This window comes from Thainema salinarum CENA647 (genome assembly GCF_057732415.1).
Window position 1 is genome coordinate 2995223 of sequence record NZ_JBYJZJ010000022.1, and the last position, 55110, is coordinate 3050332.

General features: G+C 51.8%; 62 protein-coding genes and 3 pseudogenes (2 of these 65 only partly in view). 38 read left to right on the top strand and 27 right to left on the bottom strand.

Annotated elements, in window-relative coordinates:
- The 7 genes from cas7d to cas3 all read right to left on the bottom strand — a co-directional run.
- Window positions 1-838, bottom strand: the 5' portion of a protein-coding gene (gene cas7d, locus AC286M_RS19885) for a type I-D CRISPR-associated protein Cas7/Csc2 (RefSeq protein WP_488206044.1). It extends 173 nt beyond the left edge of the window; only the first 838 of its 1011 coding nucleotides appear in the window; it begins with the start codon at window positions 836-838; its stop codon lies off the left edge, out of view.
- A gap of 119 nt (window positions 839-957) precedes the next feature.
- Entirely contained in the window at window positions 958-1569 is a 612-nt protein-coding gene (locus AC286M_RS19890) for a hypothetical protein (protein ID WP_488206045.1), read from the bottom strand.
- A complete protein-coding gene (cas10d, locus tag AC286M_RS19895; protein WP_488206046.1) occupies window positions 1566-5081 on the bottom strand; it encodes a type I-D CRISPR-associated protein Cas10d/Csc3 in 3516 nt (1171 codons plus the stop codon). Before cas10d ends, AC286M_RS19890 begins: the two co-directional genes overlap by 4 nt.
- 51 nt (window positions 5082-5132) lie before the next feature.
- Window positions 5133-5693 (bottom strand): Uma2 family endonuclease, encoded by a 561-nt coding sequence (locus AC286M_RS19900; RefSeq protein ID WP_488206047.1) that lies wholly within the window; start codon window positions 5691-5693, stop codon window positions 5133-5135.
- A 6-nt stretch (window positions 5694-5699) separates the two neighbouring features.
- Complete coding sequence (locus AC286M_RS19905; protein WP_488206048.1) at window positions 5700-6056, bottom strand: DUF5615 family PIN-like protein; 357 nt, start codon at window positions 6054-6056, stop codon at window positions 5700-5702.
- The gene (locus AC286M_RS19910; RefSeq protein WP_488206049.1) at window positions 6053-6304 is read right to left on the bottom strand and encodes a DUF433 domain-containing protein; all 252 of its coding nucleotides are present in this window, start codon (window positions 6302-6304) and stop codon (window positions 6053-6055) included. The genes AC286M_RS19905 and AC286M_RS19910 overlap by 4 nt, the downstream gene beginning before the upstream one ends.
- 108 nt (window positions 6305-6412) lie before the next feature.
- Complete coding sequence (gene cas3, locus AC286M_RS19915) at window positions 6413-8617, bottom strand: type I-D CRISPR-associated helicase Cas3' (RefSeq protein ID WP_488206050.1); 2205 nt, start codon at window positions 8615-8617, stop codon at window positions 6413-6415.
- Window positions 8618-8753: 136 nt separating this feature from the next.
- On the opposite strand from cas3, the gene AC286M_RS19920 reads away from it, so the two are divergent.
- A complete protein-coding gene (locus AC286M_RS19920) occupies window positions 8754-9605 on the top strand; it encodes a helix-turn-helix transcriptional regulator (RefSeq protein WP_488206051.1) in 852 nt (283 codons plus the stop codon).
- A 506-nt stretch (window positions 9606-10111) separates the two neighbouring features.
- On the opposite strand, the gene AC286M_RS19925 is transcribed toward AC286M_RS19920, so the two are convergent.
- A protein-coding gene (locus AC286M_RS19925; RefSeq protein WP_488206052.1) for an IS1 family transposase occupies window positions 10112-10799 on the bottom strand; the annotation gives its coding sequence in 2 pieces (ribosomal slippage) (window positions 10112-10472 and window positions 10471-10799; 690 coding nt in all).
- 527 nt (window positions 10800-11326) lie between these two features.
- Between AC286M_RS19925 and AC286M_RS19930 the strand changes: the two genes are divergently transcribed.
- The 5 genes from AC286M_RS19930 to AC286M_RS19950 all read left to right on the top strand — a co-directional run bounded on the left by AC286M_RS19930 (window position 11327) and on the right by AC286M_RS19950 (window position 12965).
- Entirely contained in the window at window positions 11327-11875 is a 549-nt protein-coding gene (locus AC286M_RS19930) for a hypothetical protein (RefSeq protein ID WP_488206053.1), read from the top strand.
- A gap of 40 nt (window positions 11876-11915) precedes the next feature.
- Window positions 11916-12209, top strand: coding sequence for a hypothetical protein (locus AC286M_RS19935; protein ID WP_488206054.1), 294 nt, complete (start codon window positions 11916-11918; stop codon window positions 12207-12209).
- Window positions 12199-12507, top strand: coding sequence for a GIY-YIG nuclease family protein (locus AC286M_RS19940; protein ID WP_488206055.1), 309 nt, complete (start codon window positions 12199-12201; stop codon window positions 12505-12507). The genes AC286M_RS19935 and AC286M_RS19940 overlap by 11 nt, the downstream gene beginning before the upstream one ends.
- Window positions 12508-12618: 111 nt before the next feature.
- Window positions 12619-12774: a hypothetical protein gene (locus tag AC286M_RS19945; RefSeq protein WP_488206056.1), complete on the top strand. Its 156-nt coding sequence runs from the start codon at window positions 12619-12621 to the stop codon at window positions 12772-12774.
- 32 nt (window positions 12775-12806) lie between these two features.
- Complete coding sequence (locus AC286M_RS19950) at window positions 12807-12965, top strand: hypothetical protein (RefSeq protein WP_488206057.1); 159 nt, start codon at window positions 12807-12809, stop codon at window positions 12963-12965.
- A 12-nt stretch (window positions 12966-12977) separates the two neighbouring features.
- Here AC286M_RS19950 and AC286M_RS19955 read toward each other — a convergent pair whose 3' ends face one another.
- The 3 genes from AC286M_RS19955 to AC286M_RS19965 are packed head-to-tail and all read right to left on the bottom strand — an operon-like array spanning window position 12978 to window position 16187.
- Window positions 12978-13988 carry a nuclear transport factor 2 family protein gene (locus tag AC286M_RS19955; RefSeq protein WP_488206058.1) on the bottom strand — a complete coding sequence of 337 codons (1011 nt, stop codon included), beginning with the start codon at window positions 13986-13988 and terminating at the stop codon, window positions 12978-12980.
- Between the two features lie 51 nt (window positions 13989-14039).
- On the bottom strand, window positions 14040-15020 hold the full coding sequence (locus tag AC286M_RS19960; protein ID WP_488206059.1) for an alpha/beta hydrolase: 981 nt from the start codon (window positions 15018-15020) through the stop codon (window positions 14040-14042).
- Between the two features lie 57 nt (window positions 15021-15077).
- The gene (locus tag AC286M_RS19965; protein WP_488206060.1) at window positions 15078-16187 is read right to left on the bottom strand and encodes an aldo/keto reductase; all 1110 of its coding nucleotides are present in this window, start codon (window positions 16185-16187) and stop codon (window positions 15078-15080) included.
- A 149-nt stretch (window positions 16188-16336) separates the two neighbouring features.
- Here AC286M_RS19965 and AC286M_RS19970 point away from each other — a divergent pair, with 149 nt between their 5' ends.
- The 3 genes and pseudogenes from AC286M_RS19970 (at window position 16337) to AC286M_RS19980 (ending at window position 18365) form a co-directional block, all read left to right on the top strand.
- Entirely contained in the window at window positions 16337-17227 is an 891-nt protein-coding gene (locus AC286M_RS19970) for an AraC family transcriptional regulator (protein ID WP_488206061.1), read from the top strand.
- A gap of 350 nt (window positions 17228-17577) precedes the next feature.
- Window positions 17578-17978: pseudogene (locus AC286M_RS19975) on the top strand (DUF5996 family protein); the annotation flags it as partial.
- Between the two features lie 174 nt (window positions 17979-18152).
- Complete coding sequence (locus AC286M_RS19980) at window positions 18153-18365, top strand: tautomerase family protein (RefSeq protein ID WP_488208854.1); 213 nt, start codon at window positions 18153-18155, stop codon at window positions 18363-18365.
- On the opposite strand, the gene tnpA is transcribed toward AC286M_RS19980, so the two are convergent.
- A complete protein-coding gene (tnpA, locus tag AC286M_RS19985; protein ID WP_488206062.1) occupies window positions 18348-18785 on the bottom strand; it encodes an IS200/IS605 family transposase in 438 nt (145 codons plus the stop codon). The genes AC286M_RS19980 and tnpA overlap by 18 nt on opposite strands.
- Before the next feature lie 391 nt (window positions 18786-19176).
- Here tnpA and AC286M_RS19990 point away from each other — a divergent pair, with 391 nt between their 5' ends.
- The 6 genes from AC286M_RS19990 to AC286M_RS20015 all read left to right on the top strand — a co-directional run bounded on the left by AC286M_RS19990 (window position 19177) and on the right by AC286M_RS20015 (window position 24010).
- Entirely contained in the window at window positions 19177-19965 is a 789-nt protein-coding gene (locus AC286M_RS19990) for a TetR/AcrR family transcriptional regulator (protein WP_488206063.1), read from the top strand.
- A 69-nt stretch (window positions 19966-20034) separates the two neighbouring features.
- On the top strand, window positions 20035-21096 hold the full coding sequence (locus tag AC286M_RS19995; protein WP_488206064.1) for an alpha/beta fold hydrolase: 1062 nt from the start codon (window positions 20035-20037) through the stop codon (window positions 21094-21096).
- A 42-nt stretch (window positions 21097-21138) separates the two neighbouring features.
- Window positions 21139-22182, top strand: coding sequence for an alpha/beta fold hydrolase (locus AC286M_RS20000; protein WP_488206065.1), 1044 nt, complete (start codon window positions 21139-21141; stop codon window positions 22180-22182).
- A gap of 159 nt (window positions 22183-22341) precedes the next feature.
- Window positions 22342-23019 (top strand): class I SAM-dependent methyltransferase, encoded by a 678-nt coding sequence (locus tag AC286M_RS20005; RefSeq protein WP_488206066.1) that lies wholly within the window; start codon window positions 22342-22344, stop codon window positions 23017-23019.
- Window positions 23020-23022: 3 nt separating this feature from the next.
- Complete coding sequence (locus AC286M_RS20010) at window positions 23023-23466, top strand: GNAT family N-acetyltransferase (protein ID WP_488206067.1); 444 nt, start codon at window positions 23023-23025, stop codon at window positions 23464-23466.
- Entirely contained in the window at window positions 23453-24010 is a 558-nt protein-coding gene (locus AC286M_RS20015) for a DUF1349 domain-containing protein (RefSeq protein ID WP_488206068.1), read from the top strand. Before AC286M_RS20010 ends, AC286M_RS20015 begins: the two co-directional genes overlap by 14 nt.
- A gap of 10 nt (window positions 24011-24020) precedes the next feature.
- Here the strand turns inward: AC286M_RS20015 and AC286M_RS20020 are convergent, their stop codons facing one another.
- A complete protein-coding gene (locus AC286M_RS20020; RefSeq protein ID WP_488206069.1) occupies window positions 24021-24332 on the bottom strand; it encodes a sensor histidine kinase in 312 nt (103 codons plus the stop codon).
- A gap of 36 nt (window positions 24333-24368) precedes the next feature.
- Between AC286M_RS20020 and AC286M_RS20025 the strand changes: the two genes are divergently transcribed.
- The 3 genes from AC286M_RS20025 to AC286M_RS20035 all read left to right on the top strand — a co-directional run bounded on the left by AC286M_RS20025 (window position 24369) and on the right by AC286M_RS20035 (window position 25846).
- On the top strand, window positions 24369-25157 hold the full coding sequence (locus AC286M_RS20025) for an efflux RND transporter permease subunit (RefSeq protein ID WP_488206070.1): 789 nt from the start codon (window positions 24369-24371) through the stop codon (window positions 25155-25157).
- A gap of 108 nt (window positions 25158-25265) precedes the next feature.
- Complete coding sequence (locus AC286M_RS20030; protein WP_488206071.1) at window positions 25266-25601, top strand: DUF6883 domain-containing protein; 336 nt, start codon at window positions 25266-25268, stop codon at window positions 25599-25601.
- A 2-nt stretch (window positions 25602-25603) separates the two neighbouring features.
- Window positions 25604-25846, top strand: coding sequence for a DUF4926 domain-containing protein (locus tag AC286M_RS20035; protein ID WP_488206072.1), 243 nt, complete (start codon window positions 25604-25606; stop codon window positions 25844-25846).
- Between the two features lie 135 nt (window positions 25847-25981).
- Here AC286M_RS20035 and dmeF read toward each other — a convergent pair whose 3' ends face one another.
- Window positions 25982-26938, bottom strand: coding sequence for a CDF family Co(II)/Ni(II) efflux transporter DmeF (gene dmeF, locus AC286M_RS20040; protein ID WP_488206073.1), 957 nt, complete (start codon window positions 26936-26938; stop codon window positions 25982-25984).
- Window positions 26939-27248: 310 nt separating this feature from the next.
- On the opposite strand from dmeF, the gene AC286M_RS20045 reads away from it, so the two are divergent.
- Both AC286M_RS20045 and AC286M_RS20050 read left to right on the top strand, forming a co-directional pair.
- On the top strand, window positions 27249-27581 hold the full coding sequence (locus tag AC286M_RS20045) for a hypothetical protein (protein ID WP_488206074.1): 333 nt from the start codon (window positions 27249-27251) through the stop codon (window positions 27579-27581).
- A 71-nt stretch (window positions 27582-27652) separates the two neighbouring features.
- On the top strand, window positions 27653-28321 hold the full coding sequence (locus AC286M_RS20050) for a DUF305 domain-containing protein (protein ID WP_488206075.1): 669 nt from the start codon (window positions 27653-27655) through the stop codon (window positions 28319-28321).
- 160 nt (window positions 28322-28481) lie between these two features.
- Here AC286M_RS20050 and AC286M_RS20055 read toward each other — a convergent pair whose 3' ends face one another.
- The gene (locus AC286M_RS20055; protein WP_488206076.1) at window positions 28482-28991 is read right to left on the bottom strand and encodes a DUF411 domain-containing protein; all 510 of its coding nucleotides are present in this window, start codon (window positions 28989-28991) and stop codon (window positions 28482-28484) included.
- Window positions 28992-29113: 122 nt separating this feature from the next.
- Window positions 29114-29935, bottom strand: a complete 822-nt coding sequence (locus tag AC286M_RS20060) for a MauE/DoxX family redox-associated membrane protein (RefSeq protein WP_488206077.1) — start codon at window positions 29933-29935, stop codon at window positions 29114-29116.
- Between the two features lie 148 nt (window positions 29936-30083).
- On the opposite strand from AC286M_RS20060, the gene rppA reads away from it, so the two are divergent.
- Window positions 30084-30776, top strand: coding sequence for a two-component system response regulator RppA (rppA, locus tag AC286M_RS20065; RefSeq protein WP_488206078.1), 693 nt, complete (start codon window positions 30084-30086; stop codon window positions 30774-30776).
- Entirely contained in the window at window positions 30745-32163 is a 1419-nt protein-coding gene (rppB, locus tag AC286M_RS20070) for a two-component system sensor histidine kinase RppB (protein WP_488206079.1), read from the top strand. The genes rppA and rppB overlap by 32 nt, the downstream gene beginning before the upstream one ends.
- Here rppB and AC286M_RS20075 read toward each other — a convergent pair.
- Both AC286M_RS20075 and AC286M_RS20080 read right to left on the bottom strand, forming a co-directional pair.
- The gene (locus tag AC286M_RS20075) at window positions 32156-32653 is read right to left on the bottom strand and encodes a hypothetical protein (RefSeq protein ID WP_488206080.1); all 498 of its coding nucleotides are present in this window, start codon (window positions 32651-32653) and stop codon (window positions 32156-32158) included. The genes rppB and AC286M_RS20075 overlap by 8 nt on opposite strands.
- 20 nt (window positions 32654-32673) lie before the next feature.
- Window positions 32674-33183 carry a hypothetical protein gene (locus AC286M_RS20080; RefSeq protein ID WP_488206081.1) on the bottom strand — a complete coding sequence of 170 codons (510 nt, stop codon included), beginning with the start codon at window positions 33181-33183 and terminating at the stop codon, window positions 32674-32676.
- 105 nt (window positions 33184-33288) lie between these two features.
- Between AC286M_RS20080 and AC286M_RS20085 the strand changes: the two genes are divergently transcribed.
- The 3 genes from AC286M_RS20085 (at window position 33289) to AC286M_RS20095 (ending at window position 35861) form a co-directional block, all read left to right on the top strand.
- Window positions 33289-33696, top strand: coding sequence for a hypothetical protein (locus AC286M_RS20085; protein ID WP_488206082.1), 408 nt, complete (start codon window positions 33289-33291; stop codon window positions 33694-33696).
- 69 nt (window positions 33697-33765) lie between these two features.
- Window positions 33766-34485, top strand: coding sequence for a response regulator (locus AC286M_RS20090; protein ID WP_488206083.1), 720 nt, complete (start codon window positions 33766-33768; stop codon window positions 34483-34485).
- Window positions 34482-35861 (top strand): sensor histidine kinase, encoded by a 1380-nt coding sequence (locus AC286M_RS20095; RefSeq protein ID WP_488206084.1) that lies wholly within the window; start codon window positions 34482-34484, stop codon window positions 35859-35861. Before AC286M_RS20090 ends, AC286M_RS20095 begins: the two co-directional genes overlap by 4 nt.
- A gap of 10 nt (window positions 35862-35871) precedes the next feature.
- Here the strand turns inward: AC286M_RS20095 and AC286M_RS20100 are convergent, their stop codons facing one another.
- The 3 genes from AC286M_RS20100 to AC286M_RS20110 form a co-directional block, all read right to left on the bottom strand.
- Window positions 35872-36216, bottom strand: a complete 345-nt coding sequence (locus tag AC286M_RS20100; RefSeq protein WP_488206085.1) for a DUF305 domain-containing protein — start codon at window positions 36214-36216, stop codon at window positions 35872-35874.
- Between the two features lie 156 nt (window positions 36217-36372).
- The gene (locus AC286M_RS20105) at window positions 36373-38484 is read right to left on the bottom strand and encodes a copper-translocating P-type ATPase (RefSeq protein WP_488206086.1); all 2112 of its coding nucleotides are present in this window, start codon (window positions 38482-38484) and stop codon (window positions 36373-36375) included.
- Between the two features lie 171 nt (window positions 38485-38655).
- A complete protein-coding gene (locus tag AC286M_RS20110; protein ID WP_488206087.1) occupies window positions 38656-38745 on the bottom strand; it encodes a hypothetical protein in 90 nt (29 codons plus the stop codon).
- 215 nt (window positions 38746-38960) lie between these two features.
- On the opposite strand from AC286M_RS20110, the gene AC286M_RS20115 reads away from it, so the two are divergent.
- Window positions 38961-40406: a multicopper oxidase family protein gene (locus tag AC286M_RS20115; RefSeq protein WP_488206088.1), complete on the top strand. Its 1446-nt coding sequence runs from the start codon at window positions 38961-38963 to the stop codon at window positions 40404-40406.
- A gap of 361 nt (window positions 40407-40767) precedes the next feature.
- On the opposite strand, the gene AC286M_RS20120 is transcribed toward AC286M_RS20115, so the two are convergent.
- Window positions 40768-40989: a hypothetical protein gene (locus tag AC286M_RS20120; protein ID WP_488206089.1), complete on the bottom strand. Its 222-nt coding sequence runs from the start codon at window positions 40987-40989 to the stop codon at window positions 40768-40770.
- Window positions 40990-41317: 328 nt separating this feature from the next.
- Here AC286M_RS20120 and AC286M_RS20125 point away from each other — a divergent pair, with 328 nt between their 5' ends.
- The 8 genes from AC286M_RS20125 to AC286M_RS20160 all read left to right on the top strand — a co-directional run bounded on the left by AC286M_RS20125 (window position 41318) and on the right by AC286M_RS20160 (window position 45415).
- Window positions 41318-41659 (top strand): hypothetical protein, encoded by a 342-nt coding sequence (locus AC286M_RS20125; protein ID WP_488206090.1) that lies wholly within the window; start codon window positions 41318-41320, stop codon window positions 41657-41659.
- 76 nt (window positions 41660-41735) lie between these two features.
- Entirely contained in the window at window positions 41736-42578 is an 843-nt protein-coding gene (locus tag AC286M_RS20130) for a DUF5895 domain-containing protein (protein ID WP_488206091.1), read from the top strand.
- 168 nt (window positions 42579-42746) lie between these two features.
- Window positions 42747-43247, top strand: coding sequence for a hypothetical protein (locus AC286M_RS20135; RefSeq protein ID WP_488206092.1), 501 nt, complete (start codon window positions 42747-42749; stop codon window positions 43245-43247).
- Window positions 43244-43570: a hypothetical protein gene (locus AC286M_RS20140; RefSeq protein ID WP_488206093.1), complete on the top strand. Its 327-nt coding sequence runs from the start codon at window positions 43244-43246 to the stop codon at window positions 43568-43570. Before AC286M_RS20135 ends, AC286M_RS20140 begins: the two co-directional genes overlap by 4 nt.
- Window positions 43571-43684: 114 nt before the next feature.
- Window positions 43685-44170: a hypothetical protein gene (locus AC286M_RS20145; RefSeq protein WP_488206094.1), complete on the top strand. Its 486-nt coding sequence runs from the start codon at window positions 43685-43687 to the stop codon at window positions 44168-44170.
- Between the two features lie 88 nt (window positions 44171-44258).
- A complete protein-coding gene (locus AC286M_RS20150; RefSeq protein ID WP_488206095.1) occupies window positions 44259-44681 on the top strand; it encodes a hypothetical protein in 423 nt (140 codons plus the stop codon).
- A 12-nt stretch (window positions 44682-44693) separates the two neighbouring features.
- Window positions 44694-44900: a hypothetical protein gene (locus AC286M_RS20155; protein ID WP_488206096.1), complete on the top strand. Its 207-nt coding sequence runs from the start codon at window positions 44694-44696 to the stop codon at window positions 44898-44900.
- Window positions 44901-44926: 26 nt separating this feature from the next.
- Entirely contained in the window at window positions 44927-45415 is a 489-nt protein-coding gene (locus AC286M_RS20160; protein WP_488206097.1) for a hypothetical protein, read from the top strand.
- Between the two features lie 59 nt (window positions 45416-45474).
- On the opposite strand, the gene AC286M_RS20165 is transcribed toward AC286M_RS20160, so the two are convergent.
- Entirely contained in the window at window positions 45475-46881 is a 1407-nt protein-coding gene (locus tag AC286M_RS20165) for a hypothetical protein (protein WP_488206098.1), read from the bottom strand.
- A gap of 286 nt (window positions 46882-47167) precedes the next feature.
- On the opposite strand from AC286M_RS20165, the gene AC286M_RS20170 reads away from it, so the two are divergent.
- Both AC286M_RS20170 and AC286M_RS20175 read left to right on the top strand, forming a co-directional pair.
- Complete coding sequence (locus AC286M_RS20170) at window positions 47168-49624, top strand: glycoside hydrolase family 31 protein (protein ID WP_488206099.1); 2457 nt, start codon at window positions 47168-47170, stop codon at window positions 49622-49624.
- A gap of 231 nt (window positions 49625-49855) precedes the next feature.
- Complete coding sequence (locus tag AC286M_RS20175) at window positions 49856-50833, top strand: hypothetical protein (protein WP_488206100.1); 978 nt, start codon at window positions 49856-49858, stop codon at window positions 50831-50833.
- A gap of 109 nt (window positions 50834-50942) precedes the next feature.
- On the opposite strand, the gene istB is transcribed toward AC286M_RS20175, so the two are convergent.
- Window positions 50943-51740, bottom strand: coding sequence for an IS21-like element helper ATPase IstB (istB, locus tag AC286M_RS20180; RefSeq protein ID WP_488203569.1), 798 nt, complete (start codon window positions 51738-51740; stop codon window positions 50943-50945).
- Window positions 51741-52119: 379 nt separating this feature from the next.
- Window positions 52120-53232: pseudogene (istA, locus tag AC286M_RS20185) on the bottom strand (IS21 family transposase); the annotation flags it as partial.
- Between the two features lie 113 nt (window positions 53233-53345).
- Between istA and AC286M_RS20190 the strand changes: the two are divergent.
- Window positions 53346-53609 carry a hypothetical protein gene (locus tag AC286M_RS20190; RefSeq protein WP_488206101.1) on the top strand — a complete coding sequence of 88 codons (264 nt, stop codon included), beginning with the start codon at window positions 53346-53348 and terminating at the stop codon, window positions 53607-53609.
- Window positions 53610-53698: 89 nt separating this feature from the next.
- Here AC286M_RS20190 and AC286M_RS20195 read toward each other — a convergent pair.
- Window positions 53699-54486: pseudogene (locus AC286M_RS20195) on the bottom strand (SDR family oxidoreductase).
- A 14-nt stretch (window positions 54487-54500) separates the two neighbouring features.
- Window positions 54501-54725, bottom strand: a complete 225-nt coding sequence (locus AC286M_RS20200; RefSeq protein WP_488206102.1) for a hypothetical protein — start codon at window positions 54723-54725, stop codon at window positions 54501-54503.
- Between the two features lie 164 nt (window positions 54726-54889).
- Between AC286M_RS20200 and AC286M_RS20205 the strand changes: the two genes are divergently transcribed.
- On the top strand, window positions 54890-55110 hold the 5' end (the start) of the coding sequence (locus AC286M_RS20205; protein WP_488206103.1) for a DUF305 domain-containing protein. It continues 340 nt past the right edge of the window; 221 of the gene's 561 nt are visible here — the first part of the coding sequence; the start codon lies at window positions 54890-54892; its stop codon lies off the right edge, out of view.

Below are 55110 nucleotides of genomic sequence, written 5' to 3' on the forward strand. Positions count from 1 at the left end.
TGAATTCCTCGCTCATGAGGGATTGAATCGCAGTCTTTGCAGCTTGAGCTACATCATCTTCATCAAGCGGGTCGGGAGCTTTAAGGGTGCTATTGGCTTTCATCTGGTCATAGATGGCTTGAGTCCAGCGTAGATTACTGACGATTTCACCATCGGCAAATACGACACCTATTAGCTCGTTACGCACTCGGCCTGTGCGAGTAGTTTGGGCACCGTAATGGCGCGTTCTCAGAATGTTGTTGAAGACATAGAGGAAACTGGCTTCTGTAGGGTCTTTCAGGGTGACGATGCTGGGAAAGAAGACCTGGGGACGGATGTGGTCTTGCTGATTAATGCGGCTGGTTACTTCACCAGGTTTGGAGCCTTTCTCGCCTTTAGACGCCATAGTTCCGTTTTCAAAGGGCGCATTTAGGGTAAACGTTTCGTGGGATTCGTCGAAAGCGGTGATGGAAAATGCCGTATCGACTACTACTTTGGATTTTTCAGACCCAGAATCCCCAATCGCAAACCCATAGATGATGCAATCGGGATTATCCATGCCAAATTCAACGTTGTACTCGCATTCTTCCGGTTTCACAAAACCATAGGTGCGAAGGAGTTCTCTCCCAACCAACCGCTCTGGAGTAGACTGCTTGCGCTTAAACATCGACAAGCGGCTAATCGTATTTTTGTCTTCGACACCCGCACGCACTCGTGCTTTATTTAATTCACCATCGGTCTGAAAGAGTGGATAAGACTCAGTCACCCGCACAGTGAGGAAGTGGGCGTATTTCCCCATTGGCTTATAGGGGATTTCAGTGTGGAAGAATTTGGAATCGATACTTTTTAGCAAAGCCATAGTTTGTGTCCTTTTGATTGCGTGAAATAGGTCAATTTGGATAGAGAACGAAGTAAGTTCTAAATTTTGAGTTTTGAATGAGGCGTTCAATTCAAAACTCAAAATTTAGAACTCGAAACTTACTGCCTCTTTAAAGCTTGAATAAGAATGCGCATTAAAGAGTCGATGTCTTCTGGCACACGATAGCTTTCTAAACCCTGATCAATATGCTTGGTTGAACGGTTGAGTGAGGCAAATTCCCAGAGCTTTCCAGTTGTAACAGCTCCTAACAAAATGGGTTGTTCAGGCGTTCTATTCCACTGGTCAAGGGCAATTATTTCAGCTACTAGCTGTGTCATTCCGTAGTCGAGATCTTGTCGTTTCGCCTCGATAACAAGTAGATCTGTCTCACCCCTGAATAAATAATCTAGAGTTCCTTGCAATTTTTGATCAACAGCGATGGGATACTCAATGCGTAGTTGTGCTTTGGTGTAATGCACAACTTCTGTGACCACTCTAGAAATCAAAATTTCACGACGAGATGTCTCATTAGATAAATCAACATAGGGCAGAACTTCTTCGATGCGCGATCGCAATTCCTCTAATCGATCTAGCTCACCAGCATACTGAGATAAGTTCAGTTTTTTCTTACTAAGGGTATAGCCAAACTCATTAGCGATTTCATCCGCTGGGATTTTGAGATCGAAAATTTTGCTGAAGGTATAGGTACCTCCTGGTTCAAGAATATTCATTGTTCTTCCTCCGAAGGACTATCTTTTTGAGTCTGTGTAGCTTTAAGTTCCTGATTCTCTTTGTCTTGCTCCAGGTGATAGAGAAATTCGCAGGTGTCGCGAATGAGGTTGAGCTGACGACCAGCCAATCGGGCGCGATCGCCTGCGAAGGCTTTCTCAAAAACGTCGATGACAAAATAGCGGGCAAAGTCAAGGACGAGTTGACGCTCTTTTTCGCGATCGCTGACTACCCAACGCCCCTCAGCCGTTGAGGAATGCACTCGATCCATCAGCTTGAAAACTTCTGCCGCCACGACCGTAACAAGAGCCTCGTCATGGAACATGCTGGATTCAGCCTTGAGGATAGTGTCAGCCGCGATTTCAATAGGTTTCAAAATCGCATTCGCTTTGGCGTTGTAGCGCTTATTGGCCCGATAAAACTGCCGATAGAGGTCGGTAAGTTTCTTGGGATGGTTGAGTGATGAGTCAGGGGTCAAAATCCAGTCCTCCTGGTCGAAGTTGTAGGTGGCATAGGGGTCAAAACAGGGGTAGAAGTGATGGGCATAGAGCCTGATTTTTTTTAGACTGGGGGCATCAGCTTTCTGTCCTCGGCTCCACCTGGCGAGATAGGAAAAGACGTACAGCGGGCTGGTTTCAATATCTTTTGCCAGCTCTGTGAAGCGGCCCCAGTTGGCGTCGTAGCCACCTTTGCCTTGCTTGGTGTTGACATCCATGTGGATGGCATAGGCAGCGGTCAGCGTATTCAGGGGAGCCGGACGTTTGACGCCGCTCTCATCTGTCCAGCCTTCGAGGATGAAGTCGAGCCGGAATCGGTCTTGGCCAATCAACGTTCGGAAAGCATGGGGAGCACTGTCGAGGAAGACGCTTTCCTCAAATTCCGCCCCATTGGTAAATGGGGGAATTGGCGATTCAGAGACAACGGTTTTGACATCGAGAATCATCGGAAATGCGAAGGCCAGCCAGCTTGGCATCACCCAGGACTCGGTGTCGGTGCTGTCGCGCCCTGGGGGCAGAGCCATGAAATAGAACGTCAGGGGTTTATCTTCGGGGTAGGAGAGTTTGAAGGTTCTGTCCCGTTTGAAATTTGGATCGTCATCAGGCAACTGCTTGCGTTGGGCCAGGTCTTCATCCATCAGGAAAGCATCCACGGTCTGATACTTTTCTCGGCTGAAGTTAGCCTCTAGCTGCTTGCTGATGAAGTGGTTCCGAATGCTGGTGTCAAAGCGGGTTTGGGCAATGTTGCTGTAGGCGCGATGCAAAAACGAGTTTGTTTCTGGGGTGAAGTAGTAGGTCGGGTAAAAGTAGAGGTAGCGGTATTTGCCGTCCTCAAATCGTTTGCCGACGGCCTGGGTCTGGTTCATTAGAATCTGTCGCAGCATCATCTCAATGCCCGCAATGCTGGAGATGTTACGTTTGGCGTTGGAGCCCCCCAGGTGCTGCTTGTTGGTGTAGACCTGGGGCGTAAATAGCACCGCTGATTCCATCTGTTCGCTAACCGAGTAGGGCGAATGAGAGATGGAGCAGATCATCTGCCGTCCTCGCCCCGGCTTTTTCGCAGCATTGTAGTAGGCCAGTTCTTTCAAGAAAATGTCTACTTGTTCTGCCATTGAAGAATCTGGAGCTTGCCTTGGCAGCATCACAACTTTGCCAACCCAATCGCGCACGTCATCCCAGCCGTCAGAAACTGGGTACTGAGCGACGACAGGTTGAGTCAGTTGAGTAACGTGGGCGATCACGTTCAGGCAGGTTTGGCGTAAATCCTCGATACCGGGGTTCTTTTCTAGAAACTTAGCCGCCAGAAAATACCATTCGTAAGGGACGCCGCCAGTGTTACCCTTCAGCTTGAGTTCTTTCAGCTTTTCATTAATGTGCTGAATTTCTCGAATCTGAGGCAAATATTCGGTAAGGTGCCAAAACTCAGCAACTTGATGGACAATTTTTTCCGGCTGAACCTCGGGCGGAATCTCGGGAAGTTCTGGCAAATCCTTATTCTTTTTGCGAGCCTTGGTGTGTTCCTTAATGACGGTTTCCAGTTGTTTGACCCGCTCTCCCCAGATTTTGCGGCTCATCAGGTCGCCAAACTCAGCCAGTTGATCAATACGGATGTCATCGCTAAACGAGAAGTCGTAATCGGCTGAGAGAACGCTTCGCCGCTGAAAGGCAATTAAGTTCTCACTGCGCTTGGTAGCGACTGAACCTTTATTGGGGTTCAAAATCCGCAGCGTGGCATCGAGAGCCACCTGCATCAATCCCGGATCGTCGAAAAACAGGTTGTAATAGTCGGCATACTTCATGCCTTTGCCATCGCGCCCAAACCCGGTTTGACGAAGGCTTAACTGTCCAGCACACAGCGATTTAATGCCGTCTACAACTCGGTTAGGCAGGCTGTCTGGAGAAATTTGAGGGGAATCTCGATGGGCTAAATAAATGGCTCCTGTCGGTAGGTAGAGCAGGGTCGTGTAATTTGGGTTTTCGGGGTCGTTGTTTAAGCTTTCATAGGCATCCATCAGGGCATTATTGACCACGTTGGTCAGCACTCCCCGGTTTTCAGCAATGGCGTGATAGGTAAATCGCAGTTGCCCATCACTGAGCCCGTGGATGATGTCATTGAGGCCTGTGTTCTCGGCATCCTGGGGATGTTTGATGACAGAGGCAAGGCGATCGGCCAGGCAGGTCAGGTCAGAAAGGCAGCGTAGGGTGCGATCGCGCAAAACCGGATTCAGCCCATCCTCTGATAAGTTGAGGTTCGTGTCGTTGCGTCGTTGGGCGTTGTAGGCCAGAAACAGTAGGTCATCGAGATACTGTTTCCAATCTTCTGGAGTTTCTGGACAGATGAAGCGATCCAGCTCCAGTGTCTTTACCAATACGGTAATGATTTCCCGATGTTCCTCAATCGAACGCTTCCGAATATCCCCCTCCGGATCTCGTCGAATCGCCCTGAAGAATTCGGGCATTTTAGGAATCAGGTCATAGTCAAATTTCTCAAAGTCATGCAGGATAAAGCCGGATACCAGCAGGCGACGCTCCCGTTCTTTAACCTGTCTTCTCACCGTCGTATCCAGCGTTTGCAATCGTCGCTCAATCAAGTTGGCTGGAAACAAACCATTGAGCAGGTGAGTATTCAGGGATTGGTCAGCCGCATTGTCACGACGAATCGGGTCTTTGCCTGCGGCAATGCGCTGAGGATTGACCACCCGATCAAGATACTCGGCAAAAAACTTGCCTCCCTTGGCGGTAACACCAACGGTGTACTTCAGTAGATTAGGCAATACTATTTCCGCAAAATCCTGCATTACGGTGTCATCAGGATTTCGGTGCAGAATAGCTTCCCGCAAAAGCTTAAGGGTCAAGAGTTCGCGGGCGGCAGGCTCTACCGTTCTGTCACTTTCCTCGTCGAGTCCAAAGTCACCTTCAAGCCAGGATTCATCAAGCTCTTCAAATTCGGTATCTTCGTTCTGGGTGTCTAGCAATGACAGTTGCTCTGGATTGCCAGACTGATTAGGACGCTCCATGACGGATCTCCTGTAGTTCAAAAACTTTTTGGTAGTGGTTGCCTGGGGTTGCTATCCCAGCAGTTGATCAACCGTGAATTGAATGTCGGTAAATGCCTGAAATGAAACTGACTGACCTCGACGGAAGGTTTGCAACTGCTGGTAGCCTGATGCACTCGGTTCTCGATATATCTGCACCGCCTCAGCATTGAGATCCACAATCCAAACTTCGGCAATGTTGTCCTTGGCATAAAGCGGCACTTTCACCGTGCGGTCGAATTCAATCGTGGTATCGGAAACTTCAACTAAGGCGAAGACATCTTGAGATTGCGGATGTCCATCTGCATAAAAATCTGATCGCCGCTGGAGAATTGCAAAATCAGGTTGTGGTTCAGAACTGTTGCTCAACTGAATTGGGTTTTGAACCCGCACGATCGCCCTGCTTCCCAATTCCCGCACCAACAATTCATTCATGCGATCTACACAGGCGGCATGTTGAATGCCAATGGGCGACATCTCGATAATTTCTCCCTGAAGTAGCTCAACGCGATCGCGCTCAGTTAAGATACCGGACTCGATCATCTGGTGGTACTGCCTCACCGTGAATTTCTTGCGCAAAATTTGAACTGCCATAATGCTCTAACTCTCGCTGGAAGGGCGGATTCTCACTCGATTTAACTCAGCAGTAACAATGGCACCTGAAGTTAATTCATCTCCGTAAAGTGCAAGCACCTGTGAACAAACAGCTACTTGCTGTTTGGTGCTGAGGTTAACCAGCCGAACAATGCCGCAATGAGGAATTCCTTTAAAGATGGCTAATTCACCAAAGTCTTTATCAAGGGTGATAAGAATACGACCGTCACGATAGGCAATTGCTAAGATTTCCTCATCACCGGGATCAGATTCCCACTGGCCGGACCAAACAACGTCATAACCAACAGTATCTAGTGCAGCTTTCACTCCACCCCAAACGCACGTATCTAAAAGGATTTTCACTGCTGAGTCTCCACAAGCAGCGGCTCTACCCGCTCATGAGCAACCAGCCGATAGGCGTAGGCCAGGCAAGCTAATACATCTTCCCGCTCTAACCAGGGGTAGCCCTCTAGTAGAGTCTCGATAGTATCGCCTGCCGCTAGCATGCTGAGGACATGTTCAACGGCAAGACGACGCCCTCGAATAATGGGCTTACCGTTGAAAATCTGAGGATTAGTCGTAATGCGGTTCAGAAGTTCTTGGTCATTCATGGTTAGTGGCTCCTCTGATGATTGGTTATGTGCGATCGGTCAGAATGCCGGGCTTGATCATCTGGTGGTACTGTCCCACCGTAAATTTCTTTCGCAGAATTTGGACGGTTATGGACGTTTCTCCCCTAATGCAGCAATAAAAATTTCAGGTTGACTGGCTTGGAGTCTTTTCAACTTCCATTCTGGAATAGAGTCGAGGAGTAAGGCAGATTGTCCAAAAGCAATAGAGTAAGGAGGATCGAAGTCCTCGATAGGACTGTTGATGTCACCAATGGGGTAGATCTGAAAATGCATTGGTAACTCTAGGGTATAGCGTACTTCTCTGATCCTAAGCGGGAGTATGTAGCAAACGAAGAATCTATTTTTGAGTTGCTTGTCTATATGCCTAGCCCAAAGATTATCTATTTGTATAATGCCGATATCTTTAAGAACTTGAACTTTATAGGGTGTTACTGAACTTAAATCGTTTGCATACCGAAAATTCCAGTTCAATCGCTCTTCCCGGTAGCCCCGCAGCTTCATAAAGCCCAGGCAGTGCTTGAAGGGTCCCTTGGCAATCGGCTGGTCGGTGCGCTCTGCGGTTTCCTTGAGGGTAGCCAGGAAGGCAGACTTACTCCACATCTCAATTTCTAGATTGCTGAGTACGCCTGGTAAGTCGTAAGTTTTGAAGCGATCGTGCTCATTGGCTTCAGTCAGGTCATACAACCCGCATTGTAATGGACTCGACCCACGGAAGCTTTTTGCATCTTCAGCAATAGGATTGCCTTTCTGACCTGAAAGCTGCTGCCACTCATTCGCCCACCCTCTAACCCGCCCAGCGACTTTCTTGAGACTAGTATCAAACACCTCTTCACAACTGGACTGGAAGCGTTGTAGGGAGCCTGCATACTGCTGCTGAATGGCAGGATGCTTCAGGTCAAACAATAGATTGAAGGATTGAACAGCCCCCCAGCGCTTGTAATAACCATCGAAGTCGTTGATTTGGCGATACTTATCGCGGATAAGGTTTTGGAAGTAGATGCGATCGCACACTTCCCCATCCGTCAAAACAGCCTCATCTCCAGCAAACAGCCGCTCCACAAAGAAGTTAGGCACCAACGCATAGGCCCTAAAGCCATCAAACTGAATTTCCCTCCCATCTTTCTGATAGCCGTCATGGCGTCCCAGCCGCCCCAACCGCTGGATGAAGTTGCCTGCATCCGATGACTCAAAAATGAGAAAGTTGATCTTAAAATCAACCCCCACGTCAATGGTGCTAGTTCCAATGACCAGGTCAGCCGCCAGAGATTCAGCCTTTTCCTGTCCTCCAGACAGACCAGTATTTTCTCGAACCGTGAGACCATACTGGGCAAAACATTCTCGCAAGACAGGCGTCAGCCGCTTTACCGCTGCAATGGAATTGAGAATAATCGCTCCCTTGCTGCCAGGATGTTCTAGAAACTGGTTGAGAATGTCTTCCTGGTTTTCTTTCAGCCAAGTTTCAGATGCTTTGGATGTCGGTTCCATCGGCACAAACGTCAGGTCGATAGATCGTGCAACTTGACGCCAATGGTCTGCTTGTAAAGCCTCTGCGTCTGCCCGAGTCTCTGGAAATTGGTACTTCCCTTCATCAATGGGATTAATGACTCGACAGCGAAAACCTGCTTTATCCAAACGCTGCAACAACGAATCGTTGGGAGTTGCCGATAGAAATAGAAACTTTTTGCGCCGATTTGTTGCCTGAATCAACAGCATCGTATTCAAGACACTGGCAACCTGGGGCGCTGCAAACACATGAAATTCATCGAAAATAAAGACATCAAAGTTCTGATCAACCTGTTGCCACCACTTATCGGGATTATCGAACTTGGTTAGGTAGGCTTTTCGATGGAGGTAATGGAAGATGTCGGGGTTAGTGATGAGGACTTCAGATTGACCGGCACGAGATGCGATCGCACTGCTTTTTCGCAATCCCTCATTCTCAGAATAAATCTCAAGCTCAGGGCCACTCAAACGACTCACCCTAGGCTCATTGGGTGGCTGGAAGTCATTCACATAGCTTTGAACCTGATGTTCTTGATCAGCGGCCAAGGCATTGGTGGGATAGAGGGCGATCGCGCAACAATCTCCCTGCAAGATATCTAAATAAGCAGCAAGGCTTTTTCCATCTCCAGTCATTGCGGTATTAAATACCACATCAATATCGTTATCTTGTAAGGCTTTCAGGGTTTCTAATTGGTGCCACGACAACGTCCAGTCATCCGGCAGGCGAAGGTTTGAAGGGACATCCTCAGCAGAGCACGAGTAAACAGATTTGAGATGAATGGAATACATAAGTGATTCACAAAGCCTAAGTCAATCTAGCGCAACTTTAATACGTGAACTACATCAGCGTGATAAAATTTAATTGCAAATCGAGTATTGCACCACTTTTCTAAAAGTGCAAGTATATTTTGCCAATTCTTAAAATATGCCCAGAAAAAAGGAAACATTGACCTTATCCGTTCCACCCGGAACCAAAGAACGGTTAGAAGCGATCGCAGATCGGCTTGACTTACGTTGGGGGGAAAGTCCTAGTGCTTCAAAGCTGGTCACGGCAATTGCTAGAGGCCAAGTTGTGGTTGGAATAACTCATCCGTTAGATCACGCCCAAATCAATGCACTACGTCAATCCATCAAGTTACTGATCGATGCAGGATTAGTTGAGGAGGCAAACAGTGTAATTACAATTTTACTCAATCAAGGTGATCTAGAGGCTCCTCTACGGCAAACGATGCTGCAACAACTGACTCGACCTATTGCCGCATGGCGAGAGCAAATTGACGAGTATATTGCTAAAAAACAATCCTTCTGGCTCTCTTACCGCAACTCCCAGGGTGAGCTACTAGAATTTAATGCCCACTATGCTGAAGTTCACTTCTATGAAAAGCGATTTTATCTGCAAATTTGGTGTGATGAAACCGCCGATGTTGAAGCCGAAGTTCCCGATATGCCGGAACTTTGGCACAATCGCTGTCTGCGCTTTGACCGAATTCAAGCTCTACAACCTACTACTGGACGCTGGCGTGGACAGCTAGATTCCATCAAAGTGCACTTACAATTTTGGGGCTGGTTAGCCAACGCCTATGAACCGAAACCTGGAGATGAAGAAAATCAGGTCATTGGCGATGTGCGTCAAGTGACCCGACGAGTTGCCAATCCGTTTTGGCTGATTCGGGAGGTTTCTCTCTACTGGGAGAATTGTGAAATTATTGCTCCAGATGCGCTCCGTAATCGACTTAAGCAAAAGCTGCTGACTATGCTTGAACAGTACAGGACTTGATGGTGGATGCGCCGCTATGGAGCCGGATTGCGTATTGATCGGGCTAGAGGTCGTGTGCAATCGCTACAAACAAGACTTAAGTAAATAAAAGCGGGGCGCTCAAATTCCTATCCTCGCCGTAAGCGGACGAGGCATTACGGAATTTGAGTGCCCCGCTTTAGCCCGGATACGGGATTTCTATTCTTGAAACAGACTAAAATCTCAAACTGCTACTGCATTCATGACAGCTCAAACAGCATAAATTACGTCAGTTCGAGAAAACAGCTCTTCATTGGAGTGGGCTTTGCTTTCTTACCCCGAACTCACGTTAACTGAGAAGTTCTGATTTAGCATCCCCCATTCAGGCCAGAAGCTGTGATTGGAGTTGTGATCGCAGTTTGATAAATCAAATGACTAGTTGCAAGATAACGTAATTGTCAATGCTAGAGTAGGGGTTAAAATCGATAAAAGCGCTTTAGATTAACTCTGCTCTAATGGACTTTTGGCGTTGCTGAATTGATGAATGATCAGGCGGGGATTGGAACCGTTCGATAATGCAGGTAATGGAGCAATAACCGGATTGAATAACCCAGCATCTTAATCGACTTGGAGTAACAAAACGTACGCCGATTCAGTCGGGCCAGATAGTGCCGCAAACGACTGTTTTCGCCTTCGACTCTGGTCATATGCGGCTTACTGACCACGTGGTCGGCGGCCTCAATGAACTTCGGATAGACCGGCCAACCGTCAGTCACAGACCAGAAGCACGGCCAAAACTTGACCTGTGCCCACAGTACCCGAAAGGTTTGGGCCGAGCGATCGCCGAGCGTCCAAGCCCAAATGCCCGCTCTGGCTTTGTCCGTTACCGTCCACAGCCAAATTTTGTTTTTTTGACCCCACAAAGGTTTGCAACTCATCAAGTTGCGCCACGTCTGGTGGAGTCTCTACAGGGGGTGCTTGGGGAAGTTGTTGACCGACTTGCTTCACCCAGCGAATCACCGTGGTGTGATGGACACCATGATGCCGTTCAATCGCTCGAAATCCCATCTTGTTGACGTAGGCATCCAGACACTGACGCTTGACCTCATCGCTATATCCTTGGGGCGAATAATATTCGACAAACTGGCGACGACAGTCTTTGCATTGGTAGCGTTGTTTACCGGACTGATGACCATTTTTACGGAGGTTAGAGGAGTGACATCGGGGACACTGCATGGGGGAGTCCTCAAAGCGTCTTCTCTGATCACCTTAGACAATCATCTACCTATTCAGCAACGCCGAAATTTCCATCTGCATCCTACCAGCCTGTGCCTTTGTGATTAGGCGTTTCGCTGAGTATCGTCATGACTTCATCAGGTAAATTAGGTAATGCTCTTATCTCTTGAATAGCGTCATGTTGGTCTTCCAAAAACACAATGCTTTTACGGACCATATCCTGGAGTCGATTGTAAAGCCGACTCATCTCTTTACCTTCCTCCGAATTAGTAACGATAGTCGAAACTGCTGTACAGCGTTGATAGGCTGAGTGCTTTGGAATATTGTCATAGATGGTATTGCATCATAGAACAAACGATCTTAATCAAGGCGATTATTTCAAAATTCCGGTTAACGCTGATTTATTCTGAATATTAATTTAATAAAGCATGGTTGAAATCGTTAGTTTGTGAGGAGAGTGGCGCATATTGGGAATAGAGATTATGCACCCTCCAAAACTTTTAAATACTGACGATTAAATTGTAGTCATGAATGAACTCACACTCGCCCAGCAATTACGCGCATCAGTCAAGCTGGTAAAACCAGAGCTGTTGGCAGAGGTTCCTGATGACTACAATTCTAGGCAGACGTTTAATTATTTGCGTCGCAATGCAACCAACTATCCTGAACTGTTTGAAGCTTATATAAAACAGTATGGGAAGCTGTCGCCAGCGGCTAGAAAGGCTTTAACACAGGGAGCGGCAGACGTTATTATCAACGCTTTCCGTGAAGAGAATGCTGATTTGCTCAAAGGGCAAACGAGTACTCCTTTCGCTAAATTTACTCGTTCACTTGTGCAAGCCTTGGGCTTGACTCCTGGAATAGATTTGCAGGCGATTCGAGACGCTACGCTTTCGCTTAAGCGCTCTCAGACCATGTATAAGTCATGGAATGAGCGTTATCGGCGTCAAAAAGAAATGGTCTTGCAGGTAATCAAACCGGCTGATTTAGAAATTCGTCGGAAAGTTCAAATGATCTACAAGGCTAATTCAAAAGACAAGCTTGATGCAGTTGAGAAGGAGTTGTTTGGTGACTAAAAAAGTAATCCAGAAAAAGAAGAGGTCAGGCATCAAGGCCATGAAGTTGCTCGCTATCAAGCAAGAATGCTATGCGATCGCGGGTGTGGCTACCACGGCGGAACTGAAGCGTAAGTATCAGACTTTATCGAAAGGGCGGGACTTTCGAAACCGCAAGACCTGGGAGTATGTGCTGAAGAACTTGCAGCAGGATGGAGACTGGCTAGGAATTTGCCTCTCAGAATTAGAAGAACAAGCCGCTAAGGAACAAGCATTTGCTGCGGCTGAGATTGGCGCTTTTACGTTTACCCCTGAGCGGGTAGCTATGGATAGGGATGCCGAAAATGATGATTAGTCCCGATAATATTCCTGGTTCTCTTCCGGCAGTCAGTGCTATTTACCGAGTGTGGTATCAAGGCCAGGTTGTCTATGTTGGCCAGGCCATCAACTTGAAACAGCGCTGGAAGAACCACCATATCTGTCACAAGCTTTATCAATCTTACAAATCAGACTGGACTCTTGATTGGGTGCAGGTCAGACCAAGCCATCTAAATCGAGCTGAAGCCTTAGCTTATAGGCATTTTAAACCTGTACTTAATCAAAAGAATCCTTCAACAGCGCTGGGTAAATCAACAGCGCAAATCTCAAAATAAAACAACTAAAATTGAGTTGAGACAAAGGAGCTGGACAAAAGCCCATACCCGACATCCTGGAAGAACTCGACGAGAAACTTGCCGAGCTGAAGCCGTTAAAAGCAGAAGTGCTTGAACCCCGCTGTCGAAAAGCAACGCTTCAGCTACGATCCGGCGGCTGATTTGAATCAAGCGAGGGCACACACCCAACAAGGGGGCATTGCAGCAGCGATTAGTGTGGGCAGTATCACCTGCAAGAAAGTATCATCCATGCCGCTGAGCGAGTAAAGAGTGGCGACCTAAGCGACATTGAGCAAGTATTGGCTGAGCAATTCGTTCTCTTCAATGCCTTAACTCTCCGATATGCCGATGTCGCCAGCACCAGCCATGCTAAGAGCCAAGTGAGAGGCCCGCAGGCGTTGGACATGGCGACCTGGGGATTAGTTGCCGATGTGGAGCAGCTAGTCGAGATACTCTAACAGATGACGGAGTTACTGATTGCCAAATTCTCCACCTTCATCCAGACCAAACGCCTCAACAAATACAATGGGGTTGAAATATTCCCGAAACAATACAATTTTGCCGTTTACGACCTGAAAAAGCCCACCATAGCGCTGGTCGTAGATACGCCCCGTGGGAATAATTTCGACCACCCCATGCCATTCGGCAAATACCATCGTCGGGTCTTCCATGGGGTAAAACACTAGTTCATTAGTGAAATTTGCCCCGCCGCTAACCTCCGGCCACGCTCCATAATGCTGAATCAAATTATCTCGGCCTTCCACCTGTCGGGGAAACCCCTCGGGAGCATAGGGCATATCCTGCACAGCATCTTCGGCCCAAACGCTGGCGAAGGCCTCCATATCTTTCGTTTCCAGGCTAGTGAGAAAGTCTCGTACCGCCTGCTCAGTTTGCTGCCGCTGAAGATAGGTGACAGGATTATCAGCAGCCTCATTGGCGGCTTGCTCCAGCAGAGCGCGATCGCCCTGTTCATCGGTGAGATCAAAGGTCATGGTTTCAATCTGCCAGCGATTGTGTTGACGAACCAACTGATACTCGTACTGCCCGGACACCTGCCAGTAATTGTCGCCGAGGTAGTGGCTGGCAGTGACATCAGCAGTTGCCGTAGCGCGATCGCCCGCTACGTCCACCTGAACATTGGAAATGGCGTGGTAGGTCTGGTCAAAGCCAGGGAGCAGTGAGGCCCAGGCCGTCATCAAGCTTTTGGGTGTGTGGGTCTGGATATCGCCGCCAAATAAGGATGTGTAGTCCACTTGAACTGAGTTGGCGTAGAGCGATTCTAAGATTTCGAAACTGCCCTGATCCGCCAAGGTGGCCACGCTGTTGACGAGGGTGGCAATCGCTGCCTCATCAGCGGTTTGACGAGATACGAAAGGTTCTGCCGTTGGAGCGATCTGAGTCGGTAATGGGCTTTGGGCGATCGCACCCATGGGGATGGCCGCAATAGTCAGAGCAAGCATTCCAATCAATAGAGAGTTCATGACAGCTTGGGGAATAGGTGTACAACAGTCTCATCCGGTGTGGGCAGCACATTAATGAAGGGTTTGAGAAAAGTGTTCAGCCACCAGATCCGCCGCCTGGCTCACCAGTTCAGGCTGGTCATAGTAGTCCATCTGAAAGCCCTCTAGCCAAGCTATTGATTTTGGAGCAGTAACCTTGTCGTAGAACACTTCTGCATTGTCTGGCAGTGCCATCTGATCGCCATGGAGCATGAAATACGGAACTTGGATGCTATCTGCCGCTGCCAGGGCGTCGAACGTCAACCACTCCTCCCAGGCCATGATAGGGAAGCGATTATCGTATTCAGGAATCGCACCCCGATCTGGGTTAGTGTAGTAAAAACTAGGGTCGGCCCAGCGCATAGCAGCCAGGTCAAGGTCTTCGTTGTTAGTGGCAGCGAGGGTGTATTGAATGGTGCCATCGGCTTCGTAGTAAGCGGTAGCTTGCCGACTGGCCTGCATCAAGCGGTCATAGCGCTCAGGGGTATAGATCGTGCGAGCGGTTTCGGCATCGTGCAGCCAGGCAGCCACAGTGGCAAAGGACTGAAAGGGAGCCCCATTGGCAATGGCATAGGCCATATACCCTGCAGAGGCACAGACTGCCAACCCACCAATCTGGTCATCGGCTACCTCCGGCAGCGTCGGCAAAAACGCAGCAGCAGCAGTGATATCCTCAATTTTCATGGCCGGACTTTCGAGGGCGCGAATATCGCCGCCACTTTCCCCAAAGTTGCGGAAGTCAAAGGCCAGGGCAGCAAAGCCGCGATCGGCCAAGGCTTCGGCATAAAGGCCCGACATCTGTTCTTTCACCGAAGTCCATGATCCGGTGATAACGATACCGGGTAGTTCCTGACCCGCGACATAGTCATCCGGCAGGTACAGATTGCCCACCAGGGTTTCACCTTGGCTTTCAAACGTGACTTCTTGGACTTGAGCAGCTTCTGCCTGGGAGGCGCTGGCGGCTAGAGCAATGGTTGCGGTAGCGAGGAGTGTGGTGTTGATTAAGCGATTCATGGTCGTTCTCCGGGGAGTGGTTAGAATTTGCGGTCAGGAGTCAGGGATTTGTTCTCTTTAATTTGCAGTCACGCCAGCCCCGGCTCCTTCAACCAGAATTGGCTGGTGATAGCTCTTGGGCTTGTCGCCGATCGTCGCGCCACCGGTGATCATGCCCTGCAAGCTTGGTTCAAAGAAGGTGTAGGGGAAGCGGCTCTCTGGACAGCTGACCTCATCCAACCGCTGCTGAAGCGCTGCCGGAATTTCGAAGTCCAGGGCACCCAGATTGTCTTGCAGCTGATGCAGCTTGGTCGCCCCGATGATGACTGAAGCCACAGCCGGACGATGGGCCACCCAGTTCAGTGCCACCTGAGCCATGGAGCGATCCAGTTCCTTGGCAACCGATTCCAGCTCTGCCACAATCGCCCAGTTCTTTTCGGTGAACTTATTGAAGGCGGGATTACCGCTGTTCGCCAGCATGGACAGACGCCCTGAGCCTTCGCCACCGTCCTCAGAGGGGCGGTACTTGCCAGAGAGCAGACCACTGGCTAAGGGTGACCAGACCATCAGGCTGGTACCCAGCTGTTGAGCTAAAGCCGTGTACTCAAATTCAATGTTGCGCTCTGCCAGGGAATATTCCAACTGCACGGTGCTGACGGGTTCCCAGTGGCGCTCCTGGGCCAGGGTCTGAGCTTGAGTCACGTACCAGGCAGGCGCATCAGACAGGGCCACATGACGCACTTTGCCAGACCGCACCAGGTCATCCAACGTGCGCATGACTTCTTCAGCGGGAGTGACCTGGTCCCAGGTGTGCAGCATGTAGACGTCAATATAGTCAGTATCCAGGCGTTGCAGAGAGCCCTCAACGGCACGGAGGATGTTTTTGCGTCCATTGCCGCCCGCGTTGGGGTTGCCCGGTTCAGCGTTGTAGCTGAACTTGGTGGTGATGATAACGCGATCTCGAGTATTGCTCTCTTTCACAAATCGGCCCAGCATCCGTTCGCTGTTGCCGTTGGTGTAGAGGTCAGCAGTGTCGATAAAGTTGCCGCCTGCTTCTAGATAGGTATCAAACAGCTGGCGGGCATTCGCCTCATCAGCGCCCCAGCCCCAGTCATCGCCGAAGGTCATGGTGCCGAGAGCCAAGCGGCTGACCTTCAATCCGGTCTTGCCTAAGGTGTAGTAGTCCATGAGGTGTCTCCCGTAGTGGAATAAACAACTGAAGCCGTTGTTTTGGCTTACAATCACCACTATCGGGCAATCCTCAAATGGGCTCTTGTAGGGGATTGCTGAGTTTTGGTAGAAAATTGCGCTCGGCTAATTCTCTGGGTAATCCCCTTATGCAAAGCCAGATTAGTTATGTAGACAGCCACAGCTTAACTCCAAAGCCAGAGGTTACTGCGGGTCAGGTTCTGGTGTCCAGCAAAGATTTAGCCTGGGACGGCATCTACATCGAAAAGGGCGAGAATGAGGAGTTTACCCCCGACGATGTCACCGTCCCCCAGCATTACTTTGCCATGAACACAGGCCCCGCCTTTGAGTGGGAATGGAAGGATGGCAAAATCTTTAAGACCCACCGCTACGAAACGGGAGATTTGTGGGTGAATCCAGCCGGGGTGCCCTTCTCCCATCGCATCAGTGGACGCAATCAGTTCGTGCTGCTCACCATTGACCCGCAAAAGGTATCAGAACTGCTCCCCGACCAACCCCTGCTTGAGCGTCAGGTTTTCCGGCGACAGCATCAGGCGAAGGACAAACACCTGCAAACCCTGATGCAAGCCCTGCTGATTGAAGCCGAAATGGGTGGACCTAATGGCCGCCTCTACGCTGATACCCTTTCGACTGCGTTAGTGACTCATTTCGTCAATCACTACAGCCTCGACACTCCCATCGATTTCCTTAACCTGCACCCCATCGAGCGGCAGCGGTTAGGGAGTGTGATTGACTATATTGAAGCTCATCTCACAGAAAATCTCAGTCTGGCAGATCTGGCGTTAGAGGCAGGCCTAAGCAAATTCCATTTTTCGCGGCTATTTAAAGATGCGATCGGCCTGACGCCGCATAAGTATCTGCTTAAACGGCGGGTTGAAAAAGCAAGCCAGTTTCTCAAACAGGGTGAAGCGATCGCCCAAGTGACCTATTTGTTTAGCTTTACGGATCAGTCTCACTTCAGTCGAGTGTTCAAGCAATTCAAGGGGATAACCCCCAGAGCATTTGTTAAAAATCTATGAAGGTAAACCCGATACAGCACCATTTGGACCAGTTGCCCCGCCCCGCAACCAATCCGGGCCTTAACGACCAGAATTTTGTGCGGCTCGTTCCGTCGAAACAAGTAGCCATACTTGGGGATGACTGACAAGGAAAACACAGGGAGTAATCCCAATGAACCTTGATCAGTTCAGCTGAGTTGGGAGAACAATGGCTGTGGTGTTTTGCCGATGAACAGAAGAAGAACTACTGATCACGCTCCGCTTCCATTTACGAGGAAACCATCATGTCAAATCAGCCGCCCCCAACCTCAACAGATATTTGGCCGAGTTTACCTCTGGACGCCTGGCAAGAGACTTATGCCACCTTGCACATGTGGACTCAAATCATCGGCAAGATCCGATTGGCTCAAACTCCGTGGATTAATCATTCCTGGCATACTCCCCTCTATTTGACCGTTCGGGGACTGACTACTGCCACGATTCCCTATGGCAGCCGCATCGTTCAAATCGACTTTGATTTCATTGATCATGAGCTGCTGATTCAAACCAGGAAGGGGCAAGACGGGCGATCGCACTCTATCCTCGCTCGGTAGCTGATTTTTATCAGAACGCGATGGAAACTCTGAAGGAACGTGATCTTCACATCATCATCAACACCAAACCAAACGAAGTCCCTGACCCAATTCGATTTGAGCAGGATGAAACCCATGCTGCTTATGATGCGGAGTATGCCAATCGATGCTGGCGAGTGCTGCTACAGTCCGATCGCGTCTTTCGAGAATTTCGCTCCCATTTTTCCGGCAAGGTCAGCCCCGTTCATTTTTTCTGGGGAATGAAGTGGACCCCAGAGCTTGGACAGCTCCGTCCATGTCGTCTCAAAGCCATCATGACTAACCTCGATTCAAACGTTAGGGGTAATCACTCACCTACCTTTAGGAACTTTCCAATGCCATACGTCAATGTTCAAATTACAGCAGGTGCGACTCGTCAGCAGAAAGCCAAGCTAGTTGAAGAATTCACCCAGTCTCTCGTGACTATTCTCAACAAGCAGCCTGAGCATATCCATATCGTCATTCAAGAAGTCACAACCTCCGGCAAAGCCGGAGGCTTGAAGAAGGAGCCGCTCAAAGCGGCAGTGTCATTACCACTGGTCGGTTAGTCGCAATTGCTCAATCCGTTGATCCTCCGCTTCTTGCTGTCGAATGTATTGGCGCACGATAGATTCCTCCCGACCCACTGTAGAAACGTAGTACCCTCGTGCCCAAAAGTGCTGCCCGACAAAGTTTTTCCGCTTCCCTCCATAAGTACGCGCAATTGAAATCGCACTCTTGCCTTCGATAAACCCGACCACTTGAGACACGGAGTACTCGGGAGGAATCGAGATCAGCATATGCACATGATCCGCACACAAATGTCCTTCTTCGATCCGACGCTCCTTCTGACGAGCCAGATCGGGGAACAACTGTCCCAAATACTGTCGTAGCTCTTGGTACATTGCCTTGCGCCGATACTTGGCAATAAACACCACGTGATATTTGCACTCCCATTTTGTATGACTTAAACTGCCGATATCTTTCATTAAGTCTCCTTGTCGTAAGCGCACAACGGCTTACGTTAAAGAGACTCTGTCCTAGACTCCTGGAACTGTCGAACTCTGCGAGTCCCCCAGCAGAGCTGGGGGTTTACCCGATTAAATTAAAGAAGAAAACTGGGGCTACTCGGGTCACTTTGACCGATGACTGGAAGCGACAACAAATGTCCTCACGTTGAATGTGACCAGCCGCAGAATGCCGCCACAGCAACTATCTAAAACGACAACAAAGGACATCAATGCAGCCCTAACGACCTCTTGGCGTTAAGCTAAACCGACATAAAACCATCTATTCGATGCTCCTCAAACTTAGAAGGCGTATCACCAACTCTAGAATTGTGTCAGTACTGCTAACATACTAACCAGTATGTATATAACCATGGCTATGACTCTTCGCGACACGATTCTGGCAGCAATTGATCGCCTAGCCGAACAGTATCCACCGGACAAAATCACCATGGGTCTGGTGGCGAAAGAAGCGGATGTCAGCCAGCCGACGGTGCGCCGCTACATCGGTGGCAAGCAGCAACTCAAGGAGCTGTTAACGTCCGAGGGCGTGACGCCCGAAGAGGCTCCCCTGGACACCCGCAGTCGGATCATGCTGGCAGCACGGAAGGTATTCGCCTGCGAGGGCTATGCCGGGGCAACGTTAGACGAGATCGCCGCTCAAGCCGGACTGACCAAAGGCGCGGTCTACTGGCACTTCACCAATAAAAACGACCTGTTTCTGGCGCTGATGGAAGAACACATCAACACCAATATGATGGTCATCCCAGAACAGATACAGTCGTTCATTGCCGTGCCTGGAGAAGCGGGCATTGCCCAACTGCTAGGGGGCATGCTGGCCCACATTCAGGGAATGCCTGACTGGGTGCAGCTGTACTTTGAGTTTGTCACCCAGAGTCGGGAGCAGGAGGTGCAGGAGATGCTCAGCACCGAAGCCTACCAAAAGGGGTTAGCGCGATCGCAAGAACTGGTGCAGCAACTGCAAGCCCACGGGCGGATCAATGCTGACCTGGATGCGTTTGTGGTGGCCACGTTCTGGACGGCCCTGGTGGACGGTCTGATGCTGCACTGGAAGATTGACCCAGAGCGGATCAACCCTACCGCCCTAGCCCCAGCGCTGACCCAGATTCTTTGGCACGGTCTACAGCCGAAAGATGACTGAGCATTTCTACCTTTCTTCTGAAACCTATTGACTTTTCATTTTTTCGGAATAACATACTAATCAGTAGGTATGTTGAAGCAAAAAGAAAACCCGATGACTACTCAAGCAACTGTCTTCCCCACTACGTTTAGTTCCCGTTCTCGCCGCTGGCTCCAGCGTTCTCTAGCGGGTTTAACCGCTGCGACAATAGCCTTAGCGGCAACGGGAGCCACCTATCAACAGGTGCAGACCGCCCGCGATCGCCAACAGCTTCCGGCCTCAGGAGAACTCATCAGCGTCGGTAACCACCGACTGCACATTCATGCCATGGGCAGCGACCATGCTGGTCCCACCATCGTGCTGGAATCGGGGTTAGGTTTATCCTCTGCCGCCTGGGCATGGGTGCAGCCGGAAGTCGCTGAGTTCGCCCGCGTTGTGTCCTACGATCGCGCCGGTCTTGGCTGGAGCGACGATGACCATACACCCATCGATGCTCCGGAAACCGCTCAACAGCTTCACACCTTATTACAGGAAGCCGATATTCCTGGCCCCTATATTTTGGTGGGGCACTCTATTGGCGGGCTGTTTGTGCGCCAGTTCGCCGATCTGTATCCGAATGAAGTGGCGGGGCTGGTGATGGTTGATGTCTCCCACCCCGACCAGATGACCCGACTGCCAAAACCAGCAGTAGACATACAACTCGACGCCTTTAAGCTCTACCAGTTCTCACCCTGGCTGGCTCGGTTTGGTCTGCTGCGAGCCACGAATCTGCATGGTCGTCTGCTGCAATCTCATCTGCTGCCCCCTGACGCCCAGTCGGCGATCGAGTCGTTCTATGGCTCGGTGGGCCACACCCAGGCGATGAACCAGGAAACCCAGCAGTGGGAGGTGATCACCTCCCAAGTAAGGGCAACGGGAGATTTAGGCGATCGCCCCCTCATCGTGCTCAGCGGCGATCCAGCGGTCGAGCCGGATCAGGCCCATTGGCTGGCCGAGTGGCAAGCTCTGCATGCTGAACTCGCAGCACTCTCTACCCAGGGAGAACACCGACTGATCGAAGGGGCCGACCACAATTCCCTACTGATCAATCCCGACCATGCACCAGCAGTCGTTGAAGCGATTCGCGACGTAGCTGCCCAAGTCCAGAACTAGAACTTTACACAAAACATACTGAATAGTCAGTTAGTGAATATCATGACGGCAATTTCGAACTCTCAACACGCTACTAATCCCGTGAAGTCTTTCCGGAGAGGTGCGAAACGATGCGCTGAGCTCCTAGCTCTGAGTATCGCGATCGCGGGAACTGCTGCAATTACCCAGCACACCGCCATCCAGATCGACGAACAGCGCTTCCCAGCACCAGGTGAGCTGATCGCGGTGGGCAAACACAGCCTGCACCTGCACTACACCGGCACAGAACAGGCTGGCCCGACGGTTGTCCTGGAAGCAGGGCTGGGAGGCTTTTCTGGCCAGTGGGGCTGGATTCAGCCTGCCGTGGCGGAATTTGCCTCCGTGGTTTCCTACGATCGCGCTGGGTTGGGCTGGAGTGACCCGAGTGATGAGCCGACCGATTCTGCTCACGTTGCTGAGGATCTTCATCGGGCGCTAAAGGCCGCCAATATCCCTGACCCCTATGTTCTGGTGGGACATTCCCTCGGTGGGCTGCATGTGCGAAGGTTTGCCGATCTCTACCCTGACGATGTGGCTGGAGTAGTGCTGGTGGACACCATTGAAGACGTCTGGGAGTACGCCCCTGACGACACCATTCCCAAAGTGCAGAACTTCCAACGGTTGATGCAGGCAGTGCCCTTCTTGGCCCGATTCGGGGTGCTGCGGGTGGTTAATCCCTATGGCAGTCAGCTGGCGGATTTGCCGGAAGCCCAACGGCAGTCAGCCAAAGCCTTTTACGCCAGTGTCGATCACCTGCAAGCTCTGCGGCGAGAACTGCTCCAGCAGCTACCGGATGCTCCCTCGATTCAGCAGGTGGAGCAGACAGAGGATTTGGGGGATACGCCGCTAGTCGTGCTCAGCCGCACAGAGCCCCAGGATGCTCTAACTCAGGCCCATCATCACAGCCATGCCGCCTTAGCGGAGCTTTCTACCCAGGGCCAGCACCGGCTGGTGAGCGGGGCCGATCATTTTTCGCTGATGACGAATCCTGGCCATGCCCAGCAGGTGACTCAGGCCATTCGCGAGGTGTGGGCTCTTGGCAATCGGTCTAGGTCTAGCGAAATCTGAATCTCCCGCAACCAGTCAGCCTTGCGTCGCTATCTCTCCTGCTGACGTAGCAAATGCGGCTGCGACCTGTATTACAGCCTACTAATCGATGCCGGTTAGATTTGGGCGCATGGCATGTGTACCCACCCCATATTTCAACAGTTCTTTGAGGGATTACCCATGATTAATTTCACGTTTCAACCGACCCTGACCGACTACACCCAGCAACGCTCTGCCGGGCTCTACAAGCGCTTCTTTGCCTGGATGATGGCCCAGAGCGTGCCCCAGTATGAGGCGTTTATGGAACCCTATAAGCGATCGCTCTTCGCCCAACTCTACGGCACGGTACTAGAAATTGGTCCCGGAGCAGGCGTTAATCTCCCGTTCTATCCCGGCGATATTCACTGGATTGGCATAGAACCCAACCCCCACATGGCTCCCTACCTGGAGCAAAAAGCGGCGGGTCTGGCGTTTCAACTGGAACTGCGCATCGGCACCGCCGAGCAGCTACCAGTAGCCGATACCAGCGTCGATGCGGTAGTCAGCACCCTGGTGCTGTGCTCAGTGGAGGATATAGCGGCAACGCTGCGGGAAGTACTGCGGGTACTGCGACCTGGTGGGCGATTCTACTTCATTGAGCATGTCGCCGCCCCCCAGCAGACGCGATTGCGCACCGCGCAAGACTGGTTAAGCCCTATATCGCAGGTAGTGGGGGACGGTTGCCGTCCGAATCGCGAAACCTGGGCGCTACTGGAGCAAGCCGGATTCGAGCGGGTGGAGTACGATCGTCTGCAAGCTCCCATGCCGCTCCCGTTGGCGAGTCCTCACATTATCGGCATCGCGCAAAAGGCCTTGTAAACCATGACGATTCGTCTTTATCAAGCGGCTGATCAAGACACACTGCTGACAGTGTGGTATCGAGCAGCCGTGATCGCTCATCCCTTCATGCCAGCTGAGCACTTCGAGCAAGAGCGGACAGCCATCGCCGCCCAATACCTACCGATAGCCGAAACCTGGATTTACAAACAACAGGGAGAAGTGGTGGGCTTCATCTCCCTGTTGGGGCGAACGGTCGGCGGGTTCTTTGTGAACCCGGACATGCAGGGCCAAGGGTTCGGGCGATCACTGATGGATCATGCCGTCCAGCTCCGAAGCCCCCTTGACGTTGAAGTGTTTGAGCAGAACACGATCGGGCGACGGTTTTACGACCGCTACGGGTTTGTCCCGGTAGGTCAGGCTCGCCATGAGGAAACTGGACAAACGCTGATTCAAATGGAGTTAATCGAAAACGATGCAATGGCTTAATGAACCGCCCCACTGGCAACAAGATGGCATTGGCGTAGCTGCTCCAGAGGAGCATCGCTTAACCGTCAAAACCGCTCCCAAAACTGACTTTTGGCGCATTACCCACTACGGCTTCATTCGTGATAACGGCCATTTCTACTTCGAGACGGTGAGCAGTGATTTTGTGGTTGAAGTTGGCATTCGCGGCAGCTACCGGGATCTCTATGACCAAGCGGGTATTATATTGCGCGTCGATGAAAAACACTGGATCAAAACCGGGATTGAATACGTCGAGGGGGTGCAGAATCTCAGCGCCGTCGTCACCCACGACCACTCGGACTGGTCCGTCATTCCCCTCACGCATCCCCCCGAGGTCTTGCAGTTACGGGTCGAGCGGCGGCAAGAGGCCATTCATATCTCGTATCTTGACGAATCGGGACAGTTCAGGATGTTTAGACTGGCGTATCTGCCCGCTGAGACGATTCAGGTCGGTTTGATGTGTGCTTCCCCAGATGGTGACGGCTTTGAGGTGACGTTTGAAGGGTATCGGTTGAGCTCGGAGTAGGGTTTCGGGTTTAAGTGGATAGAGGCGACGTAAACCAGAACGTGGTGCCCTGATTGGGTTCGCTCTCAACGCCAATCTGACCGCCTTGGGCTTCGATGATCTGCTGGCAGATGTGGGGTCCTAAACCCAAGTGCAGGGGCTGACGACTCTGGATGCCACGGCGGTAGGGATTGAAAAGACGCTGCTTCAGTGAGCCTTGAATGGTACCACCACTGTCTAGGGAACAGATGCCCTGGCCACTATCTTTAACGGTGCAGTACAGATAGCTGCCCTGAACGATCGCCTCCAGGGTATTGCATACACCAGGGCGGTTGTACTGCATAGCGTTGGTGATTAGGTTGTCGTAGACTCGCCGCAGATGTACAGAGTCTACGCTGACGAGGGGCAGCTCACCAGAAATATTCGTTTAAGCAGTGGCCTGCCCTCTCTGCTCTGGTTGAGACTCCTGCATGGTAGCCTCAACCAGAGCAGAGAGGGCAATCGCTTCGACGAGTCCCGCGATCGCGTGCAGTTGCCCAGTGGCTATTTCATTCAATACGGGGGCCAGTTTGAATCTGAGCAGCGAGCCACTAACAGCCTACTCATATTCAGCATCCTGGCGGCCATCGTCATCGCCGTGCTGATGCTCTTCTCCGTCAAGTCGCTGTTTGCCACCCTTGCCATCATGCTCAACCTGCCCTTGGCACTGGTGGGCGGTATTATCTCTATTTTGTTGACCGGAGGCGTGATGTCAGTGGCCTCGCTGATCGGCTTCATCACCCTATTCGGCGTAGCCGTTCGCAATGGCTTGCTGCTGATGGACAACTACAATCGTAAATTCGCCCAACGACTACCGCTCAAAACGGTGATTTTCCAAGGTTTACTGGAACGAGTTAATGCCATCCTGATGACAACGCTCACATCGGCGTTGGGTATGTTACCGCTAGCCATTGCCAACGGAGCCGGAAATGAAATCCTGCAACCCCTAGCCATTGTGGTGCTGGGCGGTCTGTTTACCTCAACCGCGCTAACCCTGTTGGTGATTCCAGATCTCTATGCCAAGTTTGGCCGTTGGTTTATGCCCAAGCCCAAACCTGTAGATCTAGAGGCTGCGTTTTTGAGCAATGGCGCTTCGAGTAGCCCGTCTGAAACCTCGGTTAGCCCATAGCGACCCAGGGGCTTGCTTCTTCAAGAGCTGATAGAGTTGAATCCTGATAGAAACAGATGCCTCTGTTTCTATCAGGATTTTTGGGATCACATAGGCTAGCTGAAAAGCATGAAACTATCTCGCAATGCAGTGATTACGGAAGCTAAGCTCACAAAGTATCTGCTGGTCTGGCGAGATGCAGATGATAAGTCTAAGTTTCTTGAGCAAGCAGGATACACTTTAGGAAACTGGCAGCAACTGGAAGCTGATTTGAGGAGTCAAATCTTACCGCTGGAAGCAGTGCCGTCTGATGAGCCAAATCGATTCGGAGATGTTTACGAGATTCGGGGCATATTGCATGGGGTAAATGGCCGTGACTTAGCCGTGATCACGATTTGGATGATTGAATACGAAACGAAGGTGACGAAGTTTGTCACCCTATATCCAGACAAGGAGGCCAGGTAGTGGTGTTTGAGCTGTTTACAAGGGTAGCCTTACGAGAAGATTTTCCGAAACATCAGTTACATCAAGGTGATGTGGCGACCATTGTGGAGCATCATCCGGTAGCTGAGGGCGAAGATGGATATAGTCTGGAAGTGTTTAACGCAATTGGGGAAACGATTGCAGTGTTGGTGGTTTCTGAATCACAGATTGAACCACTTATGAGCAATGAAGTATTACACATCCGCGTGTTGAATCAGGCAGTTTAGAAAAGTTTGCCTGAAATATGGCTAAAGATGCGATTGCAATTCTCCAAGAAGCTGCGATCGCTTTTTTCTACAAAATTTTTGTGTGCTGACTTCACCCACTTAAACACTTCCTTTTAATTGAGTAGCAGGTGGAAACTAGTTGTGTAGCAATTCCATACAGGGTTCTCCATGACAAGAATTGACCTCAACTAGTACGTGGGAAAGGGAAGGAATATGGCTGAGTAGATTCTTGTAATACTCTGGTGCTTGTGGGTAGTGGGTCACCAGGGAAACGGTTGCAGACAAGTGGTTTTGGCTCACATGCCAGACATGCAAATCGACTACACGATTATCAGCATCGTTTTCAATCGCGTTCACAATATCCAGCTTGATGTGCTTACTAATGCCGCCATCGAGCAAGATTGAACTGGTGTCACTCACCAAGTCATAAGCCCATTTAGTAATCACTCCGGCACCGACTAACCCCATCGCGGCATCCAGCCAGATCCAACCTAGAAACTTCCCAGCAAACAAGGCAATGATAGCCAAAACCGAGGTTAGCGCATCCGCTAAAACGTGAACATATGCAGCTCGAAGATTGTGATCTGAATGATGATGGTGACCATGTTCCCCATGATGATGATCATGGCCGTGGTTATGATCGTCTTGGAGTAGCCAAGCGCTCACTAAATTTACAGCTAATCCAAGAATCGCAACTCCAATCGCTTCATTAAACTGAATGGCTTGGGGTTGGAAAAACCGCTCTACCGATTCAAACGCCATCACAAATGCAATGACTGCTAGAGCAACGGCGCTGGCGAACCCGCCAAGCACACTCACTTTGCCAGTGCCAAAGGTATACCTTGGATCAGCCGCATGTCGGCGGGCATAGCGATAAGCAAACACTGTGATACCAAATGCCGCGACGTGAGTTGCCATGTGCCAACCGTCTGCCAACAGCGCCATCGAACCAAAAATGGTGCCTGCGACAATTTCGGCAACCATTGTGACTGCGGTTATGAGCATCACGACCTTGGTATTTCGCTCTGCTTGATTCTGATGAACTGAGAAGTCATGAGAATGGTGCCACTGATCAATCGTGTGAATATGCATAAAGTTTTAAATCACTCAGTTGGACGCTTTACCAGTAAGTATTTCTAAATTGTATAGTCTTTCAGATGCCCCCCAGGGGGACATACAGTGAAGCTATATCAAACGTTTCAGCTATATTCAAACATTCATATTTCAATGCATGTTTTCAACACCATGACTCTTTCAGTGCTTTAGAAATCCCACCTTTGCCCGTCTTTACTCCACCCAAACCATCAATTTAATTGATGATGCCCTCACGCACGTCACAGCCTGCGTCATCCTGTCGCCTCTAGCTGGCACGCTCTCAGATCGGATCGACCGCAAACAGATCATGGTTATCAGCCACTTGGCGCGCATGATCATTGTCTGTTTTCTGCCGTTTGTCACACAGCCCGGGCAGATCTATGGAATTGTGCTGGCGCTGAATGCGTTCTCAGCCTTCTTTACTCCCACCTACACCGCCACCATTCCCCTGGTCACTTCCGCAGCCGACTATCCAACTGCGATCGCAAACACCGCACAGAATCTAATGAGCCGTCCTGCGCGACATCTTGCCCAGCCCATGCCGACTCGGAATTCAATATGCAGTACAAGTTCGTTAAACACTTCGCATTTCATCCATATTTCACTTTTGGGCTGCACAGTAAAATTAGCGGTTATTTGATTCAGTTAATGCTTAAACGATTACTGAAGGAATATCTGCCACCTTTTTTCTAATAAAGGATATTGTGCAATATGCGCCTGAGACGAACCTGGGTTTCGTGGGTGTTGGTGGGGAGTATGCTGTCTGCCACTGTAGGGCTGGCAGGATGTAGCACCTCACCTGAGATTTCTGAGCGTTCCGATTCTCAAACGACGCTGGCGGGGGATACCTCAACGGCAGATCACGTGATGATGATGATGGACTTGGGGCCTAAAGATGCTGAGTTTGATTTACGCTTCATTGACGGAATGATTTTGCACCATCAAGGAGCAGTTGTCATGGCCGAAGCCGTCCTCGAACATTCTCAACGGGAAGATATGAAGCAGCTAGCCCAAGCTGTGATTACGGCTCAGCAGGGCGAAATTGACCAGATGAAGCAGTGGCGACAAGCATGGTATCCCGATGCGAGTGCGGAACCTGTGATGTATCACGCCGAAATGGGCCACTCAATGGCGATGACGCCTGAGATGCAGGCTGCCATGATGATGGACGGTAACTTAGGCACAGCCGACGCTGAATTTGACCTGCGGTTTACTAATGCCATGATTCCTCACCATGAGGGCGCGTTAGCGATGGCGGAGCAGGTTTTGGAAAAGAGCGATCGCACTGAACTTCGAGAGCTAGCCCAAAACATTCTGGCCACGCAGCAAACGGAAATTAAGCAGATGGAAGAGTGGCGACAAGACTGGTACGGTCAGTGATGTCAGTAGGATCAGCAAAATGTGCGATCGCACTTGGAATATGTAATCGCACATTTTGCTATAGTCACGTCTTGTATCTTTAAACTCAAACCCGAAAAGAACTACTTGGCCGCTTAGCGGCCAAGTAGTTCTTTTCGGGTTTTAATCGGACTCCGTATCACTATGAATGTTCAGCAAAAGCAGCGGTTTCACCGGATTCAGTGAACGAGAAAACCGTATAAGGTTCAACATAATCACCGGATTCCATACCGGGTGAACCGATAGGCATACCGGGGACTGCAATACCAGCCACTTCAGGTTTTTCGGCCAGTAAGCGTTGTACATCTTCGGCTGGAACATGGCCTTCCACAACGTAGCCATCAACTACAGTGGTGTGGCAGGAGGCGAGATTGGCCGGAACTCCATACTGTTCCTTAATAGCTGTCATATCTTCTGTTACATTATCCTTGACAATAAAACCAGCCGCTTGCATGTGCTCAATCCACTGACTACAGCAGCCGCAGGTGGGACTACGGAAAACGGTGATCTCAGTATCCATTGCAACTTGCTCCGCCGTATCCGCTACCGCTTCCACATTGGGAGTTTGGGCAATGGAGCAGCCGGTTAGGGCAACGGTGGTCGAAACCAATCCTACAGCGACTAATCTGGATGTAAATAGACGACGATTCATAGAGACCTCTGCATGGCAATGTCAAGCTAGCGCCTGACTCAAGCATAGTTTGCCCACTAGCCTGACGCACAATCATGAAATCGAAATGAAATGGTCATGCCTGAACGTGAGTGACCTGAGCACTATTCAGCCGACTGAAGTTGCGCGATCGCAGTTGCCTGAGACAATTGCATAACCTGTGGCTCTATCTCACGGGTGCCGACCGTCGAAAAGATGAGAGTTGCCCCCATCAGCGCCATAATCGCGTTTTCCGCAAAGCTGACTACTCCCAGCGGAGCCTTGGAATTGCCGCCGATACAAGCACAGTTGAGCGCCATTTTGTCGATATAGACAGCTTTGAAGACTGATACCGCACCACTTACGCCAACAACTAATGAACCAATTCCCGTCGCTAGAGGTGCGATGCCGGAGAGAAAACCCAGACCAATGGCAAGCTCTGCAAAGGGATAAATTTTGCCATAGGGCTTAAAGCGCTGAGTGACCAGATCGTATTTGGCAAAGCTTTCGGAAAAGGCGTTGATATCCATTAGCTTCAGAGAGGCCAACATCGATAAGGAAATGCCCATGAAGCCAGGAACGCCAAGGGAGGTCGCTAAAGCCATTAAGCCAGCAGTGGAAAATAAAGCCGCAACTGGAGTATAGGAGTAATCAGCCTTTTCAGCCTCGACATCAAAATAGGCTGCCAGATCGGTATAGCCACCAATGCGGCGATCGCCAAAGAAGATCTGGGGTGTTGTGGCAACGTTGTGCTGGGTCTTGAAGGCAGCAACGTCCTCTGGGGAGGTCAGTTTAATATCGTCAAAGGCAATGCCTTTTTCGTTGAGCAAATTCACTGCCCGCACCCCCCAAGGACACTCATGTTCAGAAGTAGACATGCGGTAGAGCTTGACTGAGTCTTGAGCATCTGGTTGAGCTTTATTGGAGTTAGAAAGTATAGCGGTCATCGATTCACCTCGCGGATGCCAAACGGCATCAAACTGTTGATGAATCCACCCTAAAGCCTACAGTGAACTTTAGAGTCAAGAGGTGAGCTGAAAATTTTGGGGCGCTTTTCATACCTTAGGATCTAAAAATACAAGCTAACCTGCTTTTATGCGTATCCTCCTAGTTGAAGATGAGCCGGATTTGGGCAAAGCGATTAAGCGAACCCTGACCCAAGAAGCCTATGTGGTGGACTGGGTGCGGTCGGGGGATGAGGCGCTAGCCTATCTGGAAAATGATTTGCCGCTTTATACAATTGGGGTGTTTGACTGGATGCTGCCAGGACGGTCGGGAATCGAGCTGTGTCAGTGGCTGCGATCGCACCATCATGCCCTGCCCGTTTTGATTTTGACTGCCAAGGATCAAATTGAGGATCGGATTACGGGGCTAGATGCTGGAGCCGATGATTATCTGGTCAAACCCTTCAGCATGGCCGAGTTGCTGGCCCGACTACGGGCACTGCGGCGACGGCAACCTGAGATTAAGCCGAGTCAAATTCAGGTGGGGCCGTTGATGCTGGATTGCGATCGCAGAATGGCCTTTCTCAATGCTGGTGAACGAACCGAGCAGGCCATCGAACTAACTCAGAAAGAGTTTCAGTTGCTTCAGTACCTGATGGAGCACCCGAACCGGATTCTGACCCGCGATCAGGTGCTGAATCAGCTCTGGGAAATTGGCGCTGAACCCAACAGCAACGTCGTTGCGGCTCAAATGCGGCTCCTGCGGCGGAAGCTGGCCAAGTATCACTGTGATGATTTGATTGAAACTGTCTATGGCATGGGATACCGCTTCAACACCGAATAAGCTATTTCGTCGCAGCCGCTGGCAGCTCACGGTCTGGTACACTGGCGTGATGACGGCAGTACTGGGGCTGAGCGGCTTTGGCGTCTATGAAGCGATTGCCCATGCCCATCGGGTCACGGCTGACCGCGAACTGAAGTCTGTGGCCGAAACGGTTCATGATGCCCTGGAAACTACGCTCACGGCTAACGGTCAAATTGATGGCCTGTCGCAAAATTTGTTGCCCAATCTGTGCGTGGCCGGAGAACCCTGTCAGGTGCCATTTGAGGCATCGCGGGGGCATCATGGCGGATCGCCCTATCGCGGCAGCTACTATTTTCGCGTGCTGTCGCCGGATCAAACGCTACTAGCAACGGCAGGCATCCTGCCCGAAGGCTTGCCAATGACAGATACCGAAGCCGCTTGGCACACGCTGCGAGATGACGCGAACAACCAGTATCGCCAGATTGCGCTACCGCTTTACAACCTCAACGATCAAAGCCGTCTGGGCACGCTGCTGGTCGGGCGCTCCTTCAGCGATTTTGCCGCTTACCTCGACATGATTCGCTGGATTATCGTCCTCAGCTTACCGCTCACGGTAGGACTAATTGCGATCGCAAGTTGGTGGTTAGCGGGAGTTGCCTTGAAACCTGTCCGAGTCTCGTACCGCAATATTCAGCAATTTACGGCTGATGCTGCTCATGAACTGCGTACGCCTCTAACTGCGACGCAGGCAACAGCGGAATCGGTGTTGCGACTGCCCCACATTTCGGATGAAGAAGCGCGGGAAACGCTACAGGTAATCACCCGTCAGAACCAGCGGTTGACAACCCTCGTCAGTGACCTGCTGCTGCTGTCTCGATTAGACATTCAACGTTCAACTGCCCAAACCCCCTGCTGTTTACAGGATGTGCTGAGCGATATTGAAGAAGAACTGGCCGCACTTGCGATCGCAGCTGAGATTCAACTGGTGCTTGACCAACCCGCTGAACCGCCGATCATCGTCCTGGGTAATGAAGCACATCTCTATCGGCTGGTGCTGAATGTAGTGAGTAATGCCCTCCAGCACACCCCACCGGGTGGCAAGGTCATCATCCGGCTACAGCAAAGTACCCGCAACACATTCCCGGAAGGCGAAAAGCGACAGGCGATAATTACCGTAGAAGACACAGGCATTGGTATTGCTCCAGCCGATCAGCAGCGGATTTTTGAGCGGTTCTATCGAGTCGATAAAGCCCGTTCTCGATACAGCGGCGGTTCGGGATTGGGGCTATCAATTGCCCTTGCGATCGCGCAGGCTCACGGCGGCGAAATTCAGGTTCAGAGCGAGCTAGAACGGGGCAGCACCTTCACCATTCTGTTGCCCACCTCCGCACTGCGTAATATCGCATGGCAAACCCCCATCAGTTGATTGATGCGGCAATGACCAGGGCAATCAGGCTGACCAGGGCGAATCCTGCCCGCGCTACGTGAGAATATTCCCAGCGATTGCGCAAGTTTGTCCAGGCCCACGAACGGGGATCGTCCGGCTTCACTCCAAAGGCGAAAAAGCCAGTACTCACGTTGCTTAAGTCCTCATTTTGCAGCCAGAACTGGTTCACGGGATGGGTAATCAGCCAGTACACGCCTTGCATACCGATGATGCCTAGTAAGGCTATACCGATTAGCCAGAATTCTATGCTGCCTAGTCGCACAAGGAACAGCAGAATCAGCATCAGGATCAGACTCATGGGTTCACTGATGCCGCCAATCGTGAAACCAGGATAATAAATGGGCTGCACGGCGTAGTAGGTCTCTTTTGAAAGCCGCAGTTTTCCTGGTAGCTCCAGAGCATGAGCCAGCGCAAGGGCCATTGCGATCGCAACCACCACCACAGTCAAAACCTGTAAAACAGTTAACATGACGAATACCTCTTGGTGAGTCAAAGCACAGGGGCCGAAGGCACACGACTCCGGGAGTGATGATCTGGAATTTTAACCAGGACAGACATTAGACTAGCGCTAAACCCAAGCAAATACAGCCCAAATCGAGCCGCATGAGCATATTCCCAGCGAGCGCGATAGGTCATCCAGTTGGCGGGCAATGCATCGACCGTCCAGGTCTCCACCGCTGTATTGACTGGGCCATTGTGTAGTTGCCAGACTATCAAGGCCAGACTAATGCAGATAGATGCCAGCAGGCTCCAGCGAAAGGAATGCCGCTGTTTTCGGAGCAGGACGGTAACTGCGATCGCACTGAGAAATGCGACAACTTCAATCGGGCCTAACACTTGACCAAATCCCTCATAAAGGCGTTGTTGCACCCAGAGATAGTTCTCAGCAGAGAGTGATATTTTGTTGGGCAATTCCAGTAGATGAGCGAAGGCCACTCCAGCAGATAATCCCGTTGAAATAATGGTTGTAAAGGCCAATATCTTTGAGAGCTGGTTCATGGTTTATATCTCCGTTCCTCCTTGGATGAGGTTACGGCTCACACGGTAGGCTATGAGTGTTTCAAGATTCTTTCAAATTGGTAATAGTTAGTAACAGGGAATTAGATGATGCGACAAAAAATCAGTCATCAATCACCTAAGGGATTTGGCTCAATTGAGCATCGGCAAAATGCTACTCTTTTGCTGCGGCGTAAGGCTCAAGCTGATACCCAGGGCTATCCGATCGCAACGATTGCTTACTATGGCCCTGATGAGGACACTGCGACCAAAGTCGCCGTTGGAATTGTCGATCAGTCCCAAGAAGTCATCGATTTAAAGCGTTGGCTTGCAGATGGGATCGAAATCCGGATGGACGACACCGTAAATCGTCAAATTCTCGATTTCATCAAGCGCAAACGGGCCAAGCGGGTAATTATGACTGACGGAATTATCGGCTGTCCCCATGAAGAAGGTATTGACTATCCTAAGGGAGAAAACTGCCCGGAGTGTCCCTACTGGGCCGACAAACGTTGAAATACAACTGCAATCAACTGTTGCCGAGATGAAACAAAGTTGATTAAGCGCTCAATCTAGAATGGCGGTATGACTGAGCTTCCCTTGATTTTGATTGTGGATGATGACCGCGAGATTCGCGATTTGCTGTCGCGATTTCTGACTCGGCATGGCTATCGGGTTGAGACGGCGGCTGATGGGGCAGGCATGTGGCGCTCACTCGATATCCATTCCATCGATTTGATTGTGCTGGATTTGATGCTGCCGGGAGATGATGGTTTGGCTCTGTGCCAAAAATTACGGTCTACTTCTACGCTGCCTATTGTGATGTTGACTGCCATTGGTGACGATGCGGATCGAATTGTGGGGCTGGAACTAGGGGCCGACGACTACGTGACCAAGCCGTTTAATCCGAGGGAGCTGCTGGCACGGATCAAAGCTGTCTTACGCCGAATTGAGTATGTCACGGTCGAAGTCCAGCAGAAACCACCCAAAGGATTTGGGTTTAATGGTTGGCAATTGGATCTGGCCAAACGAGAACTCTGTTCTCCCGATGGAGTGCTGATTCCCTTAACGGCCAATGAGTTCGACCTCTTAGCTGCATTCGCAGAGCATCCCCAGCAGGTGCTGAGCCGTGATCAACTGCTAGAGCTGACGAAGGGATATGAAGCCGCTCCCTTTGATCGCAGTGTGGATGTGCAACTGAGCCGTCTGCGCCGCAAAATTGAAGCGAATCCTAAAGCACCAACCCTGATTAAAACAGTGCGAGGTGGTGGCTATCTTTTTACACCAGTGGTGGAGAAACGATGAAGCGGATCAAGCGATTATTACCCAGCAGTCTAACAGGGCGAGTTACGCTGATTTTGACGATGGGATTTTTCTCAGCCCAGGCGATCGCTGTATGGCTACTGGTTCACGATCGCACTGTCACCGCAATGAAGATATTTGGTTTATCTGTTGCGGATAGAGTTGTCACTATTATCGACGTGATGGAAACGCTGCCACCAGATGAGCAGGTCAAGCTATTGGAAGCACTCCACAGCCCCCGGTTTCAGGTCAGCGTTTTAGACCAGCCGCCATCCCAGCCCCAGCGGGAAGCGTGGCACGCCGACGAGATTCGCCAGGACGTGCGATCGCACCTCATACCCCAGCTTAGCCAACCCATTCAGATCCAAGTGCTTGACCGCTGGTCGAACAGTCCGCTCCTAGATCAGTCAGATGGTTCTGCTCTTGTGCCGCTGCTATCTAGCCGTCAAACGATGGTGATTGCCGTTCAACAAACTCGCGATCGCTGGTTAGTCTTTGTCACCCCCTCAGACATCATTTCTCTGCGCAGCAGCAGTCACCGCTGGTTTGTGTTTCTGTTTATCGGACTTGCCATTTGGCTGCTGTCGCTTTGGGCAGCTCGACGAGTCACCCAGCCGATTACCCAATTTGCCACTGCCGCTGAGCAGTTCGGTCGGGATATTAATGCACCGCCGCTCCCCGAAGCGGGGTCGCGTGAACTCCGTCAATCCATTCAAGCTTTCAATCAAATGCAGGAACGGCTGCGGCGTCTGGTAAATGAGCGCACGTTTATGCTGGCCGCCATTGCCCATGACTTGCGAACGATCCTCACCCGGCTGAAACTGCGGGCTGAGTTTATTGATGATGGGGAGCAGGCTCAGAAGGCGATTGCTGACATTGACCAAATGCAGACCATGCTCACGGAAACCTTGACCTTTGCCCGCGCAGAATCCACCACCGAAGCCTTCGTTAAGCTGGATTTGGCGAGCCTACTCCAAAGCCTGTGTGATGATGTTGTTGATACAGGGAAAAAGGCAATCTATCAGGGACCAGTCCACGTGACCTATGTTGGTCAACCTACTGCTCTACATCGAGCGTTCATGAACCTGATTCACAATGCAGTGACCTACGGGAACGAAGCGGAGGTGATGCTGCGCTCGAAGCAGGAGAGGCTTGAGGTAGTAATTTGCGATCGCGGTTTCGGCATTCCCGCTGAATTCCAAGACAAAATCTTTGAACCGTTCTTTCGTCTAGAACAATCCCGCAACCGAGAAACCGGAGGAACCGGGCTGGGATTAGCCGTCGCTCAAACCATCATCCAACGTCATAGCGGTACCATCCAGGTACAAAGCCAGTTAAACAGTGGGAGCACATTCACGATCACGCTACCCACTGTCTAAACGGATTAGGCTATCGCTGTCCTCGATGCATCCAACCAGGCATACCGCCAACCTCGTACCAGTCTTGCAGCCAAGACTGCATCTGCCAGATTTCCTGCCGCTGGGTATTGGCGATATTCTGGGCAAAAGGCTGTACGTCCTGATGCTCAACCAGACCGTGATTTACCAATCGCTGCGACATCATCACGGCTCCCATATGGTGCATGACCATATCTTCTAGAAACGCCTGATCCAGCGCATCCCCTTCAAGCTGACTGAGGTCGCGCATCATAGGAGTGTAGGTCAGACTGGTTTCCTGACCGGGATACCATTCGTCCAGCCACGCCTGCATCTGCTCAATTTCGGCGGTTTGCACATCCTAGTTTAAATCCTCATACCTAGCTGGAGGATTACAAGCTAACCGTATTCCAGAAACCATAATTTACACTTCTTGATACATCTCAATTCAGCATTCGATGTTCGATCATTGAGAACAAAGCACGATTTCTGCCAAACTCCTACCGGGTTGGACTTAGGCTAGTTTGGCTCGGCGTAGCATCACCGCATTGATCGCCACAATCACTGTGGAAAGGCTCATCAGTAAAGCCCCTATCGCTGGTGACAGCACGATGCCCCAAGCCGACAGTACGCCTGCTGCCAGTGGAATGGCGATCACGTTGTACCCGGTGGCCCAGAATAGATTTTGAATCATCTTGCTGTAGGTCTTCTTCGCTAGCACCAGCGCCTTTACTGCATCTAGGGGATCGTCTTCCACTAGTACCAAGTCAGCGGATTCAATGGCCACGTTGGTACCCGCCCCAATCGCTAAGCCCATATTGGCTTCCAGCAAAGCGGCTGCATCGTTGATGCCGTCACCCACAAAGGCAGTAGGAGCCTCTTGTTTCAGCTCTCTGATGCGATTCACTTTGTCTTCAGGCAGCACGCGGGCGTAGTAGCGATCGATGCCCAGATCTTCAGCAACAGCACGCGCAACGGCTTCGGCATCCCCGGTAATCATCACCGCCTGGATGTCCATCTCATGCAGGCGATCGATGGTGGTGCGGGCACGTTCTCGGATCTGGTCAGCCATTGAGATAACTGCGATCGCACGTTCAGTAGTCATCAGCACAACAGCGCTTTCACCCCGCTCATCGGCTCGGCTTAATGCCTGTTGCAGTGGAGCAGAAAACGATAGATGTTGCTCCTGCACCCATTCCGGTCGTCCAACGCGATAGGTTTGTCCATTGATCAGGCCCTCTACGCCCCGTCCAGTCACGGTTTGGAAGTCACGCGTTTGGGGTAGAGCTAGCTGCCGCCGATGAGCTGAATCGACGATTGCTTTCGCAAGAGGATGCTCGGAGGGATTTTCTAGGGCAGCGGCAATGGCTAACGCTTCATCCTCATCCATGCCGTCCACAGCGACGTTTTGGACGCCAAACTTGCCTTGGGTCAGCGTTCCAGTTTTGTCGAAAGCGACGATTTTGATATCCTTGGCTCGTTCGAGAGAATCACGGTTGCGTACCAAGATGCCGTTGCGAGCAGCCAGTCCAGTGGAGTTGGCAATCACGAGCGGAATCGCTAGCCCCAAGGCATGGGGACAGGTGATCACTAGAACCGTTACTGCTCGGTTGATGGAGAAGATCAGATCCGCCAGCGTTAGCCAAACGATAAAAGTAAGGGTGCCAACCGAAATGGCGATGATCGTCAGCCAGTAGGCCACTTTATCTGCGAGTACCTGATAGCGACTGCGGGAGGACTGCGCTTCTTCGACCAGCCGCATAATCTGGCTAATGGCGGTGTCTGCTCCAATACGAGTCACTCTGACCTGTACGGAACCTTCCGTATTCACCGACCCCGCGACTACTTCATCCCCAACCTCCTTATAAACGGGCTTTGATTCACCCGTCAGGAACGATTCGTTGACGCTGGTGTGGCCCTCAATCACTTCGCCATCATTGGGAATTTGTTCGCCAGGACGAATTAGGATGACATCGTTGACTTGGATCTCATCAACCGAAACATCTTCAATGTGACCATTCCGCATCCGATGCGCTGCGTTAGGCACCAGGGTCGAGAGTTCTTCTAGCGCTTTGCTCGCTCCCTGCACCGAGGCCATCTCAACCCAGTGGCCCAGCAGCATGATGTCGATCAGCGTCGCTAGTTCCCAATAGAAGGGCATTCCCTCCAGGCCCAGGGACACAGCAATACTATATACAAACGCCACCGTAATTGCCAGCGCAATCAGTGTCATCATGCCGATCTTGCCCTGAAACTCGTGCCACGCGCCCTTGAGAAATGGCCAGCCGCCATAGAAATAGAGGGCAATGCCGAGAATGGGATTAATCCAACCAGAGCTAGGAAATGCGATCGCTTCATACCCCAACCACCCCTGAAGCTGTGGTGAAAAGTAGAGAATCGGCAGCGTCAAAATCAGCGATACGAAAAATCGCTGCTTGAACATGGCCGGACTGTGATGCCCATGACCGCTGTGACCGCCATGCCCCCGGTGTCCGCCACGGGCGCTATGAGCGTGGTCGCCATGATATGCACCAGCAGCCTCTACGGGATGACCAGTGTGGCTTTTATGAGCGCCATCGACTCTAGAATTTTCGGCTTGGGTGCTGTGGTGGTGAGGATGATTCATAGGACTTGGCTGAGCATCCGCTCGCAGGAGTGAATGGGTTTACGTTAAAGCCTCAAGTCAACTGTAAGCTCCAGTATTTGATGTAAAACTTAATCTTGGAGGGCCAACGTTAGCGACTTGATCTGGTTTTGACTTATGAACCGATCACTCCGTATGGCTAGCGAAGTGGGTTTAGGCGGTTGCCATCCCAACTTTGGCAATCTTGCGATATTCTTCTGCGGCCTCACGGCAGGAACGGGCACACTTTTTACAGTGATCCATGTCGTACTTGTCGGGATAGCGAAAAAGAGCATATTTCTACACCTACCAATAGCAAGAAGCCCTACTTCATTAAATTGGAGTAGGGCCATTTCATGGTGATTTCATCTTGATGGGCTAGCAGCTTTTCCAGGGTCTATAAACTTAAGCCCTTGACTCTCTAGTCAGGTAGAGACTGCAAGATAGAACTATTACGAGCGAGAGAACTGGATTGAGCCATGACCGCAATTAAGCGAAGAAACTTTTTGAGCTTGAGTGCAGGCGCAGCCGTTGCAGTCTTGCTGTCTCAATGTTCACGGGAAAACAATGACGTCAGTTCTACTGATGTTGCTGGCACTCAGGCCCAAATCTTGACGAGCGAAGCCGGACTGCTCCAGGTTGCGCTGGCAGCAATGCCCCAAACGGTTCAGCTTGGTAACCGCAACGCCAATCTGCTCGCCTATAATGGCCAAGTCCCTGGGCCTCGCCTAGAAGCCAAGCCTGGTGATACCGTCCAAATTCGCTTTACGAATCGTCTCAATCAGCCCACCAATTTGCACTTTCACGGGCTGCACATTCCGCCGACGGGGACAGGAGACAATGCTTTTCTAGAAATTCCGCCAGGGGCAAGTCATACCTACGAGTTTCAGATTCCCCAGAACCATCCGGCAGGCACATTTTGGTATCACCCTCATTATCATGGGCTGGTTGCTGAACAGCTCTTTGGCGGCCTTGCGGGACTCTTTGTGGTACGGGGAGATTTGGATGAAATTCCCGAAATTCAAGCCGCCCAGGAGGAATTTCTAGTCCTCAAAGACTTTGCCCTAAATGACAGTGGCAATATTCCGAATCCGGGCCACATGGCACAGATGACGGGGCGCATTGGGGATTTACTGACCGCTAATGGACAATTCAATCCGGCTTTGACCGTCCCCCAAGGTGGCCTGCTGCGGCTCCGGTTGCTGAATGCTTCGTCGTCCCGGTTTTTCTGGCTGTCGCTAGAAGATCACCCATTTTATCTAATTGCAACCGATGGCGGTGCGATCGCATCTCCCATCGAACTCAACAACTTGATGCTTGCTCCTGGCGAACGAGCCGAGGTGTTGGTCAAGTGCGATCGCAATCCCGGACAGTATCGCCTACTCAATCAGCCCTTTAATCCCGCTCAAGGCATGATGGGCGGCGGTATGATGGGGCGTCCTTCCAACCCAACTCGAACGGAAACCGTTGCTACCCTTACCTATCGCGGCACAGTTAATCCGGTTCCGCTGCCAACCCAGCTCATTCCAGTTGAATCCTTGCCAGAACCCCAGACTGTACGCCAGTTCACACTCAACCACGGTATGGGAATGGGGATGGTGTTTCTAATCAACGGCCAAGCGTTTGATCATCATCGGATTGATACACAAGTAGCACTCAATACGGTTGAAGACTGGGAAATAAGCAACACGGGCACGATGGCCCATCCTTTTCATGTCCATGTCAACAAATTTCAGGTGATTAGCCGTAATGGTCAACCTGCGCCCTATGCTGCCTGGAAAGATGTTGTGTCGTTAAGTCCGGGTGAAACTGTGCGGATTCGCATCCCCTTTCGCGACTACATCGGCAAAACGGTTTATCACTGCCATATTCTAGACCATGAAGATCGAGGAATGATGGGAGTTTTAGACATTAAGCAAGCTTAGCTCCAGTACCTCAGCAAGCATCAATAATTAGTTCCAATATTTAAAGGCAAATGCAGAGCAAACCACAAGAACCGAATTGGTAGAATCCCTTCATCACCCTCAGTCAGCTCTAGACTGTATTTATAAAATTTCTCGAAACAAAACTCACACGCCTCATGACAAGATTAATTTTTTAGACTCTCTTATCTCACCCCAAATACTCGGCATAACACTGATTATGCGTGTAGTATTTAGGGTGTTTAAGTAGGAGAGTAAAAAAAGTGGGGGAGCGCTGAACGGCATCTGTTGACAGCTTGGATAGCTAAGGATTGTGGATTGCGATCGCAGTTGTCATTTCTGATGAACTCAAGGCGAAAAAGCGTCATTCATTGATCAAATCTTGATATCGCTCTGGCAAATTCCCTTCACGCCAGAGCTTTTCTATGATGGCATCGCGCAACCATGCCGTCCGATTCTCCTTCTCTCGCATTAGCGCATCAATGTCCTCCGGCAATCGCACACAAAGAGGCCGCTCAGCCATTGCTACCTCGCCCTGCTGCTGAAAGCGAGTCAAATAATCTCTGCGGGGAGTCTGATCACTCATTGCCGGAAAACTCCACAGTGCGGTATTGAATCACCCAAGTATACGAGGCATTTAATAGCTTTGACGAGTGATCAGTAAGGCTTATTGAAGAGCTAGTTTTATCCTCAAATCGATCAGAAACTCTCATCGAAAATCCGGTTAAACCCTCCTCTTTTGGCCTGCAACCCACGTATACATGGGCTAAAATAAAAGAGTGAGAGAAATAAATAGGATGCCAGAGCCACAAAGTATGGGGAACCTGCTGAACCCGCAGCCACCGGAGCCGATTCCGATGTCTAACCAAGACTGAAAACTGGGATGAATCCATTCACCTTCGCTGCAAACGGTGATGCCCCGGAAAGCGTCCAACTTCAGCCGGGGCACTGCCGGTACACCCTTCATTTCTGGAGAAATGACAATGCTACCTGCCTTTATTGATTCTATCCAAACTGAACTGGCTGAAAAGGCCGATGCCGCTTATCAATCCTCTTATCTAGATGGCAGCACTGATGCCGCCTTTGGACGTCTCCCCGAATATGCGGATGCGGCCTACTTGGCAGGCTACGTAGCTAAGCTCAAGGAACTGCCCACAGATTCGCTCGGGCGGCTGATCCATTATTCCCCACGCCAGCATTTTGCATTTGGCTATGTAGATAGTCCTGATCCCTGTCGCTGTGACGACGAGTTCTAAGCCGATTCACTAAATCCGCCTCTGAGGCAAAGCTTGGGCTTTGCCTCTTTTTCACTTCAACGCAAGGAGACTTCTCATGACCCCTTCAACAACTGTGACAGTGGCTGCTCAAAATGGCCATCATCAACAGGCTGAACCTCAGCTGACTTCAGACCACGATGAATTTGATACATCTGAGTACGAAGAAGAGCGTGCATCTCTGCCCTATCTTCAAATGCTGAACCATCCAGACCCGAATCAATCCGGCTTTTTCCTTACGACTGAAAATCGGGAGGCATCTGGCTTTATTCCTAATAATGATTGGTTGCCGCACACTGCGACGTTCCAGCAAGGAGAAACCGTAGAGGGCTATCGCTCGTTGCTCGCTCGACTGCTGATTTTAAGAAAGTCAAAGCTACTCATGTACCACCGCGATCGCAACGAGTTCATCAGCAATTATCAAATGTCAACCTACGATCGCACTCTTCATGTGCTCAAACAGCGTTACCTACTCTATCTTCTAACCCCCAATCAGCAGTTAATGCACGAGTCGCCCTTAATGCTGACTACCAAAGGTTCATTCTGCGGCAGCTTTGGGGAAACAGTGCGGAACTTTCGCAGCCAGATGAGCAAAGCTTATGGCATAGCAACAGGAGCCAAAAAGTCACGGGGTGACAAGTTCATGGCTCTATCGGTACTAGCCGTGCAGGTGCAACCCGTGCTCAAGGGGAAAGAGAAAAAGTCCTGGGTCTGTTCGGTTTCCAGTTACGGACAACCTACTGCTGAAAATTGGATGACCTACTTTGTCGGCTACGACAGTGAGATAAAAGAGCGCATTTTGAAGGAATTCGAGACCTGGGCTGATTTCGGCCAACCGATGGTCAATCCTCCCCTACAACCGACTCCTGAAGTGTCTGAGTTTGACTACGACGAGTTTTAGATTGTCTCATCAGCTCAGCCCGGAGCGGGTGCTTTAGGCTGTTCTATCACCTCTATCAGCAAAGCGAATTGGCTTTGCCAATCGCTAGTTTCCCATGAACCACCGTTTTTTTACCTCCCTCAGCGCGATCGGATCGCGCTGAGGGCTTTTATTTTAGGAGCTTATTCGATGCGTACCAACGGCGTTTCATCCCCTTCAGTGCCAGACTTTAACGTTCCAGTCCTGATGGATCGTCTCTGCAACTTTTCCGATGCCTACTTTGATGCCGCGTGGATGCATCTGAGCATCGAGGAAGCTGAATCGCTAGCAGCCCTATTGATTCACCAATTGGCAGCCTCACTGTCTGGCAAGCTGGTTGCCACGTATCTCCATGTCCTACGCTCAGGAGAACTGATTGACTTGCCACCTATTCAGATTCGAGCTCACCATCCGATGCGAGAACTGCCACCCCATTTTCCAGATGAAGCTCCACTGCCCATTTTTCTCTACGGCAATCGCGTTTGCTGGACGGCAGATGTTGCGACAACTGGCATTGTCATTGGTCGCTACTTTGCCTATGCCCATCACCGGGGATGCTGGGCCTGGAAATATTTGGTGTGGTTAAGCCAACCTGTCGGCCAAGTACTCGCTGACAGGGCTTGGGAAGAGGATCTGGAGGCTCGACCATGACTCGCCCGTTAACTGAGCGCGAACTGGAACTGATTCAGCTGTATGCTCGTTGCCGCTTGGGTTTGTCTCCACAAGCGTTTTACAGCAAGTGGGGCGTCAATCATGAGCTAATCGCTGCAATTTGTTCTCGCTCTCCGGTCACCGTTCATCGCTGGTTTCTGCAAGGACCGGATTACCGTGCTCCGAGCGCGAGTGACCTGCGACACCTTGCTCTGATGGACTTTCTGCTGGAACATTTCGAGACCATGCCACCCACCCTGATTGAAATCCTGTGCCCTGGCAGCCACCCTGATGCGGCACCACCCAACACCAACAGCACATAAGTCTGATTTTTTCAATATCCAACGGATATTTCTTTTCTAATTTTCTCTCCCTAAGGTGAGTCCAGAGTCCTGCATGGCTCGCTGTCCTATTCATCGTTAGGGGATTTTTACATCATGGTTCAACGGCAAACGGGTTCAGACGGTCACCGTGTTGCGACGGAAATTCAGCGTATCCAGAGCGCTCTTCATCAGGTCGGATTTCGCACTCGCAAGCAGCCGAGGCAGCCGATTTGGGCCATTATTACCCCCGACGATCAACGGTATCGACTGAGCTTTCAGCCGACCCCGATCCGAGGCTGGATCCTGTATCCGATTGATGAGAATCCAGTAAGACTACAAATTACGGAAATCGTGCAGTCTGTGTTAGCTCCAGAGCGCATCGCTTGGCAACAAACTGTAGCTTCAGAACCTACCGTGCAGCCAGATTGCCGACCTTGGGCACTGGTCATGATTCAGAATGCGGTGCAGCGATCAATTATTAGCCGCTTTCGCAACCGGCAAGATGCCGATGATCATCTCAGAGCAATTCGACGACATCTGCCGCAGGGGGTCTTTGAGGTGGTGTTTGATCTATCTGAGCAGACAACTCAGATGCAATAAGGTTAAGAGTTAAAGTGAGAATAGCTCTCTTCTATCCTTTCTGATTGAGTTCCTTCCTACAAACGTTTCGGCCCTGCTCCATTGACCCATGACTCAAGTTACTCAGCAAAGAAAGAAGTCCTTTTCTAGCTTTACCTACCGAGAATCCTTTAAGCATTTAGGCATCACCGAGCTAAAGCGATGGGACTTGTCGGCAAAGTCTGTTCCCATTAGTGATTTTTTTCACCAGTGGCTAGAGCGGCTGCAGCGGTTCGACCTCGAAAGCTTGGAAGTTTCTAAAACACTGCTCATTGATGCCATCTGTGAAAAGGGATTGGAGGGATGTAAGAGATTGAAGGTATGGAAAGGGGCTTATCTGGAAGGGGAAACTGTCTGCGGCAATGTGGACTATCTGATTGCGGAGCAGCGAGCTTATCTGGAGACTCCCTTTGGCTACGTGATTGAGGCCAAAAAAGATGACTTCGAGCAAGGAGCTGCCCAGTGCTTGGTCGAGATGCACGCCTGCCAGTAGGTGAACCGCCAGATGGGACAGGATATGGATATCTATGGCATCGTTACCAATGGTGAGGGCTGGAAGTTCTATCAGCTCACTCGCCACGAAGAAGTATTTGAATCATGGCTGTATGGCATCGGGGAAATGTCGATTTTGCTCGGACTGTTGCGGATGTTCTTTGAGCTATGCGATTGCAACTTGCACAGCTCCACCACGCCAGCCCCCAGCGAATCTTAATGCAGAAAGCCTCAGAGGAGATCATCATGCCCTTTGATTGGGAAACCTTCACCTATGACGAAGAATGGCTGCGAGAGGCGGTGCGCATCGAGGAAGAGTTTGGCGATGATATCAGCGCTGGCCCGGATTGGGATACCAATTTAGGAAGGATGATGGCCAATCCTCAAGGCTATGGTCACTTTACTCATCTACGATCGATGGTGATGCAAGCCTGGAAGCAGTTGGTGAGCGAATGGGATTTGGAAATTGGGGCAGAAGCGGCAGAAGCGAAGGGCCAGGAACTGATTCTGGAGCGGCTCCACCAGCCTGCACCTGACATCCAGGCAATCTTGCTGGCGCTGCTGCAGGCAAAGCTTTCGAAGCCACACGGGGAATGGGAGATGACCGAAGCAGTTCATGCCCAGATTCGAGGCGTTTTTGGCAAGGTGCTGACGCCGGAAGATTGGAAAGCGATTTGCCAGCAGGCAAGGCTGCGCCAACGCAGAAAGTGCCAGAAGAATCGCTTATTTTTTTGATCTGGATAAGTAAAGCGAACTGACTTAGCTGTCAGAACATAGACTATCTAACTTATGGATTATCCCAACGGCGGCGTTGACTCACTTAACCACTCCACAGCGTAACGCTTATCCTTTGATTCCACCTGCTGTCTCTCCTTCCCCCGATGCAAAAATTCATCCAGCTGATCAAGATTTAACGGTTGAGGCATGGGCAAGTTACCCAGCATATGTTTTAGCTGCAGGTAATGACGAATGAAGGAAGCATTATCGCGGGGATAGTTGTGCTCATTCACCCCCAGAAACTGGCCCCGATGCTGCGCCTGAGACAGAATTTCGTCGCGCCACTGGTCAACAGAGGCAATGCCCACAGAATTCACCCCATTGGCAAACAGGGTCAGGTAAATGTCGTCATAGGGATCTGTTGTCTCCAGGTATTGCCGCAGCAGCCCCAGAGAAGTCTGGTCATTAAACACCGTCCAGTAGGGCACCATCCCTTTTTGCAGCGCCCACCAGGGTTGCAGATAGGTAAACGACTCCACCAGCAGGCGATAGCTGGGCATCCCCCGCTGCTCATACCACCAGCGATACAGGTCTGCCACCAGGGGGCTGAGGGCCTGGGGGTCGTCAAACACAATGCGGCGCACCTTCAGGCCATGCTCCCGGGCAAAAGCGATGACGTCTTCCCGCAGGGCTGGCTCAAACCCCCACTCCGACTCGGGCCAAAGACCGTTTGCCGGTGGGCTTTGCCACTGGCGGTGAGCAGATCCCTGTTTTTGCAAAAACTCGGCAATGCGAGGGCTGCCCTGTACGTACTCTGCTGGCGGAATGCCCCCCTTACCGCCCACCTGAAACGTGTGGCGATCGCACAGTCGAGTCGCCGTCCAGCGGTACTGACATTCCAGCAAAAACAGGGTGCCGCCGGGCATCAAGTTCTGCTGCAGAAACTGCCGATACGGTGCCCCCAGCCGCGTGCGCTTCAGCCGAAAGTAAGCCACCCGCCCCACCTTCAACCGATCCTGGTTGGGGTCATGCATCTGGTACACCGACAGCTCAGGATTCTCCCGCAGCAGCCGCTGCACCCTGGCTTTAGCCCAGTTCATCACCTGGGTCGGGTCATCCTTATCCCCGGAGTATCGGGTGCAGACGAGCAGAGTCTGAGGCAGCCAGGGAATGCCCAATGCCGTACAGAGATGCACGGCTGCCCCATTGGAGGTACCAATCATCGCCGCCGGGTACCGCCGTTTGGGGTATTGATTCACCACCCACCGAGCCAGGGTATCTTGCCGCACCTGCTCTAACCGCCTGGGAGCCGCCGCATCGAACCAGCCGGAAACCGTCGTCAAAGCCTGATTGAGGTGATCAGGTAGAGCATCTCGCGTAGCCGCCAGCTGCGCCGTCAGTTGAGGAACCGGGCCACCCACAGACAGTTCCTGGCCCTTCAGAAAATGGCCCACCGATTGCAAATCCCGGGTTGCCGAATCCAAACCAACAATGTACTGGGGCCGCATCCCCCAGGAAGCAAGGAGGTGATTGAGTGCTATGTAGGGAGAAAAAGCCACGGATGGTCTGTCAGGTCAAGAGTTCAGGCAAACGGCACCGCCCCATTAAACCGCGCAGGCCACAATTTCCCCATCTAGCCAGAGACAGACGGAACCCCATTCCCCGCCCCAACTCCCTCCCCCGGCAGATTTCTACCCTGCGCCTTCAGGAGAAGCCAGATTCAGAAGTACCCCCTAACCTGAAACAGCACGCACCCACGCACCCACCTCCATGCGCGTCCTCAAACCAATCCGACAAAAGCTGCTCTTCTGGCTGAAGTCCCTGTTCTTTCTGCAATACTACCCCCTCGCTCTCTGGTACTCCCTGAAGCGAGACCGTTACGATAGGCCTTACCGTCCCTCAACGGCAGCCCCCCTGGCACCTGTCGGAAAACTCCTGCAGGCCATCCCCACTGACCGGGGAGCCCACTTTGAGTTTGAGCAAGCTTCCCTGGAGCTGGATTTCTTGACCCCAGACTTTGTGCGCCTCACCTGGCAGCCGGGGCAACTTCCCATTCCCTATGCTTTGGCCGGGCACGAGTGGGAACCCGTACCCACTTCCTTAGAAGAGCAGCCCCAGGGCTGGGTTGTCTCCAGCGATAGCCCTCTGAGTCAGTCTGAGGATCATTCCATCTCCATCACCGTTACCTGGGATGGCAGCCTCACCATCGCTGATCACAGGGGCCAGGTGCTTCGACAGGAGCTTTCTCCCCAGCGTAGGGGAGAAGAGTGGCAGCATACCGCTCAGCTGCGGGCAGAGGAGTGTCTTTATGGCCTGGGGGAACGGGCCACGGCCCTCAATCTGAGATCAAAGGCCACTCCCACCCACCCTAAAACCTATCAGCTCTGGAACGACGACCCCGGCAACATCTACCAACCGGGCACGGACCCCATGTACATCACCGTTCCGGTGTACCTGGGGCTGCACCAGTTGGGTAGCTACCTGGCGTTTTACGAAAACACCTTTCGGGGAGAACTGGAGCTGGCCGACCAGGCCACCATTCGTTTTGAGGCCGGGGCGTTGCGCTATTACCTGGCCCTTGGCGAGCCACCCCTGCTGATGGAGCGCTACACCCAGCTGACCGGGCGACCACCCCTGCCCCCCCGTTGGGCACTGGGCTATCACCAATCGCGCTGGGGCTATGGTTCCGCTGCTGCCGTTCGCCAGGAAGTCGAGACCTTTCAAACCCACGATCTACCCCTGAGCGCCGTCCATCTCGATATCGACTGCCAGGTAAATCACCGCTCCTTCACCCTTGACCCCCAGCGTTTTCCTGACTTCAAGCCGTTCACCGCTGACATGGCCAGTGCTGGGGTGCGGGTTGTGGCGATTAACAATCCGGGAATAAAGGCCAGCCGCCGGAACGACCTGTTCTTAGAGGGAGAAATTCTTAACGCCTTCTGCACCTACCCCCATGGAGAGCTGGTTGGGGCTCCGGTGTGGGCCGGGTGGTCCGTATTTCCTGATTTCACTGACCCTGCCGTGCGCGACTGGTGGAGCCGCCAGTTTGCCTACCTGCTGGATGCGGGAGTCGCGGGCTTCTGGAACGACATGAATGAGCCCTCGGCCTTTGTGATGTGGGGCGATCCGTCTCTGCCCCTGAGTACTCGCCACAGCCTGGAAGGGCGAGGCGGCGACCACCGTGAGGCCCATAACGTCTACGGCCTGCTGGAAACCCGCGCCGCCTTTGAGAGCCTGCAACGCTATCGACCCGAGCATCGTCCGTTTATGGTGTCGCGCTCGGGCTGGGCCGGGCTGCAGCGCTACGCCTGGACCTGGACTGGAGACATCGTTTCCACCTGGGAGTCCCTGCGGCAAACTATCGCCACCATTCTGGGATTGGGGCTGTCGGGCATTCCCTTCTGCGGTCCGGATATCGGAGGGTTTCTCGGCAATCCAGGGGCGGAACTGTACCTGCGCTGGTTTCAGATGGCCACGTTCCTGATGTTTTACCGCACCCACTGTGCCGTCAGCGTGTCTCCCCGCGCCCCCTGGACCTATGGCGAGCCTTACCTCAGCATCCTACGCCGCTTTCTGCACCTGCGCCAGCAGCTCATGCCCTACCTTTACACCCTGGTGTGGAAGGCGAGTGAGCGGGGCGATCCGCCAGTGCGTCCGCTGTTCTGGCTGAACCCCCAGGATGATACTCTCTGGAACCGGGATGATGCCTTCTGCCTGGGGGATTCTCTGCTGATATGCCCAGCCATGGCTGAGGGAGAACGGTCCCTGCCGTTTAACCTCCCTGCCGGTGACTGGTATAGCTTTTGGGACGACACCCTCTGGGTGGGGAATCAAACGGTGGAGCTGGCAGCACCCCTGGAGCGTATTCCCGTGTTGGTTAAGGCCGGGAGCATTTTGCCGATGGTGGAGGATAACTGGCTGACGCTGCACCTTTACCCTCGGGGTTCAGGAAGTTGTCAGGTGCAGGTTTATGACGATGCGGGGGAGGGCTACGGGGCGTCTCGATTAGATACCTGGCGTATGACCCACCAGGGACGGACCCTGACCCTGGCCTGGCACCGGCAGGGAGACTACGCCTTTCCCCATGGCGGAGTGAAGTTATGGATGCATGGGTCTGGGTTAGAACAGGCCTGGATCGATGGGCAGGCCGTACCTGTTCAGGGGCAGGTTCTCTCTTGTGGGGTCTTTGACGAGGTTTGCCTGGAAGTAAACCGACAAGAAAATTAAGGCATGTGATGTAACCCCAAAACCTCAACCTTAAATTCAACCGATTTTGTACCGTTGGCAAGATACAAAACCGTTTAGTCAGCCCTAGGTTGAAAGGGTTAACTACAGCCTTAAGTTCTAGTTTTCCAGGTTAGTTAAAACCTAAAAATCTTTGCCATTAAGGATTACGCCAGAAGCTTTCCTGGTTAGTAACTATAGTGCTGTTGAGAAGTATTTCAGGAATGATCGAGCGTGCAACTCAAGCCCATCAATGTTGGTCTATATGTTGCCCACTCGCCTGGCCTATCCCCTGGAAGGCTGGAGAGGTTTGCCCAGCAGTTGATTGACGATGTAGTCAGAGAGCTACGGCAGATTACCGATGTCGTCTGGAAGTTCCATCTGGATGATTCAATCAAGCTGGCCTCCGATGAGACCCTTTACCCATCGGATTTTCTCGACGAAGCCAGCGAACGCATGGTCGAAGGCCCCTTCGACATGGTGATTGTGCTGACTGATACTCGCCTGATTTCTCGTCGCCAGCGCATTGTGCCGGGGCTGGCTTCACCCATAGGGCATGTGGCGGTGATCTCTAAGCGCAAGTTTCTCACCACCCGCCGGGGGGTGCCCCGCCGCCGCCTGGAAGACCCCAGCGTGCGGTGGAATAGCGCCACCTTTTTGCTGCATTTGCTGGGGCACCTGCTGGAGCTGAACCACAGCCCCCAACCGGGAACGGTGATGGCCCCCTTCAGGTTTGTGGAAGACCGCTATGCGATCGCACCCATGCCAGAGCAAACCCGCCGTCAGTTTGATCGGCAGTCCCTGCAGTTCCATACCCGCAGGTATTACAAAGGCAATGTCATTGGTCGGCTCAAATTTTATCTGTCCAGCGTAGTTCGTCACCCGGGCGAAGTGCTGCGCCCCCTGGTGAAAAACCGCGCCCTGCTGCTGCCCCTGGCCCTGCCCAGTCTGGTGACGGCGGCGGTAGCACCCGCTGTTATCCTCGTGTTCACCGCTGAGATCTGGGACGTGGGGCTGAGCATCCGCCCGGATGCAGTGTGGATATCGCTGCTGGTGACCATTGTGGCCTCCGCCTGGTATCTGACCCGGGTGCAAAACCTGTTCTTTCCCCACGACGAAGATCAGCAGTTGATTACCGAGCAGATTGCCCTGGTGAATGTGGCCATCTTCCTGACCATGCTACTCGTATCAAATGTCAAGCTTTTGGCGTGACGCGACAGCTAGATAGGCGAATCCGTCAGTTGAACCGTTGCCGATGAATAACGGAATGAATAATCGATCATAGCTGTCACGACAGCTATGATCGCTGACCAAATGAGGATTAAGCCTGAGATGAAGCGTGAGCGGAGCGCGTCGCGGCCGACCGTTTGCGATAGCTATCGGCCTGCATTTCAACAATCAGAGCATGATGAACCAGCCGGTCGACAGCGGCAACGGTCATCATGGTGTCGGCAAAGACAGCGTCCCACTGACTGAAGGGCTGGTTCGCGGTAATGAGCAGACTACGCCGCTCATAGCGATGAGCAATCAACTCAAAGAGGACAGAAGTTTCGGCTTCTGACTTTTTGACATAGCCGAGATCATCAATCACCAGCAAGTCAAAGCGGTCGAGTTTCTTGAGCAAAGCGGGCAGTTGCAGTTGTAATTTAGCCTGCTGCAACTGCTGAACCAAGGTGGTTGCGGCAAAGAACTTAGCCCGCTTGCCCAGTTCCACAATGGCGCGAGCGATCGCAGTTGCTAGATGGGTTTTACCCACGCCAGAGGGGCCAAAGATCAAACAGTTTTCGGCTCGCTCCAACCAGCGGGTGTCGGTGGTCAGTTGCATCAAAGGAGCCGGATTGAGCTGGGGAAGATGGTCCCACTCAAAGTTGGAAACCGTTTTGGCCGGGGGCAGTTGGGCCTCTTGTAGGGCGCGTTGGAGGCGCAGGCTCCAGCGCCGCTCCACCTCCAATTCGCACAGTGCCAGCAAGAATTGAGCGTAAGACCACTGGTCTTGCATGGCTTGATGTTCGAGGCTTTCCCAATGCTGGAGCATGTGAGAAAGCCGCAGTTGTTTGAGGTGCAGACTCAGGCTCTGGTAAGGACTGATCGGTGGCGTCGGCTCGGAGGAGTTGGTCATAGTCTTGGAGGTTATGTTGTTGCACCTGGATGTTCGGCAGGACGGACTCGCTCAGGAGTTGAAAGTGTTGACGCAGCGCGCTCAGCGTTACTGTGCCAGCGGCTAATTGCGCGTCTAGATACTGAGCCACTGCCGCTTCTCGGTTTTGCGTAGCCGCAATGTAGAGTGCTTCAACCATTAACCGAGCGGCAGAATCGCGGTCAAAAGACGTCTCCAGTTGGTGCCATAGAGAGCGATAGTGGTCATTGGGCAATAAGTCGTGCTGCCATGTGCAGTAGAGGAAGGCGCGGGGTTTGCGCCTGAGACCTTCGATAACATGGCGATAGTTGACGCACCGGGCGCGCCGTTTATCGTTGGCCGTCACGCGCACCCGTGGCAGTTCCACCACCAACTGGCGCTCCAGGTAGCCACAGATGCGGTCATGATACAGATGCAGTTCGAGCTGACGACCAATTAACCGGGAGGGCACCGTGTAGAGGATGCAGCGCACGTCAATGGTGCTGCGCGTGCTCACGCGGGCGGTGAGGACTTCATAATCAGCCACCCGATGATTGGGCAGGGGCTGTAAATGCTTCTGCTCTTCGGTAAACTTGGCTTGGTGCTGCTGATTGAGCTTATCAACCGAAGCCGCAATGAACGCTTGATAGGCGGCCACATTCTCAAAGTCATGGCTGCCCCGCAGATACAACGCTTGGGTGATGCGGTTTTTCAGATGGCCATGCGGAGACTCAATCGCGCCATTCTCGTGAGCAATCCCTTTGTTATTGCGCGTCGGTTCTAGACGGTAGTGGTGGCACAGGTCATCATACAGGCGAGTCAACGGTTTGCGACCTGTGCCACCGGTATTGCGATAGGCGGCGCTCAGGCTATCGGTGCGATGCTCCTTGGGGGCTCCACCACTGGCAAACAGCGCATTCTGCAACCCTTCCGATAAAGCGATAAAGCTCTCGCCCCCTTGAATCACTTGGGCATAGCGCCAACCGCTATAGGCCAAGCGGTAGTGGTAGAGCAGATGCTCAAACGGTTGACCGTTAATCGTAATCTCAACGCCTTTGAGTTCCGTGAAGTCGGAGATGCCCATCACCCCAGGCTCGTGGCGTAGTTCAAACATCACTTCCGGTGCTTCACCATACAATGCTTTCCACGTTTTCACTCGCCGTTGCAGGGTGCGCAGCACTTGCGGATATTGACCCGGATAGCGCTCTTGTAAGTACTCGAACAACGTCATTGGCTTCAGTCTTGGCTCACGCCGCAACATCGGTTCCAATTCGTCTTCCCATACCCCAGCTAACGGGTCGGCGCTGGTGCGCCAATCCCGCAAGCGACCTCGATTGGGTTGATGCGTCCCTGCTTCAATTCGTTGACCGGTTCGGTCTGAAAAGTCGGCAATCGCAGCTGCATCACTCTGCGTTAGGCCGAGCTCTCGCGCTTTCTTATACACTTTGATTTGATAACTTTGAATAGTTTGTTTGGGCACTGGTGGCTTCCCCACATTCTTGGGAGATGCCTCTAGTGTCTTTTTCTATGACGACAACTGGAACAGGTGATAAAAAATGGTGCTCTCTACCCGGCTGTGTAACTGTCGTCGGCAGGTCTCACCCGCCTATGTCATTGTCGTCTAATATACTCGCCATCAGCGGCCTGTTTATTATGGTGACGCTGTTGATGCTGCTGGTGGAGACCTACATTTTTCCGGCAGGGTTGATTCGTACCTGGCCCACCCTGGAAGATCCGGTGGTGGATTTGGGTGACAAAGTGCGGCTGGCCGTCTTCATCAGCACCATTGGCACCCTCACCGGAGCCCTGGCTGGGGGGCTGGAAAGCCGGGCGGTAATTCGTCACCTGGCGTTGTTTTTGGATGAGCCCTGAATAGCCCCTTTGCCCCGCCGATGCTCCCAATACGGTTGCCCGTGCTTTGTCACAACGATTGGAAAAGCCATAAGCCCGATGGCGAATGGCTACAGCATTTGTACCCCGCCGCTGACCGGCAGGTAGGCTCCGGTGATAAAGTTAGCTGCGTCCGAGGCCAATAGCAGAATCGCACCGGCAACATCTTCTGGCTGGCCATTGCGCTTTAAGGGCACCATTTGCGCCGAAGAGTCTTTGTATTCCTGGGGCAGCCGAGCGGTGGCATCCGTCAGGGTTAAACCGGGGGAAACGACGTTGGCTCGAATGCCGTGGGTCCCAGTTCCAGGGCCAGGCTTTTGATGAAAGCATCCAATCCAGATTTGGCGGTGCTGTGGGCAACGAATCCTTCCCCCGGATGGCGCGATAGCCCACTGCTGACGGCAATAATGGTGCCGCGCCGATGTTTGATCATGGCAGGCACAACCGCTTTGCAAGGGAAGAAAGCGCCTTTCAACTCGCCCAGTAGCTTGGCTTCAAAGTCTTTCCAGCGATAATCCACAAAGGGTGCCATGGGGAAATTGGCATTGGCATTGATCACCAGGGTGTCAATGGCTCCCAGGGAGTCTGTAACCTGCTGCACCATCGCATCCACCTGGTGCGGGTCGCGCACATCGGCTTTAACGGCCACAGCCCGACCCCCACTGGAGGTAATGGCCTGAACCACATCCTGGGCGGCGGCTTCACTGGCGTAGTAGTTCACCCCGACCGCTGCCCCGTGTTGGGCCATGAGTTTGGCCGTTGCTGCGCCAATGCCACGACTGGCTCCGGTAATTAAAACGATGCGAGCGCGCAGCAATGGGCCAGCATTTGAAACCTGTTTAGACGGTGTTGCAACCATAATATTTTCCTCAGTTATACCTGTTGCTTTTTGACCCCTGTGCCGTAGGATTCTGTGTACTCCTGCGACACATCATCAATGATTTCCTCATCCTGGGTGTCATCTTCAATGGGGATATTGGCGTTGTGAACGGCGGCATCCAGGTCTGTTTTGTCGGTTGTGCTCAGGTGAGCCGTTTCTGCATCGTGAGTGATGGGCTCGTTGCTGCTGGGGCGGGTTGGTTCGGTGTTGGGGGTCATGGGAAGAGGTTTAATTCATCTGGTTATGGCAGACTAACTAAATTTTGGGTGTCATTAATCTGTTAATAGTCAGATGAAGAGCGGTAGCTTTAACCGTAGGAGCGAGGCGGGACCTTCAGCCAAAGTCCTAACATGCAAGAGTGGCACTGTAATGGAGAAGCGTTATGCATCAACAGAAACAAATGCCAGGAATGGGCTGGGGCCGATTTGCGGCGATGATCGCGACCTCAACGTTCATCATGTTCTTCTTGATGTATCAGCTCATCTACTCCCTGGATCACGCCTTGTTTAGCGTGAATCGTCTGATTTCCTCCTTCATCATGGGGTGCGTGATGACCGCTGTGATGCTTTCCTTTATGTGGTCGATGTACCGGGGAAAAGGCAC

What these genes read in the sequence shown, in the direction of transcription:
- AC286M_RS19970 (WP_488206061.1), top strand. Translation starts at nt 16,337, where the DNA reads ATGCAAAGCCAGATTAGTTATGTAGACAGCCACAGCTTAACTCCAAAG.
- AC286M_RS20125 (WP_488206090.1), top strand. Translation starts at nt 41,318, where the DNA reads ATGCCCCGGAAAGCGTCCAACTTCAGCCGGGGCACTGCCGGTACACCC.
- AC286M_RS20055 (WP_488206076.1), bottom strand. Translation starts at nt 28,991, where the DNA reads ATGAATCGTCGTCTATTTACATCCAGATTAGTCGCTGTAGGATTGGTT.
- AC286M_RS20005 (WP_488206066.1), top strand. Translation starts at nt 22,342, where the DNA reads ATGATTAATTTCACGTTTCAACCGACCCTGACCGACTACACCCAGCAA.
- AC286M_RS20105 (WP_488206086.1), bottom strand. Translation starts at nt 38,484, where the DNA reads ATGAATCATCCTCACCACCACAGCACCCAAGCCGAAAATTCTAGAGTC.
- rppB (WP_488206079.1), top strand. Translation starts at nt 30,745, where the DNA reads ATGGCATGGGATACCGCTTCAACACCGAATAAGCTATTTCGTCGCAGC.
- AC286M_RS19890 (WP_488206045.1), bottom strand. Translation starts at nt 1,569, where the DNA reads ATGAATATTCTTGAACCAGGAGGTACCTATACCTTCAGCAAAATTTTC.
- AC286M_RS19940 (WP_488206055.1), top strand. Translation starts at nt 12,199, where the DNA reads ATGATGATTAGTCCCGATAATATTCCTGGTTCTCTTCCGGCAGTCAGT.
- cas3 (WP_488206050.1), bottom strand. Translation starts at nt 8,617, where the DNA reads ATGTATTCCATTCATCTCAAATCTGTTTACTCGTGCTCTGCTGAGGAT.
- AC286M_RS20020 (WP_488206069.1), bottom strand. Translation starts at nt 24,332, where the DNA reads ATGCAGTACAACCGCCCTGGTGTATGCAATACCCTGGAGGCGATCGTT.
- AC286M_RS20080 (WP_488206081.1), bottom strand. Translation starts at nt 33,183, where the DNA reads ATGAACCAGCTCTCAAAGATATTGGCCTTTACAACCATTATTTCAACG.
- AC286M_RS20090 (WP_488206083.1), top strand. Translation starts at nt 33,766, where the DNA reads ATGACTGAGCTTCCCTTGATTTTGATTGTGGATGATGACCGCGAGATT.
- AC286M_RS20050 (WP_488206075.1), top strand. Translation starts at nt 27,653, where the DNA reads ATGCGCCTGAGACGAACCTGGGTTTCGTGGGTGTTGGTGGGGAGTATG.
- AC286M_RS20045 (WP_488206074.1), top strand. Translation starts at nt 27,249, where the DNA reads ATGGTTATCAGCCACTTGGCGCGCATGATCATTGTCTGTTTTCTGCCG.
- AC286M_RS19935 (WP_488206054.1), top strand. Translation starts at nt 11,916, where the DNA reads ATGAAGTTGCTCGCTATCAAGCAAGAATGCTATGCGATCGCGGGTGTG.
- AC286M_RS20140 (WP_488206093.1), top strand. Translation starts at nt 43,244, where the DNA reads ATGACTCGCCCGTTAACTGAGCGCGAACTGGAACTGATTCAGCTGTAT.
- AC286M_RS19900 (WP_488206047.1), bottom strand. Translation starts at nt 5,693, where the DNA reads ATGGCAGTTCAAATTTTGCGCAAGAAATTCACGGTGAGGCAGTACCAC.
- AC286M_RS20110 (WP_488206087.1), bottom strand. Translation starts at nt 38,745, where the DNA reads ATGGATCACTGTAAAAAGTGTGCCCGTTCCTGCCGTGAGGCCGCAGAA.
- AC286M_RS20015 (WP_488206068.1), top strand. Translation starts at nt 23,453, where the DNA reads ATGCAATGGCTTAATGAACCGCCCCACTGGCAACAAGATGGCATTGGC.
- AC286M_RS19955 (WP_488206058.1), bottom strand. Translation starts at nt 13,988, where the DNA reads ATGAACTCTCTATTGATTGGAATGCTTGCTCTGACTATTGCGGCCATC.
- AC286M_RS19920 (WP_488206051.1), top strand. Translation starts at nt 8,754, where the DNA reads ATGCCCAGAAAAAAGGAAACATTGACCTTATCCGTTCCACCCGGAACC.
- AC286M_RS20025 (WP_488206070.1), top strand. Translation starts at nt 24,369, where the DNA reads ATGTACAGAGTCTACGCTGACGAGGGGCAGCTCACCAGAAATATTCGT.
- AC286M_RS19995 (WP_488206064.1), top strand. Translation starts at nt 20,035, where the DNA reads ATGTTGAAGCAAAAAGAAAACCCGATGACTACTCAAGCAACTGTCTTC.
- AC286M_RS20135 (WP_488206092.1), top strand. Translation starts at nt 42,747, where the DNA reads ATGCGTACCAACGGCGTTTCATCCCCTTCAGTGCCAGACTTTAACGTT.
- AC286M_RS20130 (WP_488206091.1), top strand. Translation starts at nt 41,736, where the DNA reads ATGACCCCTTCAACAACTGTGACAGTGGCTGCTCAAAATGGCCATCAT.
- istB (WP_488203569.1), bottom strand. Translation starts at nt 51,740, where the DNA reads ATGACCAACTCCTCCGAGCCGACGCCACCGATCAGTCCTTACCAGAGC.
- AC286M_RS20030 (WP_488206071.1), top strand. Translation starts at nt 25,266, where the DNA reads ATGAAACTATCTCGCAATGCAGTGATTACGGAAGCTAAGCTCACAAAG.
- AC286M_RS20120 (WP_488206089.1), bottom strand. Translation starts at nt 40,989, where the DNA reads ATGAGTGATCAGACTCCCCGCAGAGATTATTTGACTCGCTTTCAGCAG.
- AC286M_RS19910 (WP_488206049.1), bottom strand. Translation starts at nt 6,304, where the DNA reads ATGAATGACCAAGAACTTCTGAACCGCATTACGACTAATCCTCAGATT.
- AC286M_RS19930 (WP_488206053.1), top strand. Translation starts at nt 11,327, where the DNA reads ATGAATGAACTCACACTCGCCCAGCAATTACGCGCATCAGTCAAGCTG.
- cas10d (WP_488206046.1), bottom strand. Translation starts at nt 5,081, where the DNA reads ATGGAGCGTCCTAATCAGTCTGGCAATCCAGAGCAACTGTCATTGCTA.
- AC286M_RS20190 (WP_488206101.1), top strand. Translation starts at nt 53,346, where the DNA reads ATGTCATTGTCGTCTAATATACTCGCCATCAGCGGCCTGTTTATTATG.
- AC286M_RS20010 (WP_488206067.1), top strand. Translation starts at nt 23,023, where the DNA reads ATGACGATTCGTCTTTATCAAGCGGCTGATCAAGACACACTGCTGACA.
- AC286M_RS19990 (WP_488206063.1), top strand. Translation starts at nt 19,177, where the DNA reads ATGGCTATGACTCTTCGCGACACGATTCTGGCAGCAATTGATCGCCTA.
- AC286M_RS20145 (WP_488206094.1), top strand. Translation starts at nt 43,685, where the DNA reads ATGGTTCAACGGCAAACGGGTTCAGACGGTCACCGTGTTGCGACGGAA.
- AC286M_RS20115 (WP_488206088.1), top strand. Translation starts at nt 38,961, where the DNA reads ATGACCGCAATTAAGCGAAGAAACTTTTTGAGCTTGAGTGCAGGCGCA.
- AC286M_RS20000 (WP_488206065.1), top strand. Translation starts at nt 21,139, where the DNA reads ATGACGGCAATTTCGAACTCTCAACACGCTACTAATCCCGTGAAGTCT.
- AC286M_RS19980 (WP_488208854.1), top strand. Translation starts at nt 18,153, where the DNA reads ATGCCATACGTCAATGTTCAAATTACAGCAGGTGCGACTCGTCAGCAG.
- AC286M_RS20155 (WP_488206096.1), top strand. Translation starts at nt 44,694, where the DNA reads ATGGGACAGGATATGGATATCTATGGCATCGTTACCAATGGTGAGGGC.
- rppA (WP_488206078.1), top strand. Translation starts at nt 30,084, where the DNA reads ATGCGTATCCTCCTAGTTGAAGATGAGCCGGATTTGGGCAAAGCGATT.
- AC286M_RS20150 (WP_488206095.1), top strand. Translation starts at nt 44,259, where the DNA reads ATGACTCAAGTTACTCAGCAAAGAAAGAAGTCCTTTTCTAGCTTTACC.
- AC286M_RS20160 (WP_488206097.1), top strand. Translation starts at nt 44,927, where the DNA reads ATGCCCTTTGATTGGGAAACCTTCACCTATGACGAAGAATGGCTGCGA.
- AC286M_RS20075 (WP_488206080.1), bottom strand. Translation starts at nt 32,653, where the DNA reads ATGTTAACTGTTTTACAGGTTTTGACTGTGGTGGTGGTTGCGATCGCA.
- AC286M_RS20095 (WP_488206084.1), top strand. Translation starts at nt 34,482, where the DNA reads ATGAAGCGGATCAAGCGATTATTACCCAGCAGTCTAACAGGGCGAGTT.
- dmeF (WP_488206073.1), bottom strand. Translation starts at nt 26,938, where the DNA reads ATGCATATTCACACGATTGATCAGTGGCACCATTCTCATGACTTCTCA.
- AC286M_RS19965 (WP_488206060.1), bottom strand. Translation starts at nt 16,187, where the DNA reads ATGGACTACTACACCTTAGGCAAGACCGGATTGAAGGTCAGCCGCTTG.
- AC286M_RS20085 (WP_488206082.1), top strand. Translation starts at nt 33,289, where the DNA reads ATGATGCGACAAAAAATCAGTCATCAATCACCTAAGGGATTTGGCTCA.
- AC286M_RS19960 (WP_488206059.1), bottom strand. Translation starts at nt 15,020, where the DNA reads ATGAATCGCTTAATCAACACCACACTCCTCGCTACCGCAACCATTGCT.
- AC286M_RS20200 (WP_488206102.1), bottom strand. Translation starts at nt 54,725, where the DNA reads ATGACCCCCAACACCGAACCAACCCGCCCCAGCAGCAACGAGCCCATC.
- AC286M_RS20170 (WP_488206099.1), top strand. Translation starts at nt 47,168, where the DNA reads ATGCGCGTCCTCAAACCAATCCGACAAAAGCTGCTCTTCTGGCTGAAG.
- tnpA (WP_488206062.1), bottom strand. Translation starts at nt 18,785, where the DNA reads ATGAAAGATATCGGCAGTTTAAGTCATACAAAATGGGAGTGCAAATAT.
- AC286M_RS20060 (WP_488206077.1), bottom strand. Translation starts at nt 29,935, where the DNA reads ATGACCGCTATACTTTCTAACTCCAATAAAGCTCAACCAGATGCTCAA.